The sequence below is a fragment of the Mesorhizobium album genome, from assembly GCF_033977205.1.
Taxonomy (GTDB): Bacteria; Pseudomonadota; Alphaproteobacteria; order Rhizobiales; family Rhizobiaceae; genus Mesorhizobium; species Mesorhizobium album.
Genome location: NZ_JAVIIW010000046.1, coordinates 1 through 56,793, shown reverse-complemented (window position 1 = coordinate 56,793; position 56,793 = coordinate 1). Strand labels below are relative to the sequence as shown.

General features: G+C 62.4%; 49 protein-coding genes and 3 pseudogenes. 29 read left to right on the top strand and 23 right to left on the bottom strand.

The features are described from left to right. Nucleotides 1-187: 187 nt before the first annotated feature. Together RFN28_RS28200 and RFN28_RS28195 are read right to left on the bottom strand one after the other, a co-directional pair. Nucleotides 188-1,324 (bottom strand): alpha-hydroxy acid oxidase, encoded by a 1,137-nt coding sequence (locus RFN28_RS28200; RefSeq protein WP_320290409.1) that lies wholly within the window; start codon nt 1,322-1,324, stop codon nt 188-190. A gap of 23 nt (nt 1,325-1,347) precedes the next feature. Further along, a complete protein-coding gene (locus tag RFN28_RS28195) occupies nt 1,348-2,151 on the bottom strand; it encodes an FCD domain-containing protein (protein WP_320290408.1) in 804 nt (267 codons plus the stop codon). Between the two features lie 210 nt (nt 2,152-2,361). On the opposite strand from RFN28_RS28195, the gene RFN28_RS28190 reads away from it, so the two are divergent. The 5 genes from RFN28_RS28190 to glcF all read left to right on the top strand — a co-directional run bounded on the left by RFN28_RS28190 (nt 2,362) and on the right by glcF (nt 8,558). Continuing rightward, entirely contained in the window at nt 2,362-3,684 is a 1,323-nt protein-coding gene (locus tag RFN28_RS28190) for a DUF3422 family protein (RefSeq protein ID WP_320290407.1), read from the top strand. A gap of 159 nt (nt 3,685-3,843) precedes the next feature. Then, nucleotides 3,844-5,340, top strand: a complete 1,497-nt coding sequence (locus RFN28_RS28185; RefSeq protein ID WP_320290406.1) for an FAD-linked oxidase C-terminal domain-containing protein — start codon at nt 3,844-3,846, stop codon at nt 5,338-5,340. Nucleotides 5,341-5,579: 239 nt separating this feature from the next. Then, nucleotides 5,580-6,836 carry a glycolate oxidase subunit GlcE gene (gene glcE / locus RFN28_RS28180; protein ID WP_320290405.1) on the top strand — a complete coding sequence of 419 codons (1,257 nt, stop codon included), beginning with the start codon at nt 5,580-5,582 and terminating at the stop codon, nt 6,834-6,836. Continuing rightward, nucleotides 6,833-7,222 (top strand): DUF4870 family protein, encoded by a 390-nt coding sequence (locus tag RFN28_RS28175; protein ID WP_320290404.1) that lies wholly within the window; start codon nt 6,833-6,835, stop codon nt 7,220-7,222. The genes glcE and RFN28_RS28175 overlap by 4 nt, the downstream gene beginning before the upstream one ends. 10 nt (nt 7,223-7,232) lie before the next feature. After that, nucleotides 7,233-8,558, top strand: a complete 1,326-nt coding sequence (glcF, locus tag RFN28_RS28170; protein WP_320290403.1) for a glycolate oxidase subunit GlcF — start codon at nt 7,233-7,235, stop codon at nt 8,556-8,558. Here the strand turns inward: glcF and RFN28_RS28165 are convergent, their stop codons facing one another. Both RFN28_RS28165 and RFN28_RS28160 read right to left on the bottom strand, forming a co-directional pair. Next, nucleotides 8,559-9,479, bottom strand: coding sequence for a bifunctional 5,10-methylenetetrahydrofolate dehydrogenase/5,10-methenyltetrahydrofolate cyclohydrolase (locus tag RFN28_RS28165; protein WP_320290402.1), 921 nt, complete (start codon nt 9,477-9,479; stop codon nt 8,559-8,561). A 421-nt stretch (nt 9,480-9,900) separates the two neighbouring features. Continuing rightward, on the bottom strand, nt 9,901-10,641 hold the full coding sequence (locus RFN28_RS28160; protein ID WP_320290401.1) for a L,D-transpeptidase: 741 nt from the start codon (nt 10,639-10,641) through the stop codon (nt 9,901-9,903). 211 nt (nt 10,642-10,852) lie between these two features. Here RFN28_RS28160 and RFN28_RS28155 point away from each other — a divergent pair, with 211 nt between their 5' ends. The 5 genes from RFN28_RS28155 (at nt 10,853) to RFN28_RS28135 (ending at nt 17,120) form a co-directional block, all read left to right on the top strand. Then, the gene (locus tag RFN28_RS28155) at nt 10,853-11,491 is read left to right on the top strand and encodes a DNA-3-methyladenine glycosylase I (protein WP_320290400.1); all 639 of its coding nucleotides are present in this window, start codon (nt 10,853-10,855) and stop codon (nt 11,489-11,491) included. Between the two features lie 247 nt (nt 11,492-11,738). Continuing rightward, nucleotides 11,739-13,304, top strand: a complete 1,566-nt coding sequence (gene hisS, locus RFN28_RS28150; protein WP_320290399.1) for a histidine--tRNA ligase — start codon at nt 11,739-11,741, stop codon at nt 13,302-13,304. Nucleotides 13,305-13,472: 168 nt separating this feature from the next. Further along, nucleotides 13,473-14,594, top strand: coding sequence for an ATP phosphoribosyltransferase regulatory subunit (locus RFN28_RS28145; protein WP_320290398.1), 1,122 nt, complete (start codon nt 13,473-13,475; stop codon nt 14,592-14,594). Then, complete coding sequence (gene hisG / locus RFN28_RS28140) at nt 14,591-15,283, top strand: ATP phosphoribosyltransferase (RefSeq protein WP_320290397.1); 693 nt, start codon at nt 14,591-14,593, stop codon at nt 15,281-15,283. The genes RFN28_RS28145 and hisG overlap by 4 nt, the downstream gene beginning before the upstream one ends. A gap of 70 nt (nt 15,284-15,353) precedes the next feature. Continuing rightward, nucleotides 15,354-17,120, top strand: coding sequence for an AMP-binding protein (locus RFN28_RS28135; RefSeq protein WP_320290396.1), 1,767 nt, complete (start codon nt 15,354-15,356; stop codon nt 17,118-17,120). A gap of 67 nt (nt 17,121-17,187) precedes the next feature. On the opposite strand, the gene RFN28_RS28130 is transcribed toward RFN28_RS28135, so the two are convergent. Together RFN28_RS28130 and RFN28_RS28125 are read right to left on the bottom strand one after the other, a co-directional pair. Continuing rightward, the gene (locus RFN28_RS28130; protein WP_320290395.1) at nt 17,188-18,270 is read right to left on the bottom strand and encodes a medium chain dehydrogenase/reductase family protein; all 1,083 of its coding nucleotides are present in this window, start codon (nt 18,268-18,270) and stop codon (nt 17,188-17,190) included. Nucleotides 18,271-18,441: 171 nt separating this feature from the next. After that, nucleotides 18,442-19,350, bottom strand: coding sequence for a hydrogen peroxide-inducible genes activator (locus RFN28_RS28125; protein WP_320290394.1), 909 nt, complete (start codon nt 19,348-19,350; stop codon nt 18,442-18,444). 136 nt (nt 19,351-19,486) lie between these two features. Here RFN28_RS28125 and katG point away from each other — a divergent pair, with 136 nt between their 5' ends. Then, nucleotides 19,487-21,688 carry a catalase/peroxidase HPI gene (gene katG / locus RFN28_RS28120; RefSeq protein WP_320290393.1) on the top strand — a complete coding sequence of 734 codons (2,202 nt, stop codon included), beginning with the start codon at nt 19,487-19,489 and terminating at the stop codon, nt 21,686-21,688. Between the two features lie 122 nt (nt 21,689-21,810). Here the strand turns inward: katG and RFN28_RS28115 are convergent, their stop codons facing one another. Continuing rightward, nucleotides 21,811-22,488: an MIP family channel protein gene (locus tag RFN28_RS28115; RefSeq protein WP_320290392.1), complete on the bottom strand. Its 678-nt coding sequence runs from the start codon at nt 22,486-22,488 to the stop codon at nt 21,811-21,813. Between the two features lie 332 nt (nt 22,489-22,820). Between RFN28_RS28115 and RFN28_RS28110 the strand changes: the two genes are divergently transcribed. From RFN28_RS28110 to guaA, 4 genes are all read left to right on the top strand, one after another. After that, complete coding sequence (locus RFN28_RS28110; protein WP_320290391.1) at nt 22,821-24,110, top strand: RsmB/NOP family class I SAM-dependent RNA methyltransferase; 1,290 nt, start codon at nt 22,821-22,823, stop codon at nt 24,108-24,110. A gap of 96 nt (nt 24,111-24,206) precedes the next feature. Continuing rightward, on the top strand, nt 24,207-24,665 hold the full coding sequence (locus RFN28_RS28105; protein WP_320290390.1) for a PaaI family thioesterase: 459 nt from the start codon (nt 24,207-24,209) through the stop codon (nt 24,663-24,665). Nucleotides 24,666-24,668: 3 nt separating this feature from the next. Continuing rightward, nucleotides 24,669-25,307, top strand: a complete 639-nt coding sequence (locus RFN28_RS28100; protein WP_320290389.1) for a 5'-methylthioadenosine/S-adenosylhomocysteine nucleosidase — start codon at nt 24,669-24,671, stop codon at nt 25,305-25,307. Between the two features lie 73 nt (nt 25,308-25,380). Then, entirely contained in the window at nt 25,381-26,937 is a 1,557-nt protein-coding gene (guaA, locus tag RFN28_RS28095) for a glutamine-hydrolyzing GMP synthase (protein ID WP_320290388.1), read from the top strand. A gap of 125 nt (nt 26,938-27,062) precedes the next feature. Here guaA and RFN28_RS28090 read toward each other — a convergent pair whose 3' ends face one another. Further along, nucleotides 27,063-27,968, bottom strand: a complete 906-nt coding sequence (locus RFN28_RS28090) for a LysR family transcriptional regulator (protein ID WP_320290387.1) — start codon at nt 27,966-27,968, stop codon at nt 27,063-27,065. A 112-nt stretch (nt 27,969-28,080) separates the two neighbouring features. Here RFN28_RS28090 and RFN28_RS28085 point away from each other — a divergent pair, with 112 nt between their 5' ends. Next, the gene (locus RFN28_RS28085) at nt 28,081-28,503 is read left to right on the top strand and encodes a DoxX family protein (protein WP_320290386.1); all 423 of its coding nucleotides are present in this window, start codon (nt 28,081-28,083) and stop codon (nt 28,501-28,503) included. A gap of 42 nt (nt 28,504-28,545) precedes the next feature. Further along, complete coding sequence (locus tag RFN28_RS28080; protein WP_320290385.1) at nt 28,546-29,418, top strand: NmrA family NAD(P)-binding protein; 873 nt, start codon at nt 28,546-28,548, stop codon at nt 29,416-29,418. Between the two features lie 445 nt (nt 29,419-29,863). Here RFN28_RS28080 and RFN28_RS28075 read toward each other — a convergent pair whose 3' ends face one another. The 4 genes and pseudogenes from RFN28_RS28075 to RFN28_RS28060 form a co-directional block, all read right to left on the bottom strand. Beyond that, nucleotides 29,864-32,311 (bottom strand): DEAD/DEAH box helicase, encoded by a 2,448-nt coding sequence (locus RFN28_RS28075; protein WP_320290384.1) that lies wholly within the window; start codon nt 32,309-32,311, stop codon nt 29,864-29,866. A 102-nt stretch (nt 32,312-32,413) separates the two neighbouring features. Beyond that, nucleotides 32,414-33,040: pseudogene (locus RFN28_RS34955) on the bottom strand (methyltransferase domain-containing protein). 125 nt (nt 33,041-33,165) lie between these two features. Then, entirely contained in the window at nt 33,166-33,483 is a 318-nt protein-coding gene (locus RFN28_RS28065) for a YMGG-like glycine zipper-containing protein (RefSeq protein WP_067327946.1), read from the bottom strand. A gap of 184 nt (nt 33,484-33,667) precedes the next feature. Then, nucleotides 33,668-33,928, bottom strand: coding sequence for a type II toxin-antitoxin system HicB family antitoxin (locus RFN28_RS28060; protein ID WP_320290382.1), 261 nt, complete (start codon nt 33,926-33,928; stop codon nt 33,668-33,670). A 121-nt stretch (nt 33,929-34,049) separates the two neighbouring features. On the opposite strand from RFN28_RS28060, the pseudogene RFN28_RS28055 reads away from it, so the two are divergent. Next, nucleotides 34,050-35,061 (top strand): annotated as a pseudogene (locus tag RFN28_RS28055) (MFS transporter); the annotation flags it as partial. 238 nt (nt 35,062-35,299) lie between these two features. Here RFN28_RS28055 and RFN28_RS28050 read toward each other — a convergent pair. Beyond that, nucleotides 35,300-35,554 carry a metallophosphoesterase family protein gene (locus RFN28_RS28050; RefSeq protein ID WP_320290380.1) on the bottom strand — a complete coding sequence of 85 codons (255 nt, stop codon included), beginning with the start codon at nt 35,552-35,554 and terminating at the stop codon, nt 35,300-35,302. A gap of 275 nt (nt 35,555-35,829) precedes the next feature. On the opposite strand from RFN28_RS28050, the gene RFN28_RS28045 reads away from it, so the two are divergent. The 9 genes and pseudogenes from RFN28_RS28045 to RFN28_RS28005 all read left to right on the top strand — a co-directional run bounded on the left by RFN28_RS28045 (nt 35,830) and on the right by RFN28_RS28005 (nt 46,345). Beyond that, entirely contained in the window at nt 35,830-36,126 is a 297-nt protein-coding gene (locus RFN28_RS28045; protein WP_320290379.1) for a DUF982 domain-containing protein, read from the top strand. 900 nt (nt 36,127-37,026) lie between these two features. After that, the gene (locus RFN28_RS28040) at nt 37,027-38,679 is read left to right on the top strand and encodes a putative bifunctional diguanylate cyclase/phosphodiesterase (RefSeq protein ID WP_320290411.1); all 1,653 of its coding nucleotides are present in this window, start codon (nt 37,027-37,029) and stop codon (nt 38,677-38,679) included. Between the two features lie 166 nt (nt 38,680-38,845). Next, nucleotides 38,846-39,367 carry a ubiquinone biosynthesis methyltransferase UbiE gene (locus tag RFN28_RS28035; RefSeq protein ID WP_320290378.1) on the top strand — a complete coding sequence of 174 codons (522 nt, stop codon included), beginning with the start codon at nt 38,846-38,848 and terminating at the stop codon, nt 39,365-39,367. Then, nucleotides 39,364-40,542 carry a methyltransferase domain-containing protein gene (locus tag RFN28_RS28030; RefSeq protein ID WP_320290377.1) on the top strand — a complete coding sequence of 393 codons (1,179 nt, stop codon included), beginning with the start codon at nt 39,364-39,366 and terminating at the stop codon, nt 40,540-40,542. Before RFN28_RS28035 ends, RFN28_RS28030 begins: the two co-directional genes overlap by 4 nt. Then, a complete protein-coding gene (locus RFN28_RS28025) occupies nt 40,539-42,905 on the top strand; it encodes a SpoIIE family protein phosphatase (protein WP_320290376.1) in 2,367 nt (788 codons plus the stop codon). The genes RFN28_RS28030 and RFN28_RS28025 overlap by 4 nt, the downstream gene beginning before the upstream one ends. Nucleotides 42,906-42,907: 2 nt before the next feature. Further along, nucleotides 42,908-43,468, top strand: coding sequence for a slr1658 superfamily regulator (locus RFN28_RS28020; protein WP_320290375.1), 561 nt, complete (start codon nt 42,908-42,910; stop codon nt 43,466-43,468). A gap of 15 nt (nt 43,469-43,483) precedes the next feature. Next, nucleotides 43,484-43,822, top strand: a complete 339-nt coding sequence (locus RFN28_RS28015) for a slr1659 superfamily regulator (RefSeq protein WP_320290374.1) — start codon at nt 43,484-43,486, stop codon at nt 43,820-43,822. Nucleotides 43,823-44,373: 551 nt separating this feature from the next. Then, nucleotides 44,374-45,387 (top strand): annotated as a pseudogene (locus RFN28_RS28010) (PepSY domain-containing protein); the annotation flags it as partial. Beyond that, nucleotides 45,368-46,345: an FAD:protein FMN transferase gene (locus RFN28_RS28005; RefSeq protein WP_320290373.1), complete on the top strand. Its 978-nt coding sequence runs from the start codon at nt 45,368-45,370 to the stop codon at nt 46,343-46,345. The pseudogene RFN28_RS28010 and the gene RFN28_RS28005, both read left to right, overlap by 20 nt. Nucleotides 46,346-46,446: 101 nt before the next feature. On the opposite strand, the gene RFN28_RS28000 is transcribed toward RFN28_RS28005, so the two are convergent. From RFN28_RS28000 to RFN28_RS27955, 10 genes are all read right to left on the bottom strand, one after another. Beyond that, a complete protein-coding gene (locus RFN28_RS28000; RefSeq protein ID WP_320290372.1) occupies nt 46,447-46,875 on the bottom strand; it encodes a glycosyltransferase family 2 protein in 429 nt (142 codons plus the stop codon). Nucleotides 46,876-46,889: 14 nt separating this feature from the next. Beyond that, nucleotides 46,890-47,102 carry a hypothetical protein gene (locus tag RFN28_RS27995; protein ID WP_320290371.1) on the bottom strand — a complete coding sequence of 71 codons (213 nt, stop codon included), beginning with the start codon at nt 47,100-47,102 and terminating at the stop codon, nt 46,890-46,892. 119 nt (nt 47,103-47,221) lie between these two features. Next, complete coding sequence (locus RFN28_RS27990; protein WP_320290370.1) at nt 47,222-47,914, bottom strand: amino acid ABC transporter permease; 693 nt, start codon at nt 47,912-47,914, stop codon at nt 47,222-47,224. Nucleotides 47,915-47,932: 18 nt separating this feature from the next. Next, nucleotides 47,933-48,649 carry an amino acid ABC transporter permease gene (locus RFN28_RS27985; protein WP_320290369.1) on the bottom strand — a complete coding sequence of 239 codons (717 nt, stop codon included), beginning with the start codon at nt 48,647-48,649 and terminating at the stop codon, nt 47,933-47,935. A gap of 67 nt (nt 48,650-48,716) precedes the next feature. Next, nucleotides 48,717-49,544, bottom strand: coding sequence for a transporter substrate-binding domain-containing protein (locus RFN28_RS27980; RefSeq protein WP_320290368.1), 828 nt, complete (start codon nt 49,542-49,544; stop codon nt 48,717-48,719). A 24-nt stretch (nt 49,545-49,568) separates the two neighbouring features. After that, nucleotides 49,569-50,309 (bottom strand): amino acid ABC transporter ATP-binding protein, encoded by a 741-nt coding sequence (locus tag RFN28_RS27975; RefSeq protein ID WP_320290367.1) that lies wholly within the window; start codon nt 50,307-50,309, stop codon nt 49,569-49,571. 55 nt (nt 50,310-50,364) lie between these two features. Continuing rightward, on the bottom strand, nt 50,365-50,928 hold the full coding sequence (locus RFN28_RS27970; RefSeq protein WP_320290366.1) for a peroxidase-related enzyme: 564 nt from the start codon (nt 50,926-50,928) through the stop codon (nt 50,365-50,367). Then, complete coding sequence (locus RFN28_RS27965; protein ID WP_320290365.1) at nt 50,925-51,407, bottom strand: hypothetical protein; 483 nt, start codon at nt 51,405-51,407, stop codon at nt 50,925-50,927. Before RFN28_RS27965 ends, RFN28_RS27970 begins: the two co-directional genes overlap by 4 nt. Further along, nucleotides 51,404-52,864, bottom strand: a complete 1,461-nt coding sequence (locus RFN28_RS27960; RefSeq protein WP_320290364.1) for an NAD(P)-binding domain-containing protein — start codon at nt 52,862-52,864, stop codon at nt 51,404-51,406. The genes RFN28_RS27965 and RFN28_RS27960 overlap by 4 nt, the downstream gene beginning before the upstream one ends. Further along, complete coding sequence (locus RFN28_RS27955; RefSeq protein ID WP_320290363.1) at nt 52,861-53,832, bottom strand: LysR family transcriptional regulator; 972 nt, start codon at nt 53,830-53,832, stop codon at nt 52,861-52,863. The genes RFN28_RS27960 and RFN28_RS27955 overlap by 4 nt, the downstream gene beginning before the upstream one ends. 237 nt (nt 53,833-54,069) lie before the next feature. Here RFN28_RS27955 and RFN28_RS27950 point away from each other — a divergent pair, with 237 nt between their 5' ends. Then, complete coding sequence (locus tag RFN28_RS27950) at nt 54,070-55,140, top strand: NAD/NADP octopine/nopaline dehydrogenase family protein (RefSeq protein WP_320290362.1); 1,071 nt, start codon at nt 54,070-54,072, stop codon at nt 55,138-55,140. Nucleotides 55,141-55,400: 260 nt separating this feature from the next. Then, a partial coding sequence (locus RFN28_RS27945) for a caspase family protein (RefSeq protein WP_430679054.1) occupies nt 55,401-56,793 on the top strand: 1,393 nt, incomplete at its 3' end.

Sequence of the window (56,793 nt, the reverse complement as noted above, 5' to 3'; positions counted from 1 at the left end):
CGCAAGCAACCGGGCCTCGCGCGCAGCATCGAACTGCTCGTCGAACCCGACAGCCTACCCAGGCTACAACCCATCGAAACCGTCAAATCCTCTGTGCAGAGGTACTAGCGCATGTCGCCCAAGGGTGCGCAGCGATTTTGTAACATGGGCAAAAACAAGGACCTGAACACGATCGTGCGACACGGGTTTAGCGCCGAAGCAGGTCTTTGCTCACGTCGGTCACCAGGCGCTTGCCGCATAGCGCAAGCGTGATGTCCATCTCCTTGTAGATGATTTCGAGCGCCTTGGTGACGCCCTCCTTGCCCATGGCGCCGAGGCCGTAGAGGAAGGGCCGGCCGATATAGGTGCCCTTGGCGCCGAGGCAGAGCGCCTTGAGCACGTCCTGGCCCGAGCGGATGCCGCCGTCCATGTGAACCTCGATCCTGTCGCCGACCGTATCGGCGATCTCCTCCAGCACCGAGATCGAGGAGGCGGCGCCGTCGAGTTGCCGCCCGCCATGGTTGGAGACGACGATCGCGTCCGCGCCGGTCTCGGCCGCCTTCAGCGCGTCCTCTTTGTCGAGGATGCCTTTCAGGATCAGCTTGCCGCCCCAGCGCTCCTTGATCCAGGCGACATCCTTCCAGGAAAGCTGCGGATCGAACTGTTCCGACGTCCAGGACGACAGCGAGGAAAGGTCTCCCACCCCTTTGGCATGGCCGACGATGTTACGGAAGGTTCGGCGCTGGGTGCCGGCCATGCCCATGCACCAGCGCGGGCGGATGGCCATGTCCAGCATGTTCTTCAGCGTCAGCTTCGGCGGCGCCGACAGCCCGTTGCGGATATCCTTGTGGCGCTGGCCCAGGATCTGTAGGTCGAGCGTGAGCACCAGCGCCGAGCATTTCGCCGCCTTCGCCCTGTCGATCAGGTTGAAGACGAAATCCTTGTCGCGCATCACATAGAGCTGGAACCAGAACGGGTTCTTCGTTACCGAGGCGACATCCTCGATCGAGCAGATGCTCATCGTCGACAGCGTGAACGGCACGCCGAACGCTTCCGCCGCCTGCGCCGCCAGCATCTCGCCGTCGGCATGCTGCATGCCGGTCAGCCCGGTTGGGGCCAGCGCCACCGGCATCGCCACCTTCTGGCCGATCATGGTCGATTCCAGCGAGCGGTTGCTCATGTCGACCAGCACGCGCTGGCGGAACTTTATCTTGCCGAAGTCCTCTTCGTTGGCGCGGTAGGTGCTCTCGGTCCAGGCGCCGGAATCGGCATAGTCGAAGAACATCTTCGGCACCTTGCGGCGCGCCAGGTCCTTGAGATCGGCGATAGTCAGGATTTCGCTCATGATGGTCCCCGCTTGATCAGTGCTTAGGAGCGTTTGCGTGTGGGTTCGGCGTCGCCGGCTTCAGAGCGTTGTCTCAGCCTCAGCCTCGACACGCGCTGCCAGTCGCCGCTGCGCTCAGCTTCCGCCATGGAGCGCTCGACATAGGTGATGTGGTCCATCGCGGCCTTCCGCGCCGCGATCGGATCCGCCGCCTTGATCGCGGCATGGATCGCCCGGTGCTGCTCAAGCAGCGCCTCGCGCGCGCCGGGCACGGTGAACACCAGAAGCCGGTTCTGGAACACGCCCTCGGAGAGCAGCCGGTAGCAGGAGCGCAGCGTGTGCAACAGGATGATGTTATGCGCGCACTCGCAGACGGCGTGATGAAACTCGACGTCGATCTCCGCCTCGTCGTCGAAGTCGCCGGTCCGGTGCGCTTCGTCCATGCGCGCCATGATGCGGTCGAGCAGCGCGAGATCCTCCGGCGTCGCGCGCCGCGCCGCATATTCGGCGGCCACCCCTTCGATCTCGCGCCGGTACTCCAGATAGTCGGTCACTGCCTTGCGATGCGTGGAGATGAGATCCGTCACCGGCTTGGTGAAAAGCTGGCCGATGACGTCGGCGACATGGGTGCCGCCGCCCGGTCTGGTGGTCAGCAGCCCGCGCGCCTCCAGCGCTTTCAGCGCATCGCGCAGGATCGGCCGCGACACCTCGAACTGGCGCGCCAGCTCGCGCTCGCCAGGCAGCCGGTCGCCGGTGCGCAGCACGCCTTCGAGGATCAGGCTCTCGATCTGCTGCACCACCTCGTCGGCGGTGCGCGAATGCTCGATCCTGGAGAAGATATCGCTCAACGGAGAGACGCCTGGGAACAGAATGAATGTCGCGCAGATTAAAGCGTCTGTCGCCAACTGGTCAAATTATTTATCCAATTTGCCGGATCGCATCGGTTCCGGCGTGGTGCCTTCCCATCCGTGCCTGCGAAAAATTTGCTGTTTACGTGCATTGCCGATTGCCGCAAGAGGACTGGTGTTGCACGAACGGTCGAAACCAGGGGGCCAGCCGTGTCGGACGAAACGTCCAATCTCGAATTTCAGCCGCGCGCCCAGGGGAGCGTCATGGGCTTTCCGGCGCATGAGGGCCGGCCCAGCGCGCTGGGCGAGGTGCATGCCCGTCCGCATCCGCTGGTCGAGAAGCCACGCGTGCTCATCCAGCTCTCCTTCATGACCGAAGGCGGCTCGTCTGTCGACCATGCCGTGCTGTCGGACCTGTCGCGGCGCTTGGGCATCGCTGCGCCCGAACGCCATGCCCGCCACCATGCCATGAAATGGGGCAAGGGCAGCTTGCGCTGGGAGAGGCACACCGAGTTCTCCACCTACCTCTGGGAAGGACCGCTCGCCGAAAGCGGCCGTGGTCAGGAGGATTCGCCGTTCGGCAACGGCTTCTCGCCGCCGGGAACGGTGATTTCCGGCATCCGGCTCGAGATCCGCAAATGGACGCAGGCAAGCGAGAAGCTGATCGCCGGCTTCGATCCGACCAGCCTCTGTTATTCGCTGGTCGAGCGCGGCGCCGCGGCCATCATCACCGACTTCCGCCAGGACGGCGACGGGCTGACTCGCATGCTGGTGCTCGACCGCGGCCTGACGCCTGCCAGCACCGGCGCGCTGTCGCAGCGGCTGATCGACATCGAGACCTACCGGACGCTTGCCATGCTTGGTCTGCCGCTGGCGCTGACACTGTCCGGCCGCGCCCGCCGCATCGAGGACCGGCTGGCGCAGACCACGCTGGAAATGAAGGCGGCCGAGACCCGCGACAGCCAGACGCTGCTTGCCGACCTCACCGAACTTGCCGCCGAACTGGAGGCGGACGCGGCGTCCAGCCTTTACCGTTTCGGCGCCAGCCGCGCCTATGACGGCATCGTCACCGAGAGGCTGGGGGCGCTGGAGGAGGAGCCGGTGCAAGGCTACGACACCTGGGCGGGCTTCCTGCAGCGACGCATGGCGCCGGCCATGCGCACGTGCCGCTCGGTCGAGGAGCGCCAGGCCAATCTTTCGCGAAAACTTACCCGTACCACCACGTTGCTGCGCACCTGGGTCGATGTCGACGTCGAGAAGCAGAACCGCGATCTGCTGGCCTCGATGAACAACCGCGCCCGGCTGCAACTGCGCCTGCAGCAGACTGTCGAAGGCCTCTCCGTTGCCGCCGTCTCCTATTACGTTGTCGGCTTGATCGGCTATGTCGCCAAGGGCGTTTCGGTCTTCGGCCACGCCTTCGCGCCGGAAGTCGTCACCGCGGCCTCCGTGCCGGTGGCCGTGCTGCTCGTCTGGTGGGGCGTGCGCCGGGTGCGGCGCATGCACTCCGAGCCGGCCAAGCATCCGGGCGAGTAGTCCGCGAAGCTCTTCAAAAGCGATTGATGTGCAGCGGCAGATTGCCGCTGCGGAAGCACGTACATATGGTCGATGCCCAATCCCGACCAAAGCAGGGTTTGCAACAACCACGCTTCACTGGTAAAAGATTTTGACCAGTCAAGCCAGATGAGGCTGCCCATGTCCGGCCTTGCCATGCCCAAGCCAGATGCCGAGACGCTTAGCCGGCGCGCCGAGATCGTCGCCGACATGCGCATCATCGTGCCGGGCGAGGGCGTCGTCGACACGGCCAACGAGATGCGCGCCTTCGAAACCGACGGCCTGACCGCCTACCGGCAATTGCCGCTGGTCGTCGTGCTGCCGGAAACGGTGGCGCAGGTGTCGCGCATCTTGAAATACTGCAATGAGCGCAGCATCCGCGTCGTGCCGCGCGGCTCCGGCACCTCGCTTTCGGGCGGCGCGCTGCCGCTCGAGGATGCGGTGCTTCTGGTGATGAGCCGCTTCAACCGCATCCTTCAAATCGACTATCCCAACCGCATCGTCGTCGCCCAGCCGGGCGTCACCAATCTCGGCATCACCAACGCCGTCGAGCAGGAGGGCTTCTACTACGCCCCCGATCCATCCTCCCAGATCGCCTGCTCGATCGGCGGCAACGTCGCGGAGAATTCGGGCGGCGTGCACTGCCTGAAATACGGGCTCACCGCCAACAATGTGCTGGGCATCGAGATGGTGCTGATGAATGGCGAGGTAGTGCGGCTCGGCGGCAGCCATCTCGACCAGGAGGGCTACGACCTGCTCGGCGTCATGACCGGCTCCGAAGGCCTGCTCGGCGTCGTCACCGAGGTCACGGTGCGCATCCTGAAGAAGCCGGAGACGGCGCGGGCGCTCTTGATCGGCTTCCCGACCAGCGAGCAGGGCGGCCAGTGCGTTGCCGACATCATCGGCGCCGGCATCATCCCGGGCGGCATGGAGATGATGGATCGCCCGGCGATCCATGCGGCCGAGGATTTCGTCCATGCCGGCTATCCGCTCGATGTCGAGGAGCTGCTGATCGTCGAGCTCGACGGGCCGAGCGTCGAGGTCGACCACCTGATCGGCCTCGTCGAGGCCATCGCCCACCGCAACGGCTCAACCACCTGCCGCATCTCGCAGTCGGAACAGGAGCGCCTGAGCTTCTGGGCGGGGCGTAAGGCGGCCTTCCCGGCGGTCGGCCGCATCTCGCCCGACTACTACTGCATGGACGGCACCATACCGCGCAAGGAGCTGCCGAGGGTGCTGGCCGGCATGCGCGACCTTTCCGAGAAATACGGGCTCGCCGTCGCCAACGTCTTCCATGCCGGAGACGGCAACCTGCACCCGCTGATCCTCTACGACGCCAATGTGCCGGGCGAACTCGACAAGGCCGAAAGCTTCGGCGCCGACATCCTGCGCCTTTGCGTCGAGGTTGGTGGCGTGTTGACCGGCGAGCATGGCGTAGGCGTCGAGAAGCGCGACCTGATGCCCGAAATGTTCAACCAGATCGACCTCGACCAGCAGATGCGTGTCAAATGCGCCTTCGATCCCAACCATCTGCTCAACCCCGGCAAGGTCTTCCCGCAACTGCGCCGCTGCGCCGAGCTCGGCCGCATGCATGTGCATCGCGGGCAGATGGCGTTTCCGGACATTCCGAGGTTTTGAGTGGATACCCTGGCGCTTGAACACCCCCCTCTGTCCTGCCGGACATCTCCCCCGCAAGGGGGGAGATCGGATGTCGCGTCGGATTTCGCCAATCTCCAATGTTGGTGGGAAGGCGGGGCGCCGAAACTGCCAATCTCCCCCCTTGCGGGGGAGATGTCCGGCAGGACAGAGGGGCGTGTGAAGGAACGCGACCTACGTTCTTTCCCCCGCTTCGCGGGGGCGAGGAAACAGGCTCACCCATGACCACCTTCATCCCCTCCTCACCTGCCGAAGTCCTCTCCACCATCCAATGGGCGGCGGCAGAAGAATCACCGCTTGAGATCCTCGGCCACGGCTCCAAGCGCGGAATCGGCCGTCCGCTGCAGACCGGGCATGCGCTCGATCTCTCGAAACTCTCTGGCGTCACTCTTTACGAGCCGGCCGAACTAGTGCTCTCGGCCAAGGCCGGCACGCCGCTCGCCGAGATAGAGGCGCTGCTTGCCGAAAGCGGCCAGCAACTCGCCTTCGAGCCGATCGATTACGGCCCGCTGCTCGGCGGCGCGCCGGGCAAAGGCACGCTCGGCGGCGTGCTGGCTTCGAACCTGTCCGGCCCGCGACGCCTGAAAGCAGGCGCCGCGCGCGACCACATCCTTGGCATCGCTGCCGTCTCCGGCCGCGGCGAGGCCTTCAAGTCGGGCGGCCGCGTCGTCAAGAACGTCACCGGCTACGATCTCTCGAAGCTGATGGCGGGGAGTTGGGGCACGCTCGCCGTGCTGACCGACGTCACCTTCAAGGTCCTGCCCGCGGCCGAGACCGAGGTGACGCTGGCCATCCGCGGCCTGCTCGACGATGCCGCCGTCGCCGCCATGGCGCTGGCGCTGGGCTCCAGCGCCGAGGTCTCGAGCGCCGCGCACCTGCCGGAGCGGATCGCCGCGCGCGTCGCCGCCGGCCATCTCGGCAGCGACGCCGCCACGCTGCTGCGCGTCGAGGGCTTTGGGCCGTCGGTCGTCTACCGCATCGAGGCACTGCGGAACCTGCTCGGCAAGGCCGGCCCGCTGCAAGAGATCGCGGGCGATGCCTCGAAAACGATCTGGCGCGACATTCGCGATTGCGTGCCCTTCGCCGATAGTGGTGCGAGGCCGGTCTGGCGCGTCTCGATGCCGCCGTCTGAGGCGCACCACATGGTGATGGCGCTGCGCATGCAGGCCGCGGTCGACGCTTTCTACGACTGGCAGGGTGGACTGGTGTGGCTCGCGATGCGCGAGGACGACCCCGAGGCGGAGCAGCTGCGCGGACTGATCCAGACACATGGCGGCGGCCATGCCACGCTGGTGCGCGCCTCCGCCTCGCATCGCGCAGCTTTGCCGGTGTTCGAGCCGCAGCCGCCGCATCTGGCAGGACTGTCGGCCAGACTCAAGGCCGAGTTCGATCCGAAGCACATTCTCAACCCCGGCCGCATGGCGCCGGGCTCCAGCTCTGCTACTCTTCCTCGTTCGACGGAGGGAGCAGCACCATGAGCAATACCAATCCAGGCCAGGACACCGGATCGCGCCAGACCGACCGCTGGCTTGAGCCGGGTCAGACCAATGCGCTGGTCATCTACATTCTTTATCTCACCAGCCTTGTCATCGGCGTCACCGGCATTATCGGAGTCGTGCTTGCCTACATCAATCGCGGCAAGGCGGGTGGCTTTGTCGAAAGCCACTACACATTCCTGATCAGGACTTTCTGGATCGGCCTTCTCTACGCGCTGATCTCGGTGGTCCTGATGATGCTCGCGATCGGCTTTCTGCTGATGTTTGCGGTTGCCGTCTGGTTCATCGTCCGCTGCATTCTCGGCCTGCAGGCGCTGCAGCGCGGCGAGCCGGTCAGGAACCCGCAAAGCTGGCTTCTGGGACAGTAAGGATTTTTGCGTGCAGACCAATTTCTCCCTTGCCCAGCTTGCCGATCCGCATGTCGCGGAATCGGAAAAGATCCTGCGCAAATGCGTGCATTGCGGCTTCTGCACCGCCACCTGTCCGACCTATGTGACATTAGGCAACGAGCTCGATTCACCGCGCGGCCGCATCTATCTCATCAAGGACATGCTGGAGAACGGCCGGCCGGCTGACAAGGAGATCGTCACCCATATCGACCGCTGCCTGTCCTGCCTCGCCTGCATGACGACGTGCCCCTCGGGCGTGAACTACATGCACCTGGTCGATCATGCCCGCGCCCATATCGAGGCGACCTATAAGCGCCCGCCGCTCGACCGGCTGACGCGCGCCATGCTGGCTTTCGTGCTGCCTTACCCGGGCCGTTTCCGTGCTGCGCTGAAACTGGCCGGGCTCGGCAGGCCGTTCATCGGCCTGTTCGAGAAGTTGCCGGCGCTGAAGCCGGTCGCCGCGATGCTCAAGCTTGCGCCCTCATCGATCCCGCCGGCATCGCCGATGGCCACGCCCGGCGTGCATGCCGGCCAGGGCGCGAAACGCGGCCGCGTCGCCATCCTCACCGGCTGCGCGCAGTCGGTGCTCGATCCGGCCATCAACGAGGCGACCATCTCGCTGCTGACAAGGCTCGGCGTCGAGGCCGTGGTGCCGGAGGGCGAAGGCTGCTGCGGCGCGCTCGTCCATCACATGGGCCGCGCGGAAGCAGCGCTTGTATCAGCCAGGCGGAATGTCGACGCCTGGACGCGCGCGATCGAGCAGGGCGGGCTCGACGCCATCATCATCACCGCATCCGGCTGCGGCACGACGATCAAGGACTATGGCTTCATGCTGCGCCTCGATCCGGTTTACGCCGAAAAAGCCGCACGCGTCTCGGCGCTGTCCAAGGACATCACCGAATATCTGGCTGGCCTCGACCTGCCCGAGCCGGTGCGCAAGCCGGGCACGATCGTCGCCTATCATTCGGCCTGCTCGATGCAGCACGGCCAGAAGATCACGCGCCAGCCGAGGGAGCTTCTCACCAAGGCAGGCTTCGTCGTGCGCGAGCCGCGCGAAGGGCATCTTTGCTGCGGTTCGGCCGGCACCTACAACATCCTGCAGTCCGAGATTTCGGCAAGACTGCGCGACCGCAAGGTCAGGAATATCGAGGCGACCGGCGCTTCAGTTGTCGCCACCGGCAATATCGGCTGCATCAGCCAGATCGCGTCCGCAGCGAAGCTGCCCGTGGTGCACACGATAAAACTGCTCGACTGGGCCTATGGCGGCCCGAAGCCGGAAGGTGTGTCCGAAAGCGATTTGATCGCTGCCGAATAGCTATTCCGCCGCGAGTGTGTCCGCCACGCCGAAGGTCGCGCGGTAGAGCGCGCGCTGGCGATTGAGCGCCACCATGGTGTTGCGGAGCAGGATCGCCACCGTGAGCGGGCCGACGCCGCCCGGCACCGGCGTGATCCAGGAGGCGACTTCCTTGACGCTCTCGGTGTCGACGTCGCCGACGATGCGGCTTTCGCCGTCGGGGCCGATCTCCGCATTGATGCCGATGTCGATGACGCAGGCGCCCGGCTTTACCATGTCGGCCTTGATCAGCCGCGGCTTGCCGACGGCGACGAACAGCGCGTCTGCCCGCCGCGCATGTGCCGCCACCGAGCGCGTCATGTGGTGGCACACCGTCACCGTCGCGCCCTCGCTCATCAATAGGAAGGCGATCGGCTTGCCGACGATCTCGGAATGGCCGACCACGACCACCTCGAGCCCTTTGAGATCGAGGCCGGTCTCCTTGAGCAATTCAACGGAAGCGGCTGCCGTGCAGGGCGCGAGATCGAGCTGGTTGTAGACGATGTTGCCGATCGAGGCCGGATGCATGCCCTCGACATCCTTCAGCGGATGCACCGCCGCCTGCAGCGTCTTGATCGGGATATGCGCAGGCACCGGCCGCTGGATAATGATGCCGGTGACGCGCGGGTCGGCATTGAGGCCGTGGATCGCCGCTTCCAGCTCGCCCGCGGTGATGTCGGCGGCAAAGCGCCGTTCCTCGAAGCCGATGCCGGCAAGCTCGGCCTTGGCGCGCTGGTTGCGCACATAGACGTCGACCGCGGCAATATCGCCGACGGTGATCGACACCAGCTTCGGCGGAAAGCCTTCGGCGGTGGCGATGGTGGCGTCCTCGCGCACGGCAGCGATGATGCGCTGGGCGACCGGACCACCCCTGAGATAGCGGCTGTCGTCGGACCGGGACATGGCTGAACCCTCGGTGTTGGGAGATTGTGCGCCGCATTAGCAGAAGACGGCCTGGAAATCAGCACCGAAAACGAAATGCCATGCTTCCGGGGCGACCTGCCGCAGTTGGTGACGATTCGTGTCGCACCCGGGGGACGACCTTGTCGCACCTTGTCGGAAACGAAAAAGGGCAGCGCGGTTGCCCACGCTGCCCTTTCGTGACTGGCCGTATCCCCACACGGCCCGTCCCCCGCTAACTCGGTGTCAATCTAAGCACCTCCCCCAAAAGCGCGCTATGGCTTGAGGGCAACACTACGCCAAAAACGACTCAGTGCTGCCTAAAGCGCGTCGCGATCTTTCAGGTTCGCTCCATGCGCTTTAGGTTTTTGATTTTACGCATGTCTTTATCCCGAAACCGGTTCCCACTTTCGGGAGACATGCTTTAGATCACCTCGACCGTGGCTCCGACATTCACGCGCTCGTAAAGATCGACAACATCTTCGTTGCGCATGCGGATGCAGCCGGAAGACACCGCGCCGCCGATCGTCCAGGGCTGGTTGGTGCCGTGGATGCGGTATTCGGTGGTGCCGAGATAGAGCGCGCGCGCGCCGAGCGGGTTCTCGATGCCGCCGGCAAGATAGGTCGGCAGGTAGCGGCCCTTGGCCGCTTCGCGGGCGATCATCGCCGCCGGCGGGCGCCAGTCCGGCCACACCTTCTTGTCGGTGATCTTGTGCGTGCCCGACCATTCGAAACCGGGCTTGCCGGTGCCGACGCCGTAACGCCGCGCCTTGCCGTTCTTCTCGACCAGATAAAGGAAATTCTGGTGGGTATCGATGACGATGGTGCCTGGCTTCTGGGGGCCGTCATAGGCGACTTCCTGCGGCAGGTAGATCGGGTCGATCTGCGGCCGCATCACCATGCGCCTGGCTGGCTGCTGCACGGCCGCAGTGCGCTGCTGGTCGGGCTGCGCCTGGAAAAGCCGCCGCTGCGGCTGCTGCGTTGGCTGGCGGGCCGGGCGCACGATGCCCGGCGCATGGCCGAGCTGCAGCACCCAGGGTGCGGAGAGATCGGGGCTCACCATCACCGGCGGCCTGTTGGCATAACGGTCATTGGCGAAGGAGGTCGTCGCGCCGGCGGCAAGCACCGCGGCTGCGCCGAGCAGTAAAGAGAACGCAGTCTTCATCGGGAACGCACCTTGATCGTCGAACTCATCCGAAGGTGGGACCCTCGGCGTGGCGATCCTTGGCGCGGAGCGGCAACCGAAACATGAATCGGAATGCGTAAAATGCCGACTTGTCAGTAAACTTTTTGGTGTGGTTACCGGCCGGTTCAGGAATCTGGTAAAGCCACGGTAAAACCGACGCTTGCGCGCATTAACGAACGGATTTCTGGTGATGGGACAAGAAAATGCCGGCCTGCTCGACGGCCCCGACGGTATCGCGCGTTGCTTCTGGCACGGCAACCTGCCCGACTATCTGCACTATCACGACCATGAATGGGGCCGGCCGGTGGCCGACGATCGCCGGCTGTTCGAGAAGATCTGCCTGGAAGGTTTCCAGTCGGGCCTGTCGTGGCTCACCATCCTGCGCAAGCGCGACAATTTCCGCGAGGCCTTCGCTGGCTTCGACTTCGACAAGGTGGCGGCCTTCACCGACCAGGATGTCGAGCGGCTGCTCGGCAATGCCGGCATCATCCGCCATCGCGGCAAGATCGTCTCGACCATCAACAATGCCAGGCGCGCCCGCGAGCTCGCCGACGAGGCCGGCTCGCTTGCCGCATGGTTTTGGAAGTTCGAGCCAGGCCCCGACGAGCGGCCGGTGATCGTCGACCTCGTGCATCTGCGCGCTAATCCGACCACGGCGGTCTCGGTCCGGATATCGAAGGAACTGAAGAAGCGCGGCTGGAGCTTCGTCGGCCCGACCACCGTCTACGCCTTCATGCAGGCGATGGGGCTGGTCAACGACCATCTCGAAGGCTGCGTCTGCCGAGCCGAGGTGGAGAAGGAAAGGGAGAGGTTCAAAAGGCCGAAGTAGAACGCTTTTCCCTTCTCCCCTTGTGGAAGAAGGTGGATCGGCGCGCAGCGCCGAGACGGTTGAGGGGTGTTGGCCGGAGTGCCGTCAGCGCCAAGCTGGAGCCCCCCTCATGCGTCGCCTTCGGCGACACCTTCTCCCACAGGAGAGAAGGGAAGGGGCGCTAACCCTTGCCGCCCAAGGCTGTATCGTCTAGGACACGCCCGCTCGAAATAAGTCAGCGTTTACTTAGTGAAAAAGACCTATCCCCATGGCCGACAAACCGGAAAAGACGAAAGCGCGGCTGCCGCGCGGTTTTGCCGACCGCAGCGCCGAAGACATCCGCGCCGTCGAGAAGATGATGGCGACCATCCGCTCCGTCTATGAGCTTTACGGTTTCGAGCCTGTCGACCAGCCGATGATCGAATACACCGACGCGCTCGGCAAATTCCTGCCCGACCAGGACCGGCCGAATGAGGGCGTGTTCTCCTTCCAGGACGACGACGACCAGTGGCTGTCGCTGCGCTACGACCTGACCGCGCCGACGGCGCGTTTTGTCGCCGAAAACTACGACAAGCTGCCAAAGCCCTATCGCAGCTATCGTTCCGGCTGGGTGTTCCGCAACGAAAAGCCCGGCCCCGGCCGGTTCCGCCAGTTCATGCAGTTCGACGCCGACACGATCGGCACGCCGAACGGTGTTGCGGGGGTGGCTGCGGATGCCGAAATGACGATGATGATGGCCGATGTCATGGAAGCGCTCGGCATCAAGCGCGGCGACTACATCATCCGCGTCAACAACCGTAAGGTGCTCGACGGCGTTCTGGAGGCGATCGGCCTCGGTGGCGACCACAATGCCGGGCGCCGACTGACCGTGCTGCGCGCCATCGACAAGCTGGACAAGATCGGGCCCGAAGGCATCGCGCAATTGCTTGGCGCCGGCCGCAAGGACGAAAGTGGCGACTTCACCAAGGGCGCCGGCCTCGAGCGCAAAGCGATCGAGACGGTTCTCTATTTCATGAATTACGAGCCCGGCGCGGCGGCTGGCGAATGGCGCAAGCTCGAAGCCGCCACCGACATCTCGCCGAACGCGGCCCAGATCCGCTGGCTGAAGACATTGGATTATTTCGCCGACACCGGGCGCGAAGGCGTCGATGAATTGGCGGCGATCGCGGCCATGGTTGATGCCGCCGGCTACAGCGGCCGCGTGCTCATCGACACATCCGTCGTGCGCGGCCTCGAATACTACACCGGTCCGGTCTTCGAGGCCGAGCTGCTGGCCGAGATCCCCAACGAGGACGGCCAGATCGTGCGCTTCGGTTCGGTCGGCGGCGGCGGCCGCTATGACGGGCTGGTCTCGCGCTTCCGCGGCGAACCGGTGCCGGCGACCGGCTTCTCCATCGGCGTCTCCCGGCTGATGACGGCGCTGAAGAACCTGGGCAAGCTCGACACCTCCGATGTCGTCGCCCCAATCGTCGTGCTGGTGATGGACAAGGACATTGAAAGTCTCGGCCGCTACCAGAAGATGGTCGCCGACCTGCGCGCCGCCGGCATCCGTTCCGAAATGTATCTCGGCGGCGCCGGCATGAAGGCGCAGCTGAAATATGCCGACCGCCGCGGCAGCCCGGTCGCGGTCATCCAGGGCGGCGACGAGCGCTCCAAGGGCGAGGTGCAGGTCAAGGACCTGATCGAAGGCGCGCGCCTGTCGGCCGAGATCACCGACAACGTCGAATGGCGCGCCGCGCGCCCGGCGCAGGTGACGGTGGCGGAAGGCGATCTGGTCGCCGAGGTGACGAAGATCCTGGCGGCGCAGGCCGAGGAGCGGGCACGTGGCAAGTAGAGCGCCAACCTCCCCTTCTCCCCTTGTGGGAGAAGGTGGCCGAGCGAAGCTCGGTCGGATGAGGGGTATTCCAGGGAACGTCTCATTCCTTCCAGCACCCCTCATCCGTCTTGACGCCTCGCGCCAATCCACCTTCTCCCACAAGGGGAGAAGGGAAGGGCGTGCCGAATGACCTCCCGCTACCCCGCCATCGCCGCCGGCATCATAAAACTCTTCGCCGAACGCGACACGAACGCCGTCGAAGTCGCCGTGCTGCAGCCGGCCGATCCGTTCCTCGACATGGCCGGCGAGGACCTGCGCCGCCGCATCTTCCTGACCGAAAGCGACACCGGCAAGACGCTGTGCCTGCGGCCCGAATTCACCATTCCGGTCTGCCTCGACCACATCGCCAGCCAGGCCGGCACGCCGCGCCGCTACTCCTATCTCGGCGAGGTGTTCCGCCAGCGCCGCGAGGGCGGCAACGAGTTCTTCCAGGCCGGGATTGAGGATCTCGGCGACCGCGACACGGCGGCGGCCGACGCCCGCTCGCTGGCCGACGCGCATGCGCTGCTCTCGCTGGTGCTGCCGGGCCGGCCGCTCGCCGTGACGCTGGGCGACCAGACGGTGTTCGAGGCGGTGCTGGCGGCGCTCGGCCTGCCGCGCGGCTGGCGCATGCGGCTTGCGCGCGCCTTCGGCTCGGCGCCGATGCTGGAGGCAGCGCTTGCCGACCTCGCCAATCCGCCGCGTAACAGCCAGCTCTCCGGCCCGGTGGCGCTGTTGGTGCTCGACGGCGACGCGGAGGGTCTTGCCGCGCACATCGCCGCCGGCATGGAGGAGGCTGGCCTGTCCGCTTCGTCGGGCCGCGCGCCGGCCGACATAGCGCGGCGGTTGATCGAGAAGGCGCAGCTGCGCAGCGTGCGCCTGTCAGACGAGGCCTTCTCGGCGCTGAAGGGCTTTCTCGATATCGACGTTGCACTCGGTAGCGCAACGCAAGCGCTGGAAAAATTCGCGGCGGACGCCGGCCTGTCGTTGGGCGCCGCGCTCGAAAATTTCGCAGCCCGCGCCAAGGCGATCGAAGCGCATGGCCTGCCGATGGCGGAAATCCGCTACGACGCCGCCTTCGGCCGTCCGCTCGATTACTACACCGGCCTGGTCTTCGAGATCGCGGCCGCCGGCGGCGACCGCCCGCTGGTCGGCGGCGGCCGCTACGACAGGCTGCTGACGCTGCTCGGTGCAAAGAAGCCGATCCCCGGCGTCGGCTTCTCGGTCTGGCTCGATCGCATCGAAGCCTTGCGGGAGGGCGCGAAATGATCACGCTGGCAATCCCATCCAAGGGCCGTCTCAAGGAACAGTCGCTGGAAGTGCTGGCCAAGGCTGGCCTGGCGGTCACCCTGCCGCAGGACGACCGCAAATACCGCGCCCGCATCGACGGCCTCGACAATGTCGAGGTGGCCTTCCTTTCCGCGTCCGAGATCGCCGGCGAAATCGGCCAGGGCACGGTCGATCTCGGCATCACCGGCGAGGACCTGCTGCGCGAGAATCTCGCCGACTGGGAAGCGCGCGCCGAGATCGTCGCCAGCCTCGGCTTCGGCCATGCCGATGTCGTGGTGGCCGTGCCGGACATCTGGCTCGACGTCGAGACCATGACCGACCTCGACGATGTCGCCGCCGATTTCCGCCAGCGCCACGGCAGGCGCTTGCGGATCGCCACCAAATACTGGCGGCTGACGCAGCAGTTCTTCTCGCAAAAGCACGGCATCCAGGTCTACCGCATCGTCGAAAGCCTCGGCGCCACCGAGGGCGCGCCGGCGGCGGGGCTGGCCGATGTCATCGTCGACATCACCACCACCGGCTCGACGCTGCGGGCCAACCACCTGAAGGTGCTGGGCGACGGCACGATCCTGAAGTCGCAGGCCTGTCTCGTCGCTTCGAAGAAGCCGCGTGACGCGGCCGACTCGGCGCTCTTGCGGGACATCGCCGCGAAAGTCCCTTCCCCTTGAGGGGGACCTTTGGCGGATTTCCACCGCCGCCATCGGCTGATAGGCTGACGCATCCCGGGAGGAGACGGCGATGGCGATCAATCTCGACGAGCTCAAGAACGCCACCAATCTGCGCGGGCGCGGAACGCATGGCACCTTCATTGCCCCGATGGACGGCAGGGCGCATGTCTCAGGCGACCGCTCGGTGCCCTTGCTCGACAAGACCATTCCGGAGCTGTTTTCCGACACCGTGAGCAGATACGCCACGCTCGACGCCGCCGTCTTCGTCGGCCAGGACAAGCGCTTCACCTGGAGCGAGTTGTCGGATGCGGTCGATGCGCTGGCCGCCGGCTTCCTGGCGCTCGGCCTGGAGAAGGGCGATCGCGTCGGCATCTGGTCGCCCAACCGCTGGGAATGGGTGGTGACCCAGTTCGCCACCGCGCGCATCGGCCTGATCCTGGTCAACATCAACCCGGCCTATCGGCTGACCGAGCTCGAATATGCGTTGAACAAGGTCGAGTGCAAGGCGCTGGTCACGGCCGTCAGCTTCAAGACCTCCGACTATCTCGGCATGATCGAGACACTGGCGCCGGAGATTGCCACGGCCGAGCCTGGCGCACTCAAGGCGAAGAAGCTGCCGGCGCTGAGGATCGTCATCCGCATGGGCGACGACAATTCGCCTGGCATGTTCAATTTCGGCGACGTGCTCGCCATGGCCGGCCGCGACGAACATGACAGCCTCGATCGCATTTCCGAAAGCCTGAAGCCCGCTGATGCCATCAACATCCAGTTCACCAGCGGGACAACAGGCGCGCCGAAGGGCGCGACACTAACCCACGCGAACATCGTCAACAACGGCAATTTCGTCACTTCGGCGATCAGGCTCACCGTCGACGATCGGCTTTGCATCCCTGTGCCGCTCTACCATTGCTTCGGTATGTCGATGGGGACGATGGGCTGCGTCACCAAAGGTGCGACCATGGTCTTCCCGGGCGAGGGTTTCGATGCCGGCGCGACGCTCAAGGCCGTGGCGCAGGAAGGCTGCACCGGCATCTATGGCGTGCCGACCATGTTCGTGGCCATGTTGGACCACGCCGATTTCTCGACCTTCGATCTTTCCAGCCTGCGCACCGGCATCATGGCCGGCTCGCCATGCCCGATCGAGGTGATGAAGAAGGTGGTGTCGCTGATGAACATGTCTGAGGTGACCATCGCCTACGGCATGACCGAGACCAGCCCGGTCTCCTTCCAGAGCAGCGTCGACGATCCGCTGGAAAAGCGCGTCTCCACCGTCGGCCGCATCCATCCCCATGTCGAGGTCAAGGCCATCGGCGCCGACGGCGCCACTGTCGAAGTCGGCGCCCCGGGCGAGCTCTGCACGCGCGGCTATTCGGTGATGAAGGGCTATTGGGACGACGCCGAGAAGACCCGCGAGGCGGTCGACGCCGACGGCTGGATGCACACCGGCGACCTCGCCACCATCGACGCCGAGGGCTATTGCAACATCGTCGGCCGGGTGAAGGACATGGTCATCCGCGGCGGCGAGAACGTCTATCCGCGCGAGGTCGAGGAATTCCTCTACAGCCATCCCAAGATCAAGGAAGTGCAGGTCTTCGGCATTCCCGACGACAAATATGGCGAGGAGCTCTGCGCATGGATCGTGCTGAAGCCCGGCCAGATCGCGACCGAGCAGGAGATCAAGGCCTTCTGCGCCGGCCAGATCGCTCACTACAAGGTCCCGCGCTACATCCGCTTCCGCACTGAGCTGCCGATGACCGTGACCGGCAAGCCGCAGAAGTTCTTGATGCGCCAGGCGATGGTGGAGGAACTGGGGCTGGTGGCGCAGAAGACGGCGTGAGGGGGGTGTCTGCTTAGAGCCACAGGCCGTCGTTGAAACCATCAAGGCCGAGGCCGGAGGAGGCCCTTCACGTTTCAAAGGCTCTGCTCTTGCTCGGCAATTCCTTTTTGGGAGGCCAGGAGTTACAGATCAGCACGAGCTTGCCCTTGACGCCTCCCTGACCAAGCAGCTCCTGGGCGCGACGAGCGTCGCTCAATGGCATCCGCTCGGCCACCATCGGCATGATCTTTCCGTCGCGAAGCAACTCGAGCAAGGCGCCGAGATCTTCGCGGAACCAAGCGGGCTTCCACCGTTTCAAATATTGTATGCTGTAGGGGAGTATGCGTCGTCGGCCTGGTGAAACGAAAGCGCGGACCGCGTACCACGCAGGTCGCAATATCCCTCGAAGACGATAGCGTAAGCCCCCTGCCAGTTGGCCCTTCTGCAGAAATGAAGTGAAGCCATAGGCTATGACGCGGCCGCCAGGCCTCAGAGCCCGAAACGAACGCCAGACATTGGCTTCGCCGACCCCGTCGAAGACGACATCCACGCCGTCGTTTGTCAGGCGATGGATCTCTTTGACGAAGTCGGCCCGCTCGTAGTCGATCGGGGTGGCCCCGAGAGCAGATACAATCTGATGAGTTGCAAGAGAGGCGGTCCCATACATCTCCAGACCTGCCAGGCGGCCAAGTTGCAGCAGTGCCGTGCCTACTCCGCCGGCCGCGCCATGAATGAGGACCCTTTGACCCGGTGAGGCATGCCCAAGGCGATGCATCATCTGATAGGCCGTAACGTAGTTCAGCACGAGGCTAACTGCCTCGGCGGGATCAACACCAGTTGGAACCGGAGTGAGTTCATCTTCCGGCAGGCAGATGAACTGGGCGTAGCCACCATGAATGGGCAGTGCCGCAACCATTTTACCAACCATCGCATGGGACGCTCCGTCTCCGGCCTTGTCCACGATGCCTACAATGTCCCATCCTGGCGTGAACGGTAGGGTCGTCTTTTCCGGATGAATCCCCTCCCGCATCAATAGCTCTGCGAAGGAGACGCCGGCGGCGATCGTTCGCACCCGCAGCTCACCTGATCCCGGCTGGGGCGCGTCTTCCTCCACGATCTCCAGAACTTCAGGTCCGCCATAGTGGCGAACAACGACGCGCAGAGACTTCATGGCAGGCTCGGTCCAGATTGGACTCCTCCGCTGCGGCAAACTCAGACGAAAAGGTAGCACGCGCTGGTATGAAGCGACTTGCTCCAGATCAACCTCACCGGAAATCGGTCGCCATCCCGAATAGCTGAACCTTGATCGGCGCCGACCTCACGCCCCGGCGGCACCGCCAACTCACACGCCCAGCACCGCCCCATCCAGTCCGCGGATGATCTTTGCCAGTTCCATGCATTCGTCCTGGCGCACCTTGTTTCGCCGCCAGGCCATGCAGATCATGCGCTGCGGCATCGGTTCCTGGAACGGCACGATCTTGAGATCCGGCATGACGCCGGCGGCACTTGCCGCCATCTCCGGCACCAGCGTCACCCCCAGCCCATGCGCCACCATCTGGAGAAGCGTCGTCAGGCTGGTCGCGCCGTAACTTGCCATCGCCACCGGCCGCACATTGCCGCAGACCGCGAGTGCCTGTTCGCGCAGGCAGTGGCCTTCCTCGAGCAGCATCAGCCGCTCCAACGCTGGGCTTTCGGGCGGCACGGGCGGCGAGGCGAAGGCCGGATCGCCGGCGGGCACGGCCAGGAAGAAGCGGTCCGGGAATAGCTCCTCGGTGACGAGCCCGGGATAGTCGAGCGGCAGCGCGGCGATGAAAGCGTCGAGCCGGCCCGAGGCGCTGTCCTCGGCCAGCGATGCCGTCACCGCCTCGCGCAGCTCGAGCTGCAGCACGGGGAAATGCTTTTTCAGTTCCGGCAGGGCCCGCGGCAGGAGATAGGGCGCTACCGTCGGGATGATGCCAAGTCGGAAACGCCCCTCCATGGCAGGGCGGCCGCGCCGGGCCGTCGTCTCCACGTCACGTATGTCGGCGAGGATGCGTTCGATACGCGGCTGCAGGACAAGCGCCTCGTCGGTCATCCGCACCGTCTTGCCGCCGCGTTCGAACAGAAGGCAGCTCAGCCGCTCTTCCATCTCGGCGATCTGCGCGGAGAGCGCCGGCTGGCTGACGCCGGCAAGCTTCGCGGCGCGGCCGAAATGCAGCGTCTGCGCCAGCGCGTCGAAATAAAGCATCTGCCGGACGGTGAGACCGATCATAAGAAAACCCTATCGGAAAAAACAGGAAAGGCAATTTGTCTTTATCGTCAAGCCGTCCTAGGCTGGAATCATTCCAGATTGGCGCGGCCGTGAGCTGCCCCGGAAAAATCAAACCACGGCAAAATCGGAGAGTAAGATGGACGCGAAAACCGACGACAACAGCGCTGGCAAATGCCCCGTGGCGCATGGATCCGCCGGCAGGACCAATCGCGACTGGTGGCCGAACCAGCTCGACCTTGCCGTTCTCCACCAGCAGTCGAACCTCTCGGACCCGATGGGCGAGGACTTCGACTACGCCAGGGAATTCCAGAGCCTCGATCTCGATGCGGTGATCAAGGACCTGCACCATGTCATGACGGATTCGCAGGACTGGTGGCCGGCCGATTTCGGCCATTACGGGCCGCTGTTCATCCGCATGGCCTGGCACAGCGCCGGCACCTATCGCATCGGCGACGGCCGCGGCGGCGCCGGCGCCGGCCAGCAGCGCTTCGCCCCGCTCAACAGCTGGCCGGACAACGCAAATCTCGACAAGGCGCGCCGGCTTCTGTGGCCGGTCAAACAGAAATACGGCCGCAAGATCTCCTGGGCCGACCTGATGATCCTGGCCGGCAACGTCGCGCTGGAATCGATGGGCTTCAAGACCTTCGGCTTCGCCGGCGGCCGCGCCGACGTGTGGGAGCCGGAGCAGGATGTGAACTGGGGCTCCGAGACCAAGTGGCTGGACGATGAGCGCTATTCCGGCGACCGCGAGCTGCAAGGCCATCTCGGCGCGGTGCAGATGGGCCTGATCTACGTCAACCCGGAAGGTCCGAACGGCAATCCGGACCCGATTGCGGCCGCGCGCGACATCCGCGAGACCTTCCGCCGCATGGCGATGAACGATGAGGAGACCGTGGCGCTGATCGCCGGCGGCCACACCTTCGGCAAGACACACGGCGCCGGCGACGCTTCGCTGGTGGGCGCGGAGCCGGAGGCGGCCGGCGTCGAGGCGCAGGGCCTCGGCTGGTCGAGCAAATATGCCACCGGCATTGCCGGCGACGCCATCACCTCGGGCCTCGAGGTCACCTGGACCAAGACGCCGACCAAGTGGAGCAACAATTTCTTCGACAACCTCTTCAACTACGAATGGGAGCTGACGAAGAGCCCGGCGGGCGCCAATCAGTGGACGCCGAAGGGCGGCGCCGGCGCAGGCACGGTGCCGGATGCGCACGACCCGTCCAAGCGCCGTGCGCCGGCCATGCTGACCACCGACCTCTCGCTGCGCTTCGATCCGGCCTACGAGAAGATCGCGCGCCGCTTCCACCAGAATCCGGGTGAGTTCGCCGACGCCTTCGCCCGCGCCTGGTTCAAGCTGACCCATCGCGACATGGGGCCGGTCGCGCGCTATCTCGGCCCTCTCGTGCCGAAGGAGGAGCTGATCTGGCAGGATCCGGTCCCGGCGATCGACCACGAGCTGGTCAGCGAACAGGATATCGCCGAGCTGAAGGCGAAGATCCTGGCCTCAGGCCTTTCGGTGTCCGAGCTGGTCTCGACCGCCTGGGCCTCGGCCTCGACCTTCCGCGGCTCCGACAAGCGCGGCGGCGCCAATGGCGCGCGCATCCGCCTTGAGCCGCAGAAGGACTGGGACGTCAACCAGCCGGCTCAGTTGTCCAAGGTGCTGGCGAAGCTCGAAGCCATCCAGAAGGAGTTCAACGCGGCGCAGGCTGGCGACAAGAAGGTCTCGCTTGCCGACCTCATCGTGCTTGGCGGCGTCGCCGCGGTCGAAAAGGCCGCGAAGGACGGCGGCCATGAGGTGAAGGTGCCCTTCACGCCCGGCCGCATGGATGCCTCGCAGGAGCAGACGGACGTCGAGTCCTTTGCCTCGCTCGAACCGACCGCCGACGGCTTCCGCAACTACGCCAGAGGCAAGCTGCCGATGTCGGTCGAGGCGATGATGGTCGACCGCGCGCAGCTCCTGACCCTGACGGCGCCCGAGATGACAGTGCTGGTCGGCGGCCTGCGCGTGCTCGGCGCCAATCATGGCGGCTCCAAGCATGGCGTCTTCACCGACAGGCCGGGCACGCTGACCAACGACTTCTTCGTCAACCTGCTCAGCATGGGAACGGTCTGGGATCCGGCCGATGGCACCGATCAGGTCTATGAAGGCCGCGACCGCAAGACCAAGGCGGTCAAGTGGACCGGCACCCGCGCCGACCTGATCTTCGGCTCGCACTCGCAGCTGCGCGCGCTGGCCGAGGTCTACGGCTCGGCCGACGCCAGGGCGAAGTTCGTCAAGGACTTCGTCAAGGCATGGACGAAGGTAATGAACCTCGACCGTTTCGAGGTCGCCTCGAAGTAAGGTTTCGTCCTCCCAAGTAAAAAGGCGCGGGCACGACCCGCGCCTTTTCGTTAAGCCGAAGCAATTCCAGGAAAAGTGTACAGCGGTTTTCCGCCCGGGAATTGCTTCAAGAAAACGAAACCTCAATCTTTTTCGAAAACGCCGGCCTTGGCGACGATGCCGGCGACCGCTCCGCCGATCAGCGGCGCGACGATGAAGAGCCAGAGCTGGCCGAGCGCGGCGGCGCCCGAAAACAGCGCTGGGCCGATCGAGCGCGCGGGATTGACCGAGGTGCCGGTCACCGGGATCATGGCGAAGTGAATTGCCGCCAGCGTCAGGCCGATGATCAGGCCGGCGAAGGCGGTGGTGTGCTTGGCGTTGGTGACGCCGAGGATCACGGTGACGAAGGTGAAGGTGCCGATCAGCTCCCACAGAAAGGCCGAGCTTGTGCCCCATTTCGCCGCATCCCAGCCATTGGCGCCGAAGCCGCCGGTGTGGCCGCCGGCCTGGCCGGTGACGATGATCCACAGCGCCAGCGATGCGATGATGGCCCCGATGACCTGCGCGATCCAGTAGGGGACAACATCCTTGGCCGGCATCCGTCCCGCAAGGAACACGCCGAGTGTCACCGCCGGATTGAGATGCGCGCCCGAGATCGGGCCGATCGCATAGGCCGCCGCGATCAGGCCGATGCCGAACGCCAGGCCGATGCCTTCCTGGCCGAGCGGCAGCGCGCCGCCGAAACCGCCCGTGACCACGGAGGCCGTGCCGATGAACACCAACAAAAACGTGCCTAGAACTTCTGCCAGATAAGTCTTCATTGCCCTCTCCTCATAGGGATCCGTCATATCGCGTTTGCCGCGCCGCGAATCACAGGCGAAAGAGTATTCCCGACAACAAAACTTGGAAAGCTAGTGGTTAAGCCAGCAGGATTGCTTGTATGCGCTAGTCAAAACATTAGGGAACTTTCATGTTCCGACTGATTTGTTCTTGTTTTCCGCCGACGGCCGACTGCTGCGAAAAAGCATTCCGTAGGTCGTAGAGAGGATGGCATTGGACAGGGCGTTTTAGCCCCGACGCAACAGAACTGTTTCAATCGGAGCAGGAAAGGCTCTAAGAGCAGGACTGAAAGCAACGATAGACGGAAGCAGGAATGAGATTGGGCGGAAGGCTGGCTGCGGCCATCGAAGTGCTGGAAGACATCGGCCGGCGGCACCGGCCGGTGGCCGATGCCTTGCGCGACTGGGGCCTGTCGCACCGCTTTGCCGGCGGCGGCGACCGGGCGGCGATCGGCAACATCGTCTACGACGCGCTGCGTCGCAAGCGCTCGGCCGGCTGGCTCTTCGGCGAGGACACGCCGCGCGCCATCGGCTTCGGCGCGCTGCTGCTCGAATGGGGCCAGACGGCGCAGTCGCTGAACGATGCGCTTGACGGCGACAAGTTCGCGCCGCCGCTGCTCAGCGCCGCCGAGCTGAAGGCGGCGGCCAACCGCAGGCTTGCCGATGCGCCCGACGCCGTGCGGGCCGATATCCCCGACTGGTGCGCGCCGCTGCTCGAACAGGCCTATGGCGAAGGTTGGGTCGAGGAGGGCGCGGCGCTCGCCATGCGTCCGCCGCTGGACCTCAGGGTCAACACCTTGCTGTCCGACCGCGGCAAGGTGCTGGCCGAACTCCAGGACACGGGTGCAGCGCCTGCCGCGATCGCGCCGCACGGCATCCGCATCCCGCCGATCGACGGCGACGGCAGGCATCCGAACGTGCAGGCCGAGCCCGCCTTCCAGAAAGGCTGGTTCGAGGTGCAGGACGAGGGCTCGCAGCTTGCCGCAGCACTAGCCGGCGCTCTACCCGGCATGCAGGTGCTTGACTATTGCGCCGGCGCCGGCGGCAAGACGCTGGCGCTCTCGGCCGAGATGGACAATCGCGGGCAGCTGTTTGCCCATGACGCGGAGAAGGTGCGGCTGGCGCCGATCTTCGAGCGCATCCGCCGCGCGCACAGCCGCAATGTTCAGGTCGTCAGCAGGCCCGTAGAGCTCGCGCCGCTCACCGCGCACATGGACATCGTGCTGATCGACGCGCCCTGCACCGGCAGCGGCACCTGGCGGCGACGGCCCGACGCCAAATGGCGGTTGACCGAGAGGCAGCTCGACGCCCGCAAAGGCGAGCAGCAGGCGATCCTCGATACGGCTCAGGCCTTCGTGAAGCCCGGCGGGCTGCTCGTCTACATCACCTGTTCGGTCTTCGATGCTGAGAACGGCGAGCAGATCGCGGCTTTCCGCGAGCGCCACGGCAACTTTGCGCCGGTCGACCATCGAGAGCTTTGGAACAGCCATTTCCCCGGCCATGCTGGTGCCGCGCGCATCGCCGACGCCGGCGGCATCTCGCTGTCGCCGGCGCTCAGCGGCACCGACGGGTTCTATTTCCAGGCCTTGCGCAGGGCGGCCTGAGGGCAGCCGCCGCTTTGCTGCGCTGCAACATAAGAGATTGCCTGTCTTGGCTGCCTCTGCAATAAGCTTCGCCAGCAAAAAAGTGAGGCTTAGGCCATGGCAGCCAAGATCGTACCCGCTCCCGACTATGAGGATCGCGTCAGGACTTCCTTTGCCCGCCAGAAAGCCATGGCCACCATCGGCGCGGAGCTGACGCTGGTCACGCCCGGGATCATCGAGATCGAGATGCCTTATGCTCCCGGTCTCACCCAGCAACACGGCTTCCTGCATGCCGGCGTCATCTCGACCGCGCTGGACTCGGCCTGCGGCTATGCCGCATTCTCGCTGATGCCGCAGAATTCCACCGTGCTGACCATCGAATTCAAGGTCAACCTTTTGGCGCCGGGCAGGGGCGAGCGCTTCCTGTTCCGCGGCTCGGTGACCAAGCCCGGCCGCACCATCATCGTTGCCGACGGCCAGGCCTACGCCTTTGCCGCCGACGGCGAGGCCAAGCTGATCGCCACCATGACCGGCACCATGATGACGGTGGTCGGCCGCGACGGCATCGAGGGGTGATTCATGGCAAGCGCTGCGCGGATGGGGGAAAAATCCGTTCTCTTCGTCATGGCCGCCGAGGCCGAATATGGGCCGCACCTCAAAGAGCTGTTCACGCCGCTGATGACCGGCGTCGGTCCCGTCGAGGCCGGCGTGCGGCTGGGCGCGGAGCTTGCGACACTTAAGGCCGAGGACGCGCTGCCCGATCTCGTCGTCTCGCTGGGCTCCGCGGGAAGCCGCATGCTCGAGCAGGCCGAGATCTACCAGGCCGTGTCGGTGAGCTATCGCGACATTGACGCCTCGCCACTCGGCTTCGAGAAGGGCGCGACGCCCTTTCTCGATCTTCCGGTGACGGTGCCGTTGCCCCTCCTCATCCCCGGCATCAAAAGCGCGACGCTGTCCACCGGCGGCGCGATCGTCACGGGTGCCGCCTATGACGCGATCGACGCCGACATGGTCGACATGGAGACCTTTGCCTGCTTGCGCGCCTGCCAGCTGTTCGGCGTGCCGCTGGTCGGCCTGCGCGGCATTTCCGACGGCGCGGCCGATCTCAGGCATGTCGGCGACTGGACCGAATATCTCCACGTCATCGACGAGAAGCTGGCCGCGGCGATAGGTCTGCTCGAGCAGGCGATTGTGTCCGGCGCGATCCGCCTTATTTAAGGGCTTTGGAAGGGACCGAAAGCCGCAGCGCGCAACCATTGCGCCGAATCGGTTCTTTCTTTAAAGGCCCTCCATGACGACACATCCCGACACCGTTCTCATCATCGACTTCGGCAGCCAGGTCACGCAGCTGATTGCGCGGCGCGTGCGCGAGGCCGGGGTCTACTGCGAAATCGTACCGTTCCAGTCCGCCGCAGAGGGCTTCCGCCGCATCCGGCCGAAAGCTGTCATCCTGTCGGGCAGCCCGCATTCCACCGTCGACATCGGCTCGCCCCGTGCGCCCGACGAGGTCTTTTCGTCCGGCATTCCGGTGCTCGGCATCTGCTATGGCGAGCAGACCATGTGCGCCCAGCTCGGCGGCAAGGTCGAGGCCGGCCACCACCGCGAGTTCGGCCGGGCTTTCCTGGAGATCGACGACGACTGTGAGCTGTTCGACGGCATCTGGGCCAAGGGCACGCGTCATCAGGTCTGGATGAGTCATGGCGACCGCGTCACCGCCATTCCGGCGGGGTTCAAGATCGTCGGCACCTCCACCGGCGCGCCCTTTGCCGCGATTGCCGACGAGGCGCGCAAGTTCTATGCGGTGCAGTTCCATCCCGAGGTCGTCCACACCCCGGATGGCGCGAAGCTGCTCAGCAATTTCGTCCACCGGATCGCTGGCCTCAGCCGGGGTTGGACCATGGCCGCTTATCGCGAGCAGGCGGTCGAGGCGATCCGCAAGCAGGTGGGCAAGGGCAAGGTGATCTGCGCGCTGTCGGGCGGCGTTGACTCTTCCGTTGCCGCACTCCTCATCCACGAAGCGGTCGGCGACCAGCTCACCTGCATCCTCGTCGACCATGGCCTGATGCGCAAGGACGAGGCGCAAAGCGTGGTCGCGATGTTCCGCCAGCACTACAATCTGCCGCTGATCTTGGTCGACGCCTCCGACCGCTTCATCTCGGCGCTTGAAGGCGAGGCCGATCCGGAAAAGAAGCGCAAGACCATCGGCCGGCTGTTCATCGAGGTGTTCGAGGAAGAGGCGAAGAAGCTCGGCGGCGCCGATTTCCTGGCCCAAGGCACGCTCTATCCGGATGTCATCGAAAGCGTCTCCTTCTCCGGCGGCCCTTCGGTGACGATCAAGTCGCACCACAATGTTGGCGGCCTGCCCGAGCGCATGAACATGAAGCTGGTCGAGCCGCTGCGCGAATTGTTCAAGGACGAGGTGAGGGCGCTCGGCAAGGAGCTCGGCCTGCCCGAGAGTTTCATCGGCCGCCATCCCTTCCCAGGTCCCGGCCTTGCCATACGCTGCCCGGGCGGCATTACCCGCGAGAAGCTGGAGATCCTGCGCGAGGCCGACGCCATCTATCTCGACGAAATTCGCAAGGCCGGCCTCTACGACGCCATCTGGCAGGCCTTCGCCGTGCTGTTGCCGGTGCAGACCGTCGGCGTGATGGGCGACGGCCGCACCTATGAATTCGTCTGCGCGCTGCGCGCCGTGACCTCGGTCGACGGCATGACGGCCGACTTCTACCACTACGACATGGCCTTCCTCGGCGCCGCCGCCACGCGCATCATCAACGAAGTGAAAGGCATCAACCGCGTTGTCTACGACGTAACGTCCAAGCCGCCTGGGACGATCGAGTGGGAGTGAGAGGGGGATACTGCGGAGTAAGGCAGGATAGCAAAGCGAACTATGTGATGTTGCCGGAGCAATAGTAGTCGATAGTTCTCGCATACCGCGTCCTTTTGGAAAGGCACGGCGGATGAAGCGCTTCGCTATTCTAAATAAGGCGTCAGCACATCTTCGATCCATTTCATGAATGCGCGGACTCGGCGCGACAGATTGCTCCGATGTGCTACGACGAGGGACACGGCGAGCGCCCGGCGACGAAAATCGGGCATGATCTCCACAAGCGCTCCGCTATGTAAGTATGGGCCGATCCCCAAGAGTGGCGCCTGAATCAGGCCAAGGCCGGCGAGGGCAGCGGCTTCATAGGTCTGCGCGCTGTTGACGTGTAGCGCACCTGGCAACTGAAGCGTCGCGTAGGTCTGGCCGTCCGGATATTCCCATCCAATGGGTCTTGCGCCCAGCATCGTCGAAAAATGAATTGTCCGATGTTCCTGACGCTGGAGATCTTCTAGCGATTGAGGAACTCCATAGCGCGCTAGGTAGGCAGGACTGGCGGCGTTGACCATGCGTAACTCGCCCAGTGGGCGGGCAATCAGTGTCTCGTCCCTTATGGGTCCAAGCCGCAATACACAGTCGAACCCCTCTTGAACCAGATCGACTTGCCGATCCGTACTCGACAGCTCCAGCTCCAACTCGGGGTGAGTCGCCATGAAATGCGGCAAGGCCGGCACGATCGTCGTGCGCGCCACTTCGGTCGGAAGATCGACCCGTAAACGCCCGCGAAGTGCCACTCGGTCGCTTGCGAACATTGAGTGCAGGTCATCGACCTCAGCCAGCAGATCGCGTGCGCGGGCGTGAAATGCGCGTCCGTCCTCCGTCAACTGCACGCTGCGCGTCGTCCGGTGCAGGAGTCTGACGCCGACATCTTCTTCCAGCTTCCGGACCGCCGTTGAGGCTCTTCCCTTTTGAATGCCCAGACTATCGGCCGCGCGGGTAAAGCTCCCCATTTCCGCGACCGTCAGGAAAATGAGGATGGGCTCGAGTTTCTGCATTTTCGGGCCTCCACATTGTTCATCTCATTGAGAACAGTTGGTTCATTTCTCAGACATTTATCACATCCGAGAGACACAGTAAGTAGGAGGCCTCGAAGACAGGTGACGCCAAATGTCCGAAACTATGAATCTGCATCAAGCGCCTGAAACCATGACCTTGCATCGTGCCCTGTGGGCCGGCCGGATCATGAGCGCGGCTGTCGTTGTTGCTCTGGTGGCAGACGGCACTATTCAGCTTTTTGCGCCGGCACAGGTCGCCGGCATGCTGCAGGAAACCGGGTTCGCGATCGACCTGACCCGTGTCGTGGGTCCGATCATCCTCGCCTGTGCCATGCTTTACGCCGTCCCGGCCACTGCCGTCCTCGGCGCGATCCTAGTGACGGGCTTTCTGGGCGGCGCCATCTGCGCCCATGTCCGCATCGGTGAATTTGGGTCGCCGCCGGAAATCATTTCCCTGCTTCTGGGCACGCTGACATGGGGCGGCCTCTACGCGCGCGATGCCCGTATCCGGGCCCTTCTGCCTCTCGTCCGTTGAACCAACTGGGCGGCTCTGTCCCTCAAGATTAGGAGAAAACACATGTTTTTAGTAATGGGAATCACAGGAAAGGTGGGCGGCGCAACGGCAGAACATCTGTTGGCGCATGGCAAGAAAGTACGCGCACTGGTTCGCAATCGCGAGAAGGCGTCAAGCTGGGCGAACCAGGGCGTGGAACTGGTTGACGGCGATTGGAATGATTCGGCAGCCATCGAGCAAGCGCTCAAAGGCGTCGAAGGCGCGTTCGTCATGTTGCCGGCCGTCTGGGCTCCCTCGCCCGATTTCAAAGAAGCAAAGGGCGTGATTGCGAACTATGTCGAGGCGCTTACCAAGGCAGCGCCGCTGCGCGCGGTTGCGCTTTCGTCGATGGGTGCGAACAGAACCAGCGGGCTCGGGATGATCACGGCCTTGTCGCTTCTGGAGCAAGGATTTCGCGATTTGACATCCCCAATCGCTTTTGTGCGCGCAGGCGGATTCTTCGAAAACTTCCTCTACGGTTTGCAGGTCGCCCAGGGCGGAACGCTACCGGTCTACTACAATCCGACAAACCGGAAATCGACCATGATCGCGACGAACGACATCGGCGCTAAGGTTGCCGCCCTTTTGACCGGGCCAGCCTGGTCAGGGCAGCGCGTCGTTGAGCTTGGTTCGATGGTCAGCGCGGATGAAGTCGCGGAGCAATTGGGTGAAGTCCTGAATCTCGACGTGAAAGCCTTTGCAGTCCCGCGTGCGGGGTGGGCGGAAGCGTTCGAACAATTCGGTATCCCAAAGGGCCACACCGGACCTGCCGAAGAAATGTTTGAGGCCGTGAATGCAGGATGGATGGACCTCGGAGTCGAGGATGCGGAGCACGTAGCGGGTACGACGTCCGCACGCGATGTATTCCAGGCTGCACAGAACGCCGCAAAGGCGTAAGGCCGGGACGGATCACGCATGAGAGGAACTGCGTGCTGGCAGAGTGTACCTGGCGTATCGTTCGGGCTCTTGCTAGCCGTGACGGTCTTTTTGCCGACGGGCTAATCGCGAAGGCAGAGCTAAAGAATGTCGAAAATCGACCAATCGATGGCGATAGTCGCTGAAACCGAGCAGATTTTGTATCGCCGAAATTCTCCTTTGAATTCAAGAGCGCAAATTTCTGACGGATCGAGGAGACGGTTCGTCATTGTGTGCAGAAAAAATTTGTGCACGGAATTCAACGCGTTACGATCACTTAAAATGATCGAGTAGGAGTGAAGGGGGTAAAATTGTCGGTAAATAGCTTAAATTTGCTGCGGTTATCCAATATTATTCTTCGAAAGCTTCTGAAGACGTCGCTAGAAATTTGAACTCATATTTCAAGAGACTGTAATTCCCGCGCGACTCACGCCGCCATGTCTTGCTCGCCGGCACCGTCGGTTCCGCTCGCGCTGTTGTGTTGGAGGATGCGGGCGCGTGTTTCCGTAAAGCCGATGAGTCCTGATGTCGTGAGCCGTTGCAGCATCTGCCAAGCGGCACGATCGATGATCTCCACTTGTGGCGTCGAAGAGGCAAGCCGCGTCCTCTCAGCGTCAATCAGCGAGGGCTCGGCATCGAGGACGAGGATGAGACGCTGTGCCCGCATCTCCGCATGCACAAGCTTTTCGCCTTGGCGCGCTTTGATCTCCTCGACGAGCGCCTCCTCGGGGGAAAGGGACTTGATCCGGATCTGCTCGCCCCCGCCAAGAACGGCTTGCATGCGCTCGATCAGCGCGGCTCGCCCCGACGGCATGGTGATCTTCGAGAAATCCTCCGCCCCGTCGAGTACACCGTCGGCCAGCATCTGCTTGTGAGACAGAAGGTGTAGGATGGAATGCTCGATGGAATTCTCAGTGACGAAATTGACGACGGTCACCGCTTGTCTCTGGCCCTTGCGCCAGGCGCGCGCGATCCGCTGTTCGAGCTTTGCTGGATTCCAAGGCAGATCGAGATTGACGACCGCACTCGCCATTTGAAGATTGAGACCGGTGGCCCCCGCATCCGAGGAGAGGAACAACCGACATTGAGGGTCTTCGCGAAAGCGGGCGATCTCGGCGCGGCGCCTGAGTTGGGGCACATCGCCCGTGTGCCAGGCACAATCGACGCCCATTTCGCCCGCGAGCTCGCGCACCAGCTCGAGCATTTTCACCCATTCGGAAAAGATGACGATCTTTCGCGCCGGCTCTTCCAGGAGCTCGAGAAGCACGCCCTCGAGCTCTTCGAGCTTCGGGCAGACGCGACAGTCGGGGTCGAGAATGGCCGGCGTGTCGCAGATCATGCGCATGCAGGCGAGATATTGCTGGAGGCGGTCGAACTCTTCCTTGGTGAGCGGGCGGCGCTGCGCCACGGCCGCAAGCCTGCGGGCGAGATATTCGTAATCACCGTAGCGCTGTGCCTGATCTTCCACCATGGGCACGAAGAAGGTCTGCTCAGTGCGGCCCGGCAACTCGTCCTCGACGTCGCGCTTCCTGCGGCGCAGCATGACGCCGGATAGGCGCCGGTGCATCTCCGCAAGATTCTTGTAGCCTTCGGGCCGGCCGTGCGCGTCGAGCGCGTAGAAATCACGGTTGAACCGGAAAAGCGGCCCGAAGAGTTCGGGATCGAGATATTGCACGATGGAATAGGTCTCATCGATCCGGTTCTCCAGAGGCGTCCCGGTGAGAACGAAAGCGTATGAGGAGGCGAGCGATTTCACGCGCCGTGCGGTCTTGGTGTGCCAGTTCTTGATGCGCTGCGCCTCGTCGAGGATGACAACATCAGGCTTGAGCAGACGGTTGATGTCGTCGGCGTCCCGCACCACCTGCTCATAGTTGACCAGGGTGAAGAATGCGGGTGACTGGTAAAGCTTCAACCGCTCCGGATAAAGTCCCGCCACGAAGCGGATATCCCGGTCGGTAAAGCGGGCGATCTGCTCTTCCCATTCTGTCTTCACCGAAGTGGGGGAGACGACGAGCACGCGTTCAATGCCCTTCTCCCGGGCGAGAATCTCGCATGCCGCGATCGCCTGTATGGTCTTGCCGAGCCCCATCTCGTCGGCAAGGAGCGCGCGCTCGTTAAAGGCCAGATGCGCAGCACCCTGCCGCTGATAGGGCAGGAGAGGCACTTTGACCACATCGAAATCGGCGCCCCTGGCCTCTGCCGCGGCGAGAAACTTCGCGTACGCCTGTTCCCGTTGAGTGCGTCGCTGCCCGCGCTCGATCCACGAACCGAAGTGGCGCGATATCCGAATATTGGCCGGCGCGCCCGATGCGGCCTCGAGCAGTCGCGCAACGGCTTCGGGATCGGAGGCGAGCAGGCCGTGCGTGGCAAGGAATGGTTTGAGAAAAGCGCGCATGTCGGCGCTCAGGGTCGCCCCTCCCAGCGCAGGCGCCGGTTCTCCGTCGCGTCGCAGGAAGGCCTCGGCACGTGGCGAACCCTCGGCGGCCGCCGCCATAAAAGCGCGCGCACCCATCTTCTTTTTAAGGGCAAAGAGCACGCCTTCAATGTGCTTGCAGGTTCCGAGACCATTGACCCGATGGTCGATGCAGCCGCAGGAATTGGTCCAGCCGTCGAGATCACGGATCTCGACGTCATAGAGTCCACCGGTGCCCGAGCGCACGCGGAACGTGCCATAGGGTCCGAAACGTGGCTCCAGCGCCTCAACGGCGGCAATCTCCAAGCGTCCGCGCCACTGCCGTATCTGGATCTCATCCGCATCGCTGGTGTGCCAGCCAATCACTTGCGGCTTCTCTAGGACCTTGCCGGCTTTGGTCTTCCGTTTCGCCATGGCCAAATCCGTGCGAATCAACAGCGATTGTGGAGAAGGATGGCTCAAGGTATTCGTCCTGGCGAGGTACGATCGCCTTTCTTGAACAGGTTTGGTTCCTGCGCTCGGACGCTCACGTAGGCTGGTGCGGGCATTTCCGCGACGCGCCAGTTACGATCTCCACCCGCGGCAAGGGGCGCATTCATCGGTACGATCCGCGCCGGCCCACACCATCAGCGGGTATTCCTCGTCATTACTCAGGTCCCGCCATAAGCCGTAGGCCCGCACCGGGCCGCCGATATGCGCCCTGGCCAGGCCTTATTGCCCCAGCCGAAGGCCTGCACATCAGCCTCGGCGAAGCCGCCCTCGACCAGCAACTGCTTCAGACCTGCGGGCGTCCAGCGATTGTAGTCGTGCGGCCGCGCATGCACCCTGAATAAGAAAGGCGTGGCCACCATCGCCCAGCCACCAGGCTTCGTCATGGCATAGATGTTGACGGCCGCCGCGTGCGGACGCTGCACATGCTCCAGCACCTGGTCGGCGATGACGATCGAATATTGCTCGTCCGTGCGATCCTTGCAGATGTCGAAGTCTGGGAGTCCGGGCACATCGCGCGCCAGTAGCGGTTCCAGCCCGGCGAAATCTCGATCACGTCGCGTGCTTTGCGGTTGGCCGCTTCGAGGAAAGCGGTGAAGGCTTCGATCTGGCGGATGCGCAGCCAGTTGCGGCTATCGTAGCCAATCAGGCGCTTTACAGCTTGCTTTCCCCGGGTTTCAGGGCGCCAAGGCTCGTCGTCAATTCGACCTCCTCCGCAAACCCCGCCGCCAACACCTTCTACATCGAGAAGCGTACAAAAGAATGACATTCAGAGGAGAGACGAGCGTCCAAGGCCGCCAGTCTCCCCGCCGGTCAAAGGCTGGCGATCAATAATCGCCGTTGTAGTAGCGGTCGTCGCACGGTGCGGTGTAGATGCGGCCGTAGCGGTCCTGGTAGCGGCAGAGCTGCTCGCCACGGCGCTGCGGGGTGGTGGCGCTGCCGACGACGGCGCCGAGCAGGGCGCCGCTCGCGGCGCCGATTACCGTGCTCTTTGTGTTGCCGCCGATCGCCTGGCCGACCAGCGCGCCGCCGGCGCCGCCGATCAGCGCGCCGGTGGTCGCCCGCTGCTGCCCCTCGGTCTGCGTCTCGCATCCGGCAAGCGCTGCGGTCATCAGCACCGCCACAAAAACCTTCTTGATCATCATCTCCAGAACTCCTTCGAAGCCCCAAAGACCAAAAGAAACAGGGGCGTACCTGGCCGCAGTGGGCTCGCATTGCGGCGGAACGGCGGCACGCTTTCTCACGAAATGAGTCATGGTTTCCCGGCTGTTGAAGACCATGGTGTCCAAAACGGAAAGACCGCACTCACTCCGGTAACGGATCGTCGGGCTATCTGATCCTGAGCGGAACCATGATGGCAGTGAGTTCGCGATGATCCTTGTCGGCTATCGCCTGTTGGCATGAAGCGGGCTCCGGAACAGCATCGCCATCATCGATGAGACCCTCGACATGAAAGGCGAGCGCCTGCTCAGCGAGCTCACGCACCTCGTCGAGGGTTGCACCGGCAGTGACGACGCCCGGAAAGTCGGGAAAAGACACTCCGAAGTCGCTGTCGCCGTTCTTGTGAACCAGCCCGACGTAGTGCCGCATATCCTTTTCCTCTGTGCACTTGGCGCTAGTTTGAGACATCGATAAGACGACAAAAGGCGATGGACAAGGTTGCATCGGTCCGCAACGCTCCCTCAGGTAGGCGCATAGTTCGCGCGGCCCAGTAGGCTTGTCGATCGAGCGTCATGGCGTCGCGGCGTTTTAGCGTTTAGCGCTTTTGCAATTGGAGTTGGTCAGATCGGTCTTGCGGCGGCTCCGAACCTCGTCACCTACATTGTCGCCTGGCTCATTATCGGGTTGGGGATGGGCGCTGGTCTCTATGATGCGGCTTTCGCCACGCTCGGTCGCCCCTACGGCTACCGCGCGCGTTCCGCCATCACCACGCTCACGCTGTTCGGTGGGCTCGCGAGCACGATCTGCTGGCCGATCTCAGCGTTTCTCATGGCCGAAGTCGGCTGGCGAGGTGCTTGTCTCTCGTACGCCGCCGTTCAACTCGTGATCGCGCTGCCCCTATATCTTTTGATCTTGCCTCGAGACACGCCGGGGCAGGCGGCCAGACCGGAACCGAAGGATCCGGCCGTATCGGTTGGCGAGAACAATTCCAACCTCGGCATGATGGTTGTTCTCGCCACCACGCTTACGCTTGCTGCGGTGATCTCTTCCACATTGTCGGTCCATTTGCTGTCGATCTTGCAAGGCAGCGGGATGGCGCTTGCTGCCGCGGTGGTTCTTGGAGCTCTGGTCGGTCCGTCGCAGGTGGGCGCTCGGGCGGTCGAAATGATGGTTGCCCGTTATCATCATCCGATCTGGATCAAATTTGCGTCCGTGACATTCGTGGCAATCGGCGTCTCGATGCTATGGGCGGGCCTGCCGGTGATCCCGATGGCCCTCGGCTTTTACGGAGCCGGCATCGGCCTGGAAACGATTGCTCGCGGAACCCTCCCGCTCGCCCTGTTCGGCCCCTTCAGGGTATGCCAGGCTGATGGGCCGCCTTGCTATGCCGAGCCTCTTAGCGCAGGCAGCGGCTCCGTCGGTTGGTGCATCGTTGTTAGAACGTGCGGGTGCCCAAGGTGTGCTGGCGGTCGCTTTCCGGGCTCGCTGTGGCGAACGTCGCGCTCGCTCTGCTTTTGGGCCTGCTTGTTATGCGACGACAGCCTGCAGTGTACAGTGGATAACGGCTGAGCAATGTCAGGTGCCGTTGGCGCCCAGTCCACCAGACTGCTGGCCGTCGCGACCGTCGACTTCTCGGGCAAAGGGTTGGCACAGCGCTGGATGCAAAGGTCGGCTTTCTAGCCCAGCCATCCCGAAAACGGACAGTCCGCTTGCCGTCCAAGGTCGGCAGTTTCCCCGGCACAGCCAACTCCGCTTGTGGTGCACGGACCGGATCGTTGAATGAGCAACGTGGAGCTCGATTCAGCCGCCCACCCAAACAACCAATGCCGGATCGAACGCAGCGTTCTCATCCTCATAGCCCCTCGGATTGCACACGACGCGAGTATTGCCGACCTGGTAGTCGCAACTGTCGTGCGTGTGTCCATGTAGCCAGAGCGCAGGCCGTCCCGCCTCGATCAGCGCGGACAGGTCCGACGCGTAGGCGGCGTTGAGTAGGTCGCCGTTGAATCTTGAGGAATCGATCGCGCGTGCGGCAGGTGATGCGTGCACGAACACCCGGTCTCACGCCTTCACCTGCGGCGTATCCACCAAGCTCTACCAGCGGTAAGGCGAGAGGCGAAGCTCCGGCCTCTTAATCCCGCGTTTATGCAGGAAATCGATCTTGCTTGGAGGTCGCACGCCTGAGCCCTCCTGTTCTTTGGCGGGCACTTCTATGCTGCCTTCCTTCCCAGCGCTTTCGTAACGCCCATTCTTCATTTGTGACGAAGCCAATCTTGGTCTTGCCCATTTCCGGGGCTGCATATGCGGCCCATTGAAGGAGTTGGAAACCTATGACCAATCATAAGTTCAACGAGCCCGTCTCAGTGTTCGTAGGCCTTGGCTTTCCTCACGAAGTTGCTACTGTTTTGGACGCCTACCATCTTCTGCTCGAATGGAATGGCATCCCCGATCTCGACCGTGATGGTGCCCTCGAAGTCTGTAGGAAAGCCCTTAACGGCCACCGGACGGCTGAAGATGCGCGTGAAGCATTCGAGAGCTTTGCCCACACCAAGGGCATCCTCTCAGAGGAAGCGCTCGAGCGAGCAGCGTCCAGCTATGCTCAGGAATGGGGAAGGCTAAGCGCCTGAGCCCAGTCGCTATCTTCGATGTTCCCTGGGCTCGAACGCCAACTGCACCAATGTTGCCGCGCCCGCTCATTTGCAGCTCTCGCTGACGGTCCACTCTCCAGGCGCGCTCAAAGGCGGCGGCGCGACCATAAGAACCAGTGATGCTGGACGAGAAACCTCCAAGGGTCGCACGGCAGGCAGCAATATCGTTGCAAGCCGCTTCACTGGTTGTCACCCAGCCATGCTCACGCAAGAATCTATCAACACGCCAACAGAGCGGCAACGCTGGCGAGGATTGGCCGGGTCCGTCTTTGCTCAGGCTGTCATACATCCGGACCTTCAAGCTCGCGTGCTCCCTTTGCAGCTGAGCGAGGATGGGTAGGTATCCGCCTCAAGATTTCCACCATCCGCGTTATCAACATTGCCTACGGCCACTGCCGGGCGGACGATGATCGACCCGTTGCTATCCCTATTGTCAATGATCGGTGTTCTCCTCCAGCGTTCCAAATCCAGCGGCGTGAAGGCAAGATATTTGAGAGAGCCGATCTCGAATTGCTAGGCTGGTAGTCCCGCGCGCAGCGAACGCCGCTCCGCTTCGTGCGCCGTAATAGTTCGCATCACGGCCGACGCTCGCGGCATTTACTAATTTAGTAAAGTTTAATGAATATTCATCGTGTTGATAAACGGCCGCCGATCACGGTGGAACATGCATCGCGACTACGCCGCACAAAGCGCTTGTTAAGCATGCAAGTTGAAAGTTTGCCAAGCTTGGCGGTTATGCTATTTCTAAACTGGGGGAGGCATATTGGCACCGCCTATGGAGGTGGCACTTTGCACCCAAAGGCATCCGGCACCGGCACGGCGAGTGAGGAGGCTTCCTCTAACACTCCAGGTGTCGCCGAAGCGCTTCTCGCCGACCTCTTGTCGAATACCGCCGACCTGGTGTCATTCTATGACCGCGACTTCCGCCTTACACATTACGCAACCACGCTAAAAGGCTTGTATGGAGGTGTGGTGGCGCCTGGCGCCGCCATTTGGGAGATCTACCCGGCCTTCCTTCTCGCGCGCTATCGCGACGAATTTCTTCGCGTGTACCAGGGCGGCTCTCCGGCAAGCATTGACTTACCGGGATCATCGGGCGAGCCGCCCCGGTTCTCCCTTTTCGTCTTCAGCGCCGCAAATGGTGTGGGGATCATCGAATCGAGGGAGCACAGCGGGCGCAGCGCAGCGGAGGAGCAGGAGCATATGATTCTGCTCCATCAGGCAACGCACGACGTGCTGACCGGCCTGGAGAATCGGCGCCGATTCGGCGAGCATCTGCAGCAGGCGCTGGCGGCCATTGGCGGACCAAAGCCGAAAACCGCCCTGCTGCAGATCGACCTCGACGATTTCAAAGCGGTCAACGACACACTCGGCCATGGAGCGGGCGACAGCCTTCTGCAACTCGCGGCAGGTCGAATCCGCGACGCGTTGCAGGAAGGCGAATCCGCGTATCGTTATGCCGGCGATGAGTTCGCCGTCATCCAACTGGGAAAGGAGCAGCCCGCAGAAGCCGAACGCCTGGCCGGATCGCTCGTCGACGCATTCACGCAGCCGTTCGTCATCAACGGCATTCCCGTCTTTGTCGGCTCGAGCATCGGAATTGCCTTCGGGCCCGAGCACGGGACCGATGGCGAGCAGTTGATGAAAGCCGCCGACATTGCTCTTTACGCAGCCAAGACCGATGGACGCGGTTGCGCTCGAACGTTCAACCGTTCGATGCTGCTCCTGCTCGAGCAACGCGAGAATTTGAGGCGCAACCTTCGGACCGCGCTGGAGCGGGGCGAGCTTTATCTGGAGTATCAGCCGCTCATTCGGCCGCCATCGTCAGTGATCGGCTTCGAAGCGCTGTTGCGGTGGCGGCACCCCGAGGTCGGCGTCATTCCGCCCAGCGTGTTCATACCGATCGCCGAAGCCGACGGTCTGATGGACGAGATCGGACGATGGGTGCTCGAGCAAGCCTGTCGCCAGGCATTGACGTGGCCTTCCTCGCTGACAGTCGCGGTCAATCTGTCGCCGGCTCAGTTCCTGAGTGGGGCGCTGACGGACACGGTCGCTCAGATCATCGACGAAGTTGGAATCCGGGCCGACAGGCTTGAACTTGAGATAACCGAGACGGTTCTTCTTGAGAAGACGATCGATAATATCGATACATTGAATACTCTGAACGTCCTGGGAATACGAATTTCTCTTGACGATTTTGGAACATATTATTCATCTCTGAGCTACCTAAAGAACTTTCCGTTCGACACACTGAAGATAGATAAATACTTCATCGCGGACCTGGAAACCGATCTCAAAGGTCAGGCGATCGTTCGATCGATCATAAATCTGGCGCATGGCCTGGGGATCAGCGTCACCGCCGAGGGGGTCGAGACGTCGGCACAGGCGCGGTGGCTGATCAAGGAGCGCTGCGATTGCCTGCAAGGTAATTTCCTGGGATTGCCGCTCGGAGCCGAAGCAACCAGGGATTTCATCAGGCGATCCCTGCCGAAGGTGGTGCGAGCGATGGAGGGATCAAATCGGGCGCTTTAGCGCTGTGCACCCTTTGTAAAAGGGAGACCGTAGAAACGATCGAGGCAAATACCACGCAATCTTTGTGTCAGTCCGGGGCTGACTCATTACGAGGCGACCAAATCTCTGCCTCGCAGGCCATCGCCCCACCTGGGCTCAAAAACGGATGGAATAAGGGAGGATGCCGATGGGAACTGTTCATCACGACCTGGTTGGCGAGCCGACTTTTGAGCCGATGATCCAGATCGACATGGAAATCAAAAATTTTGTCTCCAACTGGAGACATTGCGACCATGTCTCGACATACATGGCCCGGATGATCAGTCAAAACAGGTCAGACTCGGTCCGGTATTCAAATCTCTTTTCCTCCGCCTTCAACGAATTGCTGGAAGTGGCGTTTCGCACACGCCACGCCGAGGGCGAAATGGCATGCAGGGTGTCTCGCCATGGCGCGACCGATAGGATCGAGCTGACATTTCCCTGCGTGCCCGAGGAACGACAATTCTACCAGGAGGCAGTGTCGCAACTCGCAGGACCCGAGGCCAGGGAGCGATACGTAAGTTCGGTATCCGGGGATCTGGCGCCGAGCCGGGAGGTTGTACTCCTGGAACTGGCTGTCGACTACAACGCGACGCTCAGGGTCGAGGACGCCGGTGGCGATGCGATCAAGCTTGTCGTGGATCTTCCGCTTGAGGGCCCGCAACATTGAGCCCTTACAGCCTTCTCCCACGCTTCAAGGCGCAATACGACGCGAACAACCAGGAGTTTTCCATATCCGGGGTGGTTCGGCCTCAGGCGATCGATGAGCTTGGGCCCAGTTTGGCATTGCTACGCGATGCGATCGGCCGTGTGCGTGGCGTTCTCTATGTCAACGTCAGACGCCTGGCGCAGATGAACAACGCCGCGTTTCATGCCTTTTCGAGGATCATCATCGACGCTTGCCGCGCTCGACCCGATCTCAAATTTGTCGTCATCACGTCGAGCGTCGTCGGATGGACCTCGCGAAAATTCGGTCGCTTGAGCGGAATCGAACCGAATATCACGGTCAAAGAGTATGACAGCCAATTCTATCCGGGGCAGGGCTTTCTCGAAGAAGGTGGGTTCATCCCGATCCTGCGCACACAGACAAAGCTAACATGGCGCCACGAGCGCGCAATCCTGCCGCGACATGGCATGAGGCCCGGGATCGTCATGGCCGATATCTGTTGCGGGATCGGTGACTTCGCCGTGCTAGTGCAGAAGGAGTTCCAGCCGTCGCGGATCGTTGCCCTCGACCACTCGATATCAAGCCTGAACTATGCTCGGCGAGTGATGCGAGAGTTCGATATCCGGGGCATCGAATATACCTATGGCGACGCGTCGGAAATGCTGCTCGACGAAGCGCAATTCGACCTGGTCACCTGCCGCCATTCCCTACAAATCTTCAATCGACCTGAACTCATCCTCAAGGAACTCTACCGCATATGTAAGCCTGGCGGTCGGGTCTACATCACGAACGAGAAGAATTCGCATTGCCTCGGCGAGCCGCGCGCCGAAAGCATTGGATGGACTTACAACGAGGTAGCGAAGCTGTTCGGGCACTTCGAGATGGACGTCGAGCTTGGGCCGAAGAGTCGGCGATACCTGATCGAGGCCGGATTCGAAGACATCCGTGTCGAGACCTTCATGGTCACTAACTTGGACGGCGACCCGCAGGACTTCGCCGATGTCATTGAAGCCTGGGCGAATGTCTATGCGGGCGAGATGGCGTCCAGACGCGGCGATGGACCGGAGTTCGTCACGCGGTTCCGGCAGGGCTTCCAGGACCACATTTTCGCAGCGCTCCATCCCAAGGGTTATGCGGGTTGGCCGATCTGGGTCGCATCGGGACGACGACCGCAATGAAAGCCGACAGCGAGCCTACGCCGCGTTTCGGCCTGCGCTCCTTTCGAGCGAAATTCGTATTGGTGGTCGGCGGCGCCGTCTTGTTCGACCTCCTGCTGAGCGGTGGCCTGGCGCTTTGGAACGTTCAAAAGCTGTCGCGCGACGCCACATCGGAAGTCGGCGAGGGCCTGACGACCGCGAATCAGGAATACATTCGGTCTTATGCCGAGTCGACGGCGTCAAGCGTCGACCTGCTGCTCGATCGGGTCCACGGGGACGTCAAGGCGCTGGCTGGCGTGCTGCAGGCCCAGATCAACGATCCGAGCAGGCAGCAACAGGTCGGAGCAACCCTTTCGCATCAAGCACCCGGCTCGGTGAAGGTCGTCTATGACGCGCAGGGTGATTGGGCGCAGAACCTGCCGGGCGGGCCTTCTGTGATAAGCGTCTGGGGCTACCTGCTGGGCGCCGACCACACTCCGCTGCCCAGCGTTCAGCGGGAAATAGAAGACAGTACCGTCATCGATCTCGTCGCGCCGACCCTCATGGCCAGCGGATCGCCAAAACTGCAGATGTACTATATTGGTCCAAAGGAACGGCCGATCTTCAGGACGGTACCCTATACGGACCAAGCGCAGACCTTCGACCGACTCTATCCGGGCCACAACAAGGCGGAGTTCTGGGAGTTTTTCTTTCCGGGGATCTATGGGTCATGGCAGCAATGGGCCAGGGATCCGGCCTCACGTCCGGTCCCTGACGACATTACGCAGACGGCGCCTTACACCGATGCAATCACCGGAAAGCTGATCGTCAGCTTTTTCCACCCGCTGTGGACGCGCGATCGCACCGGTATCGCCGGTATAGCGGGTGCAGACATCACGCTCGATCAGCTCGCGGAAGTGGTCGAGCGCGTGAAGATCGCCGAAACCGGCTTCGGCTTCCTCACCATGTCGACCGGCAACGTGGTGGCGATCAATTCGTCGGGCGAGGCGATCATCGGCCTGACTAAATCGAGCGATGCGGGCACGAAGGGCGTCACTGGTCTGGAGAGGTCCCTGCGGGGAAGTACGCAGCCGGCCATCGCGTCGCTGCCTCTCGACCAGAACAATGATGGCGTCATTCAGCACATCATGCTCGACAACAAGGGCGAGCGCGTTCCCTACATTGTCGTGCTCAAGAGGTTGAAGCCGACCAATCTGTGGAGTTCGGGGCCTATCAAGTCCGAAACGATGTCGGTCGGAATCGTCGTTCCCGAACGGGAGATCTATGCGTCCCTGTTCGCCGCGCAGCAGAGTATTTCCCGCGCTACCAACCGTATCCTGCTCTTTCAAATCGCGGCAATCCTCATTTCTCTCCTGATCGTCTTTGCGGCCGTGCTCGGAATTTCGAAGCGGATTACCGCAGGCCTTAGGGCGCTTGCCGGCGCCGCCCAGAAGCTCGAGTCCAAAGACTATTCGGTCCGCGTGAGCATTCCAACACGCGACGAGGTCGGAGCTGCAGGAACCGCCTTCAACCGCATGGCTGAGCAGATAAGCTTTCACACGGAAAACCTCGAGCAACTCGTTGACGAACGGACCAGGGAGCTAGGGGACGCAAATCAGGAGATTTCCGCGCTCAACGAAAAGCTGCGGGACGAGAACGTTCGCCTTGGCGCCGAGCTCGCGGTTGCCAGGCACATCCAAATGATGGTCCTGCCGAAACCATTCGAGCTCGAAGCGATTCCGGGACTGGAGATCGCGGCTTACATGCGGCCGGCCGACGAGGTCGGCGGCGACTACTACGACGTCCTGCAGAACGGATCACGGGTCAAGATCGGCATCGGCGACGTGACCGGTCATGGTCTCGAGAGCGGCGTGCTGATGCTGATGGTCCAATCCGTTGCACGCGCGCTGCAGGAGGCCAACGAAGGGGATCCGCACCAGTTTCTGGTTCGGCTGAACAGAGCGATCTACAAGAACATCGAGCGGACGAACACCGACAAGCATCTCTCGCTGGCCTTTCTTGACTTTGCGGATGGGAGGGTAACGCTATCCGGCCAGCATGAGGACGTTCTCGTCGTGCGCGCGGATGGGAATGTCGAACGTATCGACACGCTTGATCTGGGTCTGCCGGTTGGTCTGGAGAATGACATCTCGCAGTTCATCGACACGCGTGACATCGTGTTCGGGAGCGGCGACGTGATCGTGTTGCACACCGACGGTGTGACCGAAGCGGAGGACGAAGACAGAAGACTGTTCGGGTTCGATCGCCTCTGCAAGAGCGTGCAAAAGCGTCATGGCAGGAGCGCCGAGGACATCAAGACCGGGATCATCGAGGATCTGATGGCCCATATCGGAATCCAGAAGATCCACGACGACATCACCCTCGTGATCATAAGGCACACATAGAGATGACAGCGCTGTTCGGGACCCCTGACATTGCAATCGGGATGAAGGAGAGTGTCAGTCGCGTGCGGCTGTTCGACGGACCTCTCGACTTGAGTTGGCGTCATTGCGCTACGACCTCGGACTTCATCGCCGATCTTTTCGCGTTGCGCTTTCAGTCGTCCCGCAACGACTACATGGAAGTGCGGCATAGCATCGGATATCTGGCCAACGAACTCATCGAAAACGCCGTCAAGTTTCGCGCACCGGGCGAGATCGTGATCGAGGCGTCGATGGATTCGGAGTGCTTCAAGCTCAAGGTGTCGAATGACGTCGATGGTGAAAACGCATCCGAGTTCCAAAGCCTCTTGGCGGACATCACGGTTGGCGATCCCAAGGACCTGCTGATACAGCGGATTGAGGCGAATGCCGCGAACCCTGATTTGGGGGGCTCCGGGCTCGGATTGCTGACGTTGATGAGCGACTATGACGCACGCTTGGCCTGGATATTCAGCTCCGCCGACGAATACGATCGGATTTTCCTGGAGACATATGCCTCCATTCCTATCTCGCAGACTCACAACTAGAAACGAAGCCAGATTATGGAAATCAAAACAGACGACTACCGCGTGTGGACTGAGGGAAACGATATATTTTTCGACGGCGCAATGCGGCTTGCCAGTTCCGAGGCCGGTGCGCCGATCATGTCCTTGGCGACCGGTGTTCTTGCCTCAAATCCGGCTTCCATCACGCTCAATTTGAAGGACCTTCACTTTCTCAACTCCTCCGGCATCAACCTGCTGGCCAAGTTTACGATCGAGGTGCGCAAGCATCCCGATGTTCGACTCATCGTGCGTGGGACGCCCGATATACCCTGGCAATCGAAATCATTGCCGAATCTGAAGAAGCTGCATCCTGCCCTCGTGCTTTTGATGAACTAACCGGGTTGTCCGAAAGTCAGCGTACGTCTTCGTCGAGGCTCAGAACGCAGACCCGCCGGCAAGAGCGCTCGACGATAGCTACCCCGGCGAGCAGTGCCGCTCGCATGTGAAGCCGCAGGATCGGACCTAAGGGCTGGGCGTCTCTTGTTCCACCGTAACTTGATCGGGATCCGGAATGATCGCCCCGAGCACCTGAAGGCCCCACGCCACAACGGGACGGCAGTGGCCGCCTTTTTCGCGGCAAGCTCGCCTATTGGCCACTGACCGTCCGCAAGCACCCTGTCCGCGAGGGCGCATCGAAAAGGGTCATCTGCATAAGCCAAGCCTCCCTGATCCCTCAATGAACGAGTGTGTTATTGTTAACGGTCGCGCGCTAGCTCAGCCAGCGCCAGCATTCGCGCGCCCAAAGCCAGGTGCGTATTTCAGACGATCGTGAGCACGGATTTCACCGCATCGTGAGCACGGATTTCACGGGATCATGAGCAACGATTTCGGGTGATCGTGAGCAGCGATTTCAGACGATCGTGAGCACCTTTTCGGAGGTGCTGGACGGATTCCTGGATCGGGTGGCCGCGCTTTCCGCAGCGCCCGCAGCGAAGCTGGCGGTGCTTGGCTTCGGCGACCGCAGCTTTCCAGCATTTTGCGCCTACGCCAGGGCGGTTTCCACTGCTGCTGAAGGTCGGGGCTGGCCGCTTCTGCTGCCTTTCGAAACGGTGGACCGCCAGTCGCCGCAGGAGTTCGCTCGCTGGGGCCGTGCGCTCGGCGAAACGCTAGGCATCGACCTGGAACTGAACCACCAGCCCGTTCGCCCTGATACCAAGGCGCTGACGCTCGTTTCGCGTCGCGACTACGGCCACGAAGTCCAGGCCCCGACCGCGATCCTGCGCTTTGCCCTTCCACGCCTGTCGGCCTGGGAACGCCTGACGGGACGCGGGTTCGCCTGTTTCGAGCCTGGAGACCTGCTCGGCATCGTGCCGGAGGGATCGCCCGTGCCACGCTTCTATTCACTCGCCTCAGGCAGCCGGGACGGGTTCGTGGAGATTGTGGTGCGCAAGCATCCCGGAGGCATCTGCTCGGGCGAACTCATGGCGCTCGAACCGGGCGGAACGGACGCTGGCTTCATCCGCCGCAATCCGACGTTCCACGTCACACGTGACAGCGCTCCCCTTGTCCTGATCGGTGCAGGCACTGGAATAGGGCCGCTTGCCGGCTTCATCCGAGCCAACACCTCGCAGCGGCCGATCCACCTGCTCTTCGGCATGCGACACCCAGAAAGCGACTTCCTCTACCGCGAGGAACTCGAAGCCTGGGTCGCCGCGGGCAGGCTCTCCAGCCTGTCCACGGCGGTCTCGCGCGGAGCGCGGCCGCGATATGTTCAGGACGCGCTGACAGCCGAGCGACTCGAAGTGGTCCGCGCCGTACGGGAGGGCGCGCGGATCATGGTCTGCGGCGGCCGGCAGATGGCGGCCGGGGTGGCCGAGGCGATGGCACGGATGCTTGAACCGCTTGGGCTGTCGCCCGCGGTCTTGAAGGCCCAGGGACGCTATGTCGAAGATGTCTACTGACCTTGCGCGCCACGCCCTCAACGGGCCGACGATGGGCACACGCTGGTCAGCGCTTTTCCACGCACCTTCCGGCTTCGACGCCGGAAATGTCCGTGCGGCCCTGCAGGCCGCGGTCGATGAGGTCGACACGCAGATGTCGACATGGAAACTTGGCAGCGACCTGATGTGCCTCAACCGGGCTCCGGCAGGAGCGTGGGTGACGGTTCCAGGACGCCTCCTCGACGTGATCAGGCTGGGGCTGAAAGTCGGCCGGGCTTCCGGCGGCGCCTTCGACATTGGCATGGGGGACGCGGTGAGCGCGTGGGGTTTTGGCCCGGCTGAAGCCAGTCCAGACCGCATCCGTTGCGCGATGCAGGCCAGGCGCGTGCCTGCCCACGACGCGCTGGAGATCGACGGAACCAGGATTTGCAAGCGCGTGCCAATAGCGCTTGACCTCAACGGCGTCGCCAAGGGCTACGGCGTGGACCGTCTTGCCGAGGTTCTCGGCGGCTTTGGCATCCGCGACGCGCTCGTAGGCATCGACGGCGAGATGCGAGCCATGGGCGTGAGGCCTGACGGCGAGACATGGACGGTTGCCGTAGAGCAACCGGACCCGGAACGCCGCGCGCCGCATTCGATCCTGTCCCTGCAGGATTGCGCCGTGGCTACATCCGGCGACTACCGCCACTGGGTCGAGGTGCAGGGTCGACATCTCTCCCACACCATGGACCCGACCCGCGGCGCGCCGCTCATCAAATCGCCAGCCTCGGTCACTGTCATCGCGCCGACCTGCGCCGAGGCCGACGCCTGGGCGACTGCGCTCATGGTGCTCGGCCCGGACAAGGGCGGGGAACTTGCCCAACGACTGGGGCTCGATGCCCTGTTCCTGCTTCGCGATGAAGCGCATAGCATCCGCTCCTGTCGGATTGGGCGCTCGGTCGGGATCGGGCAGATGTCGGTTCCTGCGGCAGGAGATTGAGCGCGATGGAGCATTCGAACGGAGACAGGCTGAAGATCACGGATACTTAATCGCGAACCCGGCGACACCCCATAGGTCCAGCGTAGCCAGCTGCGAACGACTTAAGGCTTTTGGGCCTGTGCGCCTGCGCTACGGGTCAGATGCTCAACAACGCATTCGGCGATAGCAAGCGAGGCGGTTAGGCCAGGCGACTCTATCCCAAACAGGCTTTCCCTTGGCCCCATCGCGCGAGGAGGCCAGCCAAGAGCTGAAAACGGCCGTGGATCGAGCGATAGCATGGGACTGTAATAGGGATCCGCGGCCAGGACGCTGCCCCACTTCGTGCGCAGGTTTTGCACCTCGCGCTCGAAAAGCGGTGCCTGTATTTCACTGCGAGCGGGCTCGTCATGGACGAGCTTCGCGTGCGGCGTGAACACGATCCGCCGTCCAAGCGCGCGCAGCTTGAGGCAGTAATCGACGTCATGGAAATTGATTGGGAAGCGCACTTCGTCCATGCCGCCGACCTCGAGATAATCGCTGCGGCGCGTCATCAGGCACGCCGCCGTCACAACGGGAGGGGGTAGCTCGGCGACATCGACCACCGCGGGCGCGCCGCATCGATATCGCGGCCGCCGGTCAGGAACGTGACCGCCGGGATCAGCAGTAGCCCGCCGCCGGCCGACAGCGTATTGAGGGTCCAGGCCAGAAAGCCCGCGCCGCAGAGCAGTCCGAGTTGAAGCCAGTCCATCGAGTAGAAAAACGGGCGTGCGCCGAGCAAGTTCCGGTCAAGGGTTTTGAGCTACAAACGCCGACCCACGTCGGCGTCGCGATCTCAGGGGGCCTCAATCGTCTGCCGCTCCGCAGTAGCAAACTCTGCTCTTGGCGAGCGGCAATAGGTCAGGTCCGCACTCTCAGCGCCCGTTCCAGCCTATCGGCAATCTGCGTGACGATATAGGCAATCACCATGTAGATCACGACAGCAATCACGAAGGCTTCGAGGTAGTAGTAATTCAGCGCCGCGGTCAACTGGGACTGGGCGAAGATATCGACGACCTCGATGGCGAACCCGAGGGAAAGCGCCTTCATTATGACCATCATGGAGGTCGTGAGGTCGGGAATTGCCGTGAGGGCCACCTGGGGAAACAGGATCCGTCGGAACAGTTGGCCGCTTGTATAGCCCAGCGAATGGGCGGCGTCTGACTGACCGGTATCGAAGGCGTTCAGGGCTCCCTTGATGATCTCTGCTTGGAACGCCGCGACACAGCCGGTCACTGCAATGACAAGGATTACCCAGTTGGGCGTTTCGTGGCCGTTGAAGTTGATCCCGAGCAACGAGAGCAGGAACTGGAATGCTGGGGGCAGACCGAAATAGGCGAGGAAAATCACGATGACCATCGGAACGCCTTTGAAGACGACCTTGTAGGCCATGATAAGCTCTCGCAGCACCGGGACCCGTCTATATTCGACGAATGCAAAAAGGCTGCCGACTATCGTCGACAAGACAAAAATCGTGAAGGCCATGCCAAGCGTTACCGGTACGGCGCCCAGAATTTCCTGCGAGTCTTGGATCAAGATATCGCTATCAAACATGGTCGAATGCCCTTTGCCTCAGGCGCTCGCGATGAGCGCGTTCTTGATCTGAGCCGTTGTCGCCGCCTCAGGTGCTTGCATCGGCGAGCGAAGCTCGAAGAAGCGGACGATGAGCCACGCGACGAGGCACATCAGCGAATAGATGACCGCCAGCACGAGGTAGGTTTCGAACTGGTACTGGTTATAGTCTCGCTCCATGATCAAGTGCGCGGTCGCCATCACGTCCGCCGCCCCGATATACATGACCAGCGCAACGTTATGGATAAGGTAGATGATGGAGTTTCCATAGCCCGGCAACGCGAAGTGCACCGCCTGAGGACCCACGACGCGAGTGATCTTCTGGCGGAAGGTATATCCTAGACTGTCGGCCGCATCATGCTGGCCGCGATCGACGGCCAGGTATGCGGGCCGCATGACTTCCGACAGATACCCCCCATGGTAAAAGCTCAATCCCACCATTGCAGCGATCGTCGGCGAGAAAAAGTCTTCCGCGCCGAACAGGGCCACCAACAAGGGAAGCCCGTAAAAAGCGACGAATAGCTGGAGGACGACGGGAACGCTTCGGGCATACGACACGTAGAGGTCGGTCAGGTGGCTGACCACCGGTATCCGGCGAACGCGGAGTGTTGTCGCGGCGAGAGCCATGCAAAAGCCGACTAGCATAGCGGTAAACGTGATGGCGAGCGTCAGCGGCAACGCCGAGAGCAACTCGGGAATCATAGCAGAAACATCCACTTTGAAACACTCCTTCTTGCAATTCAGCCTTGCCGCTGACTAACAAATATGGTCGTAGACGGTCGTCTTATTTCATGTACTGGACGACGCCCTCGCCGAACCACTTTTGCGAGAGCTTTTCGATCGTGCCGTCGTCTTTCAATTCCTTGAGAACCTTGTTCACATCGTCGGCCAGAACCTTGTTCTCGTCCGATCTGTGGATCAGCATGTAGGTATTGTTCCTAAAGACTGGCTCGGACGCCACGATATCGAGTCTCTTTTCCTCGATGACCGTCTGCTCGCCCAAATTCGAAGGCAGGACGAGCGCGTCGAACTTGCCATTCTGCACTTCGTCCAGTCGGTTCGGGTACGGAATACCCGCGCTCGACGCCGTGACATCGAGCTTGTACTGGGGATTTTCCTTTTGCCAATTCATAATAAACTTATAGGTTCCGCCGCCGGCCGTGGTCGGAACGATCCTCTTGCCGACCAGGTCTTTCATTTCCTTAATGCCGCTGTCTTTTTTGCTGTAGATCTTCATCAGGCTGGCGCCCATGGGGTTTTCCGGAATGAGGAACTGCTTGGCGCGCTCGGGCGACTTGTAGTAACCACCGACCGCGATGTCGTACTTGCCTGTGGCGAGGCCGGTTTCCTGCGCGATATCCGAGACACCTTCCATCTCGAACTTGTATTGCGGCAGCTTTGCGTTGATCGCCCTCAGGAGATCGGGCTCATAGCCTTGCGGTTCGACGCCGATCGCGCCCCACGCCAGCGGCTTGGATTCCGCCGACGTGGCGATCTTGATGGTCCGAACGGTCTGACCATGGCTGATCCCCCCGGTTGCAAAGGCGATTGCGATGCCGCCGGCGACGGCCAGGGCAGCGCGACGGGAAAGACTGGATGTGATTGCAGACATTTCTTAGGTTCCCTTCTTGTTGAGCTATTGAAAAGCAAGTTCTGACTGCAGGAATTGAGCAAGTCGTGGGCTGGAAGGCGCATCGAAGATCTCAGCCGGACTGCCGTCGACGGCAACCACGCCACGATCCATGAAGACGATCCGGTTCGAGATGCTCTTTGCGAATTGCATCTCGTGGGTCACAAGCAGCGAAGTGATCCCTGACGACGTGACATCCTTGATCACCTTCAGGACTTCACCGACGAGTTCAGGATCCAGCGATGAAGTAGGCTCATCAAAGAGCATCACGTCAGGACGAACCGCCAGCGCACGCGCGATGCCGGTGCGCTGGAGCTGGCCGCCCGACAACTGGGAAGGATAGCTGTCTCGCTTCGCCGAGAGGCCGACCCGGTCAAGCTCTCGCCGGGCGATTTCACGCGCCTCGTCCGTGGACTTGCGCTGCACGACAACAAGCGGATCCATCACGTTCTGGAGGACTGTCATATTCTTGAAGACATTGAACTGCTGAAAGACCATCGCTGTTCGGAGCCGGATCGCTTGGACAGCGGTCTTGTCGACACGTTGGTAGTTCATCCGAATCTGGTCGAATGCGATGGTTCCTGACGAAGGCTTGGCCAGGTAGTTGATGCATTTCAGCAGCGTGGTCTTGCCGGTCCCGCTCGGGCCGATGATCGACACCACGTCACCTCGCTTGACCGAGAGATTGACGCCGTTCAGGACCTGCGTGCTTCCGTAAGACAGCTTTATATCTTTGAGTTCAAGCATTTCTGGTTGGCCCTTCAGAGTGTGGGACGGACTGGCTTGAGCATATGCGACGTCATCACCCGCTCTCCGCATGGCCCAGCACGTGCATCAGCCGGTTTGCCCAGCCGAAGATCGATATGGCGTGGATAAGGTCGATGATCTCGCCATCATTCATGCCGACGGATCGCAGCGAGGCGATGTCGTCTGCCGTCGCTTCCGACGGCGCCGCCGACAGACGGCGGGCAAAGCTGTAGATTGCCGCATCGCGTGGCCCAAGCTTTTCGGGCTTGTCGAGATACAGCGCGGTGACCACGTCATCACTCTTGGTCAGCTCCGCATGCCGGCGAGCGTGAACAACGGCACAGAATTTGCAGCCGTTGACGATCGACGCACCCAGCGCACCAAGCTCGCGATCGGGACGGGCAAGCCCGCCTTCGACATACATGATGGCGTTGAACAGGATCGTGCGGGCAAGATAGCTTTCGGGGTCATGTACGAGGGTGCGTACATACTCCGAAACTTTCTTGGCCGACGGCGTGACCTTCATCGCTTCGAGCTGTTCCGGCGTGGCCTCGGACAGCTCGACCGGTGCGATGTAGGGATGCCAATTGAGCGGCTTCAGACGAACCGAGGAAATCATGCCGACCTCATCAATCGCAAACCGGTCGCCACGCGGGTCTGAAAATTGACGAAGGCAATCAGTTCGGAGAGCGCAACGATCTGAGGATTGTTCAATCCGGCCTGCGCCAGCAGCACGATGTGGCTCCCCTCTGCTTTTTTCGGGGTCAGCGTGATCAGGTCGACATGCTTGGCGATGGTCGCCAACGGTTCCTCCAGATCCGCTTCCCCCCGGGCCAAGGCCAGAAGCTGCTCCGTCGGTCCAAGCTGAGCCAGCTGCACATCATATTCGGCCATCAGGACCGGATCGGCATTCAGAGCGGCCATTCGACGGGCCAGAGCAGCCCGCAAATTCGGCGCCAGCCCCTGATCGTTGGCCGGCTGCAGGACGGAGAGGCGACATTCCTCCGCCCCCTGCACGAACTCGGGCCGAAACCGCCGTGCCGCGAAAAGGGCATCGTCCGGCGAAAGACCGGCGGCCTTGTCCATTGCGTCGATCACAGCGCGGCCTCCTTATGCAGCAAGGGTGTTGAATCGACCCATTCGTCGCCCAGAAGTTCCGGGGTGTCGTAAGCGATCAGATTGGCGAAATGGGTTTCGACATCTTCGGCAAACAGCGACGCGGCAATGCCGCGGACCAGACGGTCGGCCCCGGCACTGACGGCCGGAATATCGCCGGACACCTTGCCGTGGGTCAGCATGGCGGCATCGTTGAAGCAGTGGATATGCGCCAGCATCGGGCAGGAGCCGGGAACGCGTTCGCGAAACTCGAAGGCAGGGCCGAGATCCGGTGCCTCCAACATGCCTGTGCGCGGCGGACCCATGTCGGGCGTGTATCGACCATCCGACCAGGTGCGGATATGTGGGGCGAGTGCTGCAAATTCCGGGCGGTCGCTGAAGTCGTTTGAAAAGCCGGTTGCCGCGATCATGAAATCGTAGCGCATCGGCCCTTGCGTGGTTTCGACCAGGAGGCCTCCGGCATCTTCCTTTACCGCGACTATGCCGCAGTCGAGAAAGAACCGGGCATTCGGGTGGCGAGACACGCGAAGCGTCGATGAACGCGGCGGCGGCGTCTGGGTGGCGGCGGTGTAGTCGAAGAATTTCCATTTCCAGGCATCGGGCAGATGGTAGATGCCGTGTACGACACCCTGGCTGCCGATGCCGGTCAGCTTGTTGATGCGTGGCATTTCCTTGCGCCGGATCAACATGTCGACAGAGCCGGCGCCTGCCTCGAGCGCCGTTGCGGCATTGTCCATGGAAGAGGCGCCGGCGCCGATCACCGCCACACGCTTGCCTTTCAGCGCATCGAAATCGATGTCATCGGCAGAATGGGCCCAATGGGCACGATCGATGCCCTTGAGGAAATCGGGCACGGCAAAACCGCCGAGACCGGACCGGCCAGTGGCCAGAACCAGTCGGCGGGTGAGAACCCGGCCCGTTTCCGCGCCCTCGACATCGATCGCAATCAGATCATCGACGGGCGCGACGCCGGTCATGCACACGCTGTTTCGCACCGGCAGGGCAAGAACCTTGCGGTACCAGACCAGGTAATCCATCCATTGGCCCCTGGGGATCTTGTCCAGCGACCGCCAGGCTTCAATACCCCATTGCGCGGTGAACCAGGCGCGGAAGGTCAACTGCGGCAGGCCGAGCGACGGACCGTTGAGGGTCTTCGGCGACCGAAGCGTTTGCATGCGGGCAAACGTCACCCATGGTCCTTCGAATCCAGCCGGAGCGGCATCATAGGCGACGACATTGGTGATCCCGGTCAGGACAAGCTTGGCCGTGGCAGCAAGTCCGCACATGCCGGCACCAATAACAACGACGTCACGGACCGGCACGCCGTCATGCATTCGCTTGGGGACCCAGGGCTTGGCGGGCAGCTCGAGAAACTCGAGATCCTGCGCAAGCTGTGCTTCCAGCGCAGCCAGGCCCGCTGGGGTGGGAGTATGTTTCATATTCCAGTTCCGTGATTTGTGCCCGACGCAGGATCGGTCACCAATTGGCCGGCCAAGGCTGGATCGAGTTTCCTGAAACCGGCGATCGACCGCTCAGCCACCGCTTCGACCGCATCGATCAACGCCTGCGCGACTGGACGAAGGGGGCGGTTTGCTGCGGCCACAACGCCCCAATAAAAGAGAACGGTTACATCGAGCGGGCGGATGGCGACACCAGGTAAGGCCACGCCGTAGGCAGTGAGAGGATCGATGACTGCTGCGACACCGGTCCGGCGCACGATCTGTAACGCGCCATAGGCGGTGTTGGTCCGGATCACTGGTCCGGTGTCGATACCCCGGGCCGCCAGCGCCTTGGCGACATGCAGTTGAAAACGTAGCGGATTGAGCAGCGTGGCGACGCGGCGACCGGCAAAAGCCGAAAGCGGTACGACATCGAGTTCGGCCAGCGGATCGTCCTCCCGCACGGCCGCAACATCGGGCGCCGAATAGAGCCGCAGGACATCCAGACCGGGCGTATCGAGCGGCAGGCTTGAAAATCCGATCTCGGCACGTCCGCTGCGCACCTCCTGCGCGACGATCGAGGGAAGAAACTGCCCGAGATGCGTCTCGTGCGGAAGTTCGGCACCTTTGAGCTCAGCCAGGGCCGTTGGAATCAAGCCGGTGCCGATCGCAGACGTGGTTACAATCTGCAGGATACGGCCCCTGCCGGCGGCGATCATCTTGGCCCGCGCCGCGAGTTCGGTGAAGGACATCAGCAGGCGCCGCGCTTCTTCCTCGAAGGCGACTCCTTCTTCAGACAACTGCACTCGTCGACCGATCCGATGCAGCAATTCGAAGCCAAGCTCGGCCTCGAGATCCTGAATGGTGCGTGTCACAGCAGGTTGGGAACGCCCGAGCATGTCAGCCGCCTTGGTGATGCTGCCGCTTGCAGCAACCGCAAGGAAGGTCTGAAGGTCTCGGGTTTCCATGTTCTCCCTACATGCGCAATCCGAATGATTGACATCGTCTCATTCGTTTTTGATATATGTCAAGTGGAAACGAATGTTCGTTGCGACTTCGTGCATTTGCCGGCTTAGAGCCGGAATCCCGATCGGAAGCGGCCGATGAGGACAGATGCGGCTCCAACTTGCGGAAGAACCTAATGAAAAATTGAAGCTGGCCGACAGCAATGGCGAACCATAAAGCCTGCAACAGGAGGAATATTAATGCGCGTGAGTATTTTGGGCGCCGGAGCAATAGCTTATGGTCTTGCCGCGTATTTGGCAGGATCGGGACATTCGCCGACGCTTTGGTCACCGTCGGGACAGCGCACCAGGGCTTTGGCTACTGGCGAATTATTGCAAGCGACGGGGGATATCGAGGCGGGGGTACCGGTGCGCGTTGCCAAGAACTGCAAAGACGCCGTCGCCAACGCGGATGTGGTCGTGATTGCGCTCCCGGCTTACGGCCACAAGATGGTGATGGATGCCGCCGCCCCCCATCTGACTGATGGAATCCCAGTCATCATCAGTTCGCATTGTTCGTTCGCGGCGCTTTATCTCTCCAAGCGGTTGGCTGAACGAAAGGTCTCGTTGCCGATCGTCGTTTGGGGCACGACGCTATTGACCGGCCGCCAGCAGGGACCAACCGAAGTCCATGTCACCACCATTCGTCAGAAGCTTGACGTTGCAACGGTGCCTTTCAGTTACCAGGATCAAGGACACGAACTTTGCACGACCCTGTTCGGCGACCGTTTCGTCAAGCGCGACGGGATGCTTGCGATCGCGCTCAGCAACCTCAATCCGCAAAATCATCTAGGAATTGCGCTTCTTAATCTGACACGCATGGAAAAGGCCGAGCGATGGAGCCAGGGGGGAAACGTCACCCCTGCCGTTGGCCGCCTTATCGAGGCTCTGGATGTCGAACGGTTGGCCATCGCTGCCCATTTTGGTGTGGCCGTTCGCACCGTCAAAGAGCATTTTTCATTGTCGTTCCATGTTCCGATGGGAACCGTTTCGGAGATGAACCTTGAGATGGACCGCCAGGGCCGCGGTGGCTTTGGTCCGGCAACCATCGAAAGCCGCTATATTCTCGAGGATGTTCCGTTCGGGCTGCTGCCGACCGTACTGTTGGGAAAGATCACCGGGAATCCGGCGACACTCCATGATTCAGGAGTTTCAATATTGTCGGCGGCCTACGGTCGCGATCTCAGGGCAGATAATGACATTCTTCCTGCTCTCGGAATCGAAGGCATGTCAGACATGGACCTCGCGAATCTTACGCGTGAGGGATTCTAACTGATCACAGTGCAAATGCTGAGCCAAGTCAGGCGCGGCCTCGCTTGAAGCTCGTCCTTCTTGAGTGGGGTCGCCGATGTCGTCGACCGTGACGCCGCGGGCATCCGTCAGCAGCATCACATAGTGTTGGTCAGCGATCTTCCTTGAAACGAAATCACGCCCCAAAGCCTGCTTTTGAGGGTCTTGATTTTGGACGGCTTCGGAAACATTCCGGCTTCTCCAGCGTTACCAAGCTGAGGGATAGCGGATAACGGATTGCGTTGCGGACGCTTCTGAAATTCCTCGGCCTGGTGGTCGTTCTCATCTTCTTCGCGGTCAGCTCCGCGACGGGGGCCCCAGCGAAAGGTGAAAAGCGTCTGGCCTTCGTCATAGGCAACGGCGCCTACCACACCGGCAAGCTCGTGACAGCTGCAAATGATGCCGGCCTGATCGCACAGACCTTGCAGGCCGCTGGGTTCGATGTGGTCGGCGCTCGCGACGTTGATCAGGAATCACTGCGCGGCGCCTTCCGCGATTTCCTCGGCAAGGTTTCCACCGCCGGTCGCCACGCCGTTGTTTTCGTCTATCTCGCCGGCCACGGCGTGCAGTACGAAGGTGAGAACTACTTCTTGCCGGTCGATGCCCGGATCGCCAATCCAAACGACATCCCGCTCCAGGCGATGCGGCTCTCCGATGTCACCAAGTCGCTGTCCGGGCTGCCGACGAAGGTCAATATCGTCGTGCTCGACGCGGCGCGGCCCAATCCCTTCCCACATTCAAACCGGCAGCTAGCCGGCGGCCTTGCGTTGGTCGATCCGGATCCGAACATGCTGATTGCCTTCAACGCCGCGCCCGGAACTGTCGCGCCGGAGGGCAAGGGCCCTTATGGCGCCTATGCTCAGGCGCTCGCCGAGATGATACGCGAAGGCGGCCTGTCGCTGCAGGACGTGTTCGACCGCACACGGCTGCGTGTCAACGAGGTGACCAAGGGTGCCGAAGTGCCCTGGGACGCCTCGAAGATCAGTGCGCCCTTTGTCTTCTTCAACCGTGCTTCGAATGCCCCCGCACCTAAGGTCTCGGCCGCGGAGACCCGCGCGATGCGCACCAGGCCGATTCGCGACTTCAGCGCGCATGACGCCTATGTTGCCGCCCTCGACCGCGACACCATGCGCGGTTACGAGGATTTCCTCGACGCCTATCCGCACGATGCGATGGCCAAGCGTGTGCGCGCCATCATCGCAGCGCGGCGCGAGGCGATCACCTGGGGCGAGACATGGCTGCGGGACACGCCGGAGGCCTATTGGTCCTATTTGCGGCGTTATCCGCACGGCCCGCACGCCAGGGACGCGCGTCGCCGGCTCGAGCATTTCGATGCCGAGCTGGAGCCGCCCGAGGAATTCACCGTCTATGACTATGATTTGCCGCCGCCGCCGCCGGAGGAGATCATCTATGTCGATCGGCCGGTGCTCCATTTCGACGATCCCGATTTCGATTTCGAGCCGCCGCCGCCGATCGATGTGACCTTCCTGCCGCCGCCGCCGCCGGATTTCGTCGTGCTTGAACCGCCGCCGCCGCCGGTTGACGTATTCATCCTGCCGACGCCGGTGTTCGTGCCGATACCGGTGTTCATCAATCCGCCGCGCCACATCGTGCCGCCGCCGAACGACATCATCT

Excerpts from the sequence above, each read along its gene's own strand:
- RFN28_RS28200 (WP_320290409.1), bottom strand. The coding sequence starts at position 1,324 with ATGAGCGAAATCCTGACTATCGCCGATCTCAAGGACCTGGCGCGCCGC.
- RFN28_RS28185 (WP_320290406.1), top strand. The coding sequence starts at position 3,844 with ATGTCCGGCCTTGCCATGCCCAAGCCAGATGCCGAGACGCTTAGCCGG.
- glcE (WP_320290405.1), top strand. The coding sequence starts at position 5,580 with ATGACCACCTTCATCCCCTCCTCACCTGCCGAAGTCCTCTCCACCATC.
- RFN28_RS28175 (WP_320290404.1), top strand. The coding sequence starts at position 6,833 with ATGAGCAATACCAATCCAGGCCAGGACACCGGATCGCGCCAGACCGAC.
- RFN28_RS28165 (WP_320290402.1), bottom strand. The coding sequence starts at position 9,479 with ATGTCCCGGTCCGACGACAGCCGCTATCTCAGGGGTGGTCCGGTCGCC.
- RFN28_RS28160 (WP_320290401.1), bottom strand. The coding sequence starts at position 10,641 with ATGAAGACTGCGTTCTCTTTACTGCTCGGCGCAGCCGCGGTGCTTGCC.
- RFN28_RS28155 (WP_320290400.1), top strand. The coding sequence starts at position 10,853 with ATGGGACAAGAAAATGCCGGCCTGCTCGACGGCCCCGACGGTATCGCG.
- hisS (WP_320290399.1), top strand. The coding sequence starts at position 11,739 with ATGGCCGACAAACCGGAAAAGACGAAAGCGCGGCTGCCGCGCGGTTTT.
- RFN28_RS28145 (WP_320290398.1), top strand. The coding sequence starts at position 13,473 with ATGACCTCCCGCTACCCCGCCATCGCCGCCGGCATCATAAAACTCTTC.
- hisG (WP_320290397.1), top strand. The coding sequence starts at position 14,591 with ATGATCACGCTGGCAATCCCATCCAAGGGCCGTCTCAAGGAACAGTCG.
- RFN28_RS28135 (WP_320290396.1), top strand. The coding sequence starts at position 15,354 with ATGGCGATCAATCTCGACGAGCTCAAGAACGCCACCAATCTGCGCGGG.
- RFN28_RS28130 (WP_320290395.1), bottom strand. The coding sequence starts at position 18,270 with ATGAAGTCTCTGCGCGTCGTTGTTCGCCACTATGGCGGACCTGAAGTT.
- RFN28_RS28125 (WP_320290394.1), bottom strand. The coding sequence starts at position 19,350 with ATGATCGGTCTCACCGTCCGGCAGATGCTTTATTTCGACGCGCTGGCG.
- katG (WP_320290393.1), top strand. The coding sequence starts at position 19,487 with ATGGACGCGAAAACCGACGACAACAGCGCTGGCAAATGCCCCGTGGCG.
- RFN28_RS28115 (WP_320290392.1), bottom strand. The coding sequence starts at position 22,488 with ATGAAGACTTATCTGGCAGAAGTTCTAGGCACGTTTTTGTTGGTGTTC.
- RFN28_RS28110 (WP_320290391.1), top strand. The coding sequence starts at position 22,821 with ATGAGATTGGGCGGAAGGCTGGCTGCGGCCATCGAAGTGCTGGAAGAC.
- RFN28_RS28105 (WP_320290390.1), top strand. The coding sequence starts at position 24,207 with ATGGCAGCCAAGATCGTACCCGCTCCCGACTATGAGGATCGCGTCAGG.
- RFN28_RS28100 (WP_320290389.1), top strand. The coding sequence starts at position 24,669 with ATGGCAAGCGCTGCGCGGATGGGGGAAAAATCCGTTCTCTTCGTCATG.
- guaA (WP_320290388.1), top strand. The coding sequence starts at position 25,381 with ATGACGACACATCCCGACACCGTTCTCATCATCGACTTCGGCAGCCAG.
- RFN28_RS28090 (WP_320290387.1), bottom strand. The coding sequence starts at position 27,968 with ATGCAGAAACTCGAGCCCATCCTCATTTTCCTGACGGTCGCGGAAATG.
- RFN28_RS28085 (WP_320290386.1), top strand. The coding sequence starts at position 28,081 with ATGTCCGAAACTATGAATCTGCATCAAGCGCCTGAAACCATGACCTTG.
- RFN28_RS28080 (WP_320290385.1), top strand. The coding sequence starts at position 28,546 with ATGTTTTTAGTAATGGGAATCACAGGAAAGGTGGGCGGCGCAACGGCA.
- RFN28_RS28065 (WP_067327946.1), bottom strand. The coding sequence starts at position 33,483 with ATGATGATCAAGAAGGTTTTTGTGGCGGTGCTGATGACCGCAGCGCTT.
- RFN28_RS28060 (WP_320290382.1), bottom strand. The coding sequence starts at position 33,928 with ATGCGGCACTACGTCGGGCTGGTTCACAAGAACGGCGACAGCGACTTC.
- RFN28_RS28045 (WP_320290379.1), top strand. The coding sequence starts at position 35,830 with ATGACCAATCATAAGTTCAACGAGCCCGTCTCAGTGTTCGTAGGCCTT.
- RFN28_RS28035 (WP_320290378.1), top strand. The coding sequence starts at position 38,846 with ATGGGAACTGTTCATCACGACCTGGTTGGCGAGCCGACTTTTGAGCCG.
- RFN28_RS28025 (WP_320290376.1), top strand. The coding sequence starts at position 40,539 with ATGAAAGCCGACAGCGAGCCTACGCCGCGTTTCGGCCTGCGCTCCTTT.
- RFN28_RS28020 (WP_320290375.1), top strand. The coding sequence starts at position 42,908 with ATGACAGCGCTGTTCGGGACCCCTGACATTGCAATCGGGATGAAGGAG.
- RFN28_RS28015 (WP_320290374.1), top strand. The coding sequence starts at position 43,484 with ATGGAAATCAAAACAGACGACTACCGCGTGTGGACTGAGGGAAACGAT.
- RFN28_RS28005 (WP_320290373.1), top strand. The coding sequence starts at position 45,368 with ATGTCGAAGATGTCTACTGACCTTGCGCGCCACGCCCTCAACGGGCCG.
- RFN28_RS28000 (WP_320290372.1), bottom strand. The coding sequence starts at position 46,875 with ATGACGCGCCGCAGCGATTATCTCGAGGTCGGCGGCATGGACGAAGTG.
- RFN28_RS27990 (WP_320290370.1), bottom strand. The coding sequence starts at position 47,914 with ATGTTTGATAGCGATATCTTGATCCAAGACTCGCAGGAAATTCTGGGC.
- RFN28_RS27980 (WP_320290368.1), bottom strand. The coding sequence starts at position 49,544 with ATGTCTGCAATCACATCCAGTCTTTCCCGTCGCGCTGCCCTGGCCGTC.
- RFN28_RS27975 (WP_320290367.1), bottom strand. The coding sequence starts at position 50,309 with ATGCTTGAACTCAAAGATATAAAGCTGTCTTACGGAAGCACGCAGGTC.
- RFN28_RS27970 (WP_320290366.1), bottom strand. The coding sequence starts at position 50,928 with ATGATTTCCTCGGTTCGTCTGAAGCCGCTCAATTGGCATCCCTACATC.
- RFN28_RS27960 (WP_320290364.1), bottom strand. The coding sequence starts at position 52,864 with ATGAAACATACTCCCACCCCAGCGGGCCTGGCTGCGCTGGAAGCACAG.
- RFN28_RS27955 (WP_320290363.1), bottom strand. The coding sequence starts at position 53,832 with ATGGAAACCCGAGACCTTCAGACCTTCCTTGCGGTTGCTGCAAGCGGC.
- RFN28_RS27950 (WP_320290362.1), top strand. The coding sequence starts at position 54,070 with ATGCGCGTGAGTATTTTGGGCGCCGGAGCAATAGCTTATGGTCTTGCC.